Source organism: Azoarcus sp. Soil_N_20 (assembly GCF_057656155.1).
In genome coordinates this window covers 1-46,460 of the sequence record NZ_JBDGKX010000026.1, presented here as the reverse complement: position 1 = coordinate 46,460, position 46,460 = coordinate 1, and the positions used below count along the sequence as shown (strand labels likewise).

The following is a 46,460-nucleotide window of genomic DNA, read 5'->3' as shown; positions in this document are numbered from 1 at the left end:
GATCGTGGCGATCAACAAGGACCCCGAGGCCCCGATCTTCCAGGTCGCCGACTATGGCCTGGTGGGCGATCTGTTCGCGCTGGTGCCGGAGCTGACGGCAGCAATCTGAAGGCCCTGGCCACGACGTCTTGGCGCGCAGTGGCGTGCCCGATTTATGTTCCGGGTCGATCGCTCCAGACCCATCCGACCGGCCCGCCGGCGGATGGGTCTTTTGTCGTCTGCACTCGCGGAGGACTAGCCCGCGCCCCGGATTTCGGCCAAGCTCTCGCCATCCCACCTGTTGCCGTCACCGAACCGATGTCCGTCATCCTTCCTGTCGATCTCCTGGCCTGCGAGGGCAACGCGTTTGATGACCGCAGCCATGTCGTCCTCGCGTTCTGCGCCGAGTGGTGCGGCACCTGCCGTACATTCCGGCCCGTGCTCGAAACGCTCGCCGCGGCGCATCCGCAGATTGGCTTCGCCTGGCTCGATATCGAGGAGCATGCCGAGCTGGCCGACGAGATCGAGGTCGAGAACTTTCCGACCTTGGCAATCTTCCGCGGCCGCGTGCCGCTGTACTTTGGTCCCACGCTGCCGCTGCAGGACGTGGTGGCTCGACTGATCCGTTCGGCGGTGAGCGCGGACGGGCCATTGGTCGACGTGCCGGAGGAACTGGGCGTACTCGCCGCAAAGCTCTTCGCCGTGGTGCCGCACCGCGGTTGATGGGGTAGGAGGACGCCGTCCCCACAGTTAGCACCGCCGCCTGGTCGCGACGAGCAGGCCGGGGATCTTGATCGGCGTACTCTTCATTCACGGCCCGGTCCCGCGATGGATTGCCAGCAGTGACGACACGGAGCGGGTCTATCGGCTGCCTGCTTCGGCCATTCGGAAGTGCTGGATTGTCCGTTGGGTGCTCTGCCATCGCTGACAGCTGGATGGCGGGATTGCTGCCATTTGCTGCTACGGGCGACGCTTGGCTGTGTCACCGGGCCCGTACTGACGGGGTTCTGCGCTCTGCCGTTCCATGGGCTGGTTCTTGCGGGGATAGAGTCGCAAGGCTTTAACCCTCTGGTCTACTATGGAGTCACCCCGATGAAGAAAATGCTGATCGCGTTGGCAATGGCACTCGGTTCCGGCGCCGCAATGGCCGACAGGATGCCCGTCACCGTCGTCCTGAGTTCGGCAAGCACCATGACCCAGGGCATGGCCTTGGTTCTTGCCAATCAGATGCAGGAGCAGGGTGCGCAGGTCGACGTTCTACTGTGCGACACGGCTGGCGATCTCGCATTGAAGGATGCGGCGGGCGAGTCGCTCAAGCCGCAGAATGTGACGCCGGCCCAATTGCTCGGTGCGGTGTTGAAGAAAGGTGCGACCGCATCGGTGTGTGCGCTCTATCTCCCAAATACCGGGAAAAAGGCCGACGACTTGAAGGAAGGCATCAGCGCGGCAAAGCCGGACGCGATGGGGCGTGCGCTCCTCGAAACCGAGCGCAAGGTGATTGCCTTCTGACTTGTGAGTGCGCGTCCGGTCGACAGACCGTGCATTGCGGAGCGGGCCGATGCGTCCCGGCCGCGCGACGTCCCGCTTCACCAGCCCGGGTTCACCCGGCGGGCCTCGGCGATTTCCTTTCTGATGATGCGGTAGTGCTCGAAGCGGCGGGGGTGGATCTGACCGGCCTCGAGCGCACCGAGCAGTGCGCAGCCTGGCTCGGCCTCGTGGCGGCAGTCGCGGAAGCGGCAGCGGCCGAGATAAGGGCGGAACTCGGTGAAGCACTCGGCGACGGTGTCCGCCGACAGGTGGGCGAGGCCGAAAGCCTGCAGGCCGGGGCTGTCGATCAGCCAGCCGTCACCCAGGGGATAGAGGCGGGCAAAGGTGGTGGTGTGCTTGCCGGTATCGAGTGCAGTGGAGATCTCGCGGGTGGCGGCCTCGGCTTCGGGGACCAGGGCGTTGGTGAGCGTGGATTTGCCCATCCCCGACTGTCCGACCAGGATGCTGCGCTGCCCGGACAGGGCTTTCGTCAGCGCAATGGCCCCGTCCAGCGCCGAAACCTCGACGACCTGATAGCCAAGTGCGACGAAGGGCGCCAGTTGTGCCCGTGCGAAGGCCAGGCGGTCGGTGATGTCGGCCTTGTTGAGCACGATCAGCGGGGTGATGTCCTGGCTCTCGGCGGCGGCGATGCAACGTGAAACCAGCAGGTCGGAAAAGCCCGGTTCGGTCGCCACCACGATAGCGATATGACTGAGGTTGGCAGCGATCAGCTTTTCGCGGAACGCATCCGAACGCCACAGCAGATTGTGCCGGGTGTGCAGGTGCTCGATGACCCCTTGTTCGTCGCCCCCGGGTGCAACATCGACCGTGTCGCCGCATGCATAGATGCTTTTTTTGCCGCGGGTGGAACAGCGCAGCCGGCCCTGCGGGGTGTCGATCTCGTAATGACGTCCGAAGGCGGCGATGATGGTGCCGGTGATGGTGGCGGACTTGCCGCGCTTGCTGCTGCTGGCGCGGGGCGTTCTCACTTGAATTTGTAGTAGTGCTTGTTGAGATAGCCGGCAAGATGCATTTCATCTTCCGGAAACAGGTCGAGGTTGAGCATGGTGGTGCAGGTGGTGATCTGCTGGGTGAGCGCGCTCGGCGTGTTTACCCGCCGATCCTTGCGAATGTAGATATCCGATCCGCCCTTGCCACCAAATTTCTGTTCATGACAGCCGGTGCATAGCTTGGCGTGGGTCTGTTCGCCCGCAGCGATATCGGCATCGGGGAAGGGGTTGGCTGCCACCGGCAGACTCAGCGCGAGCGTGGCAGCAAACGTCGTCAGATGATGTAGCTTCATGTCGTCGTCCTTGGTTGTCCTGCTTCGTGGTCACTGTGCTGTCGTCTGCAGTCGCGCAATGCGCAGGGCTGCCGGCGGATGGGAGTCGAAGAAGCCGGAATACACCGGATCGGGCGTGAGGGTGGACGCGTTGTCGCGGTAGAGCTTGACCAGCGCGGTCACGAGATTGTGCGCACGGGCGTGGCTGGCGGCGTAGGCATCCGCCTCGAACTCGTTCCGGCGCGACCAGTGGCTCATCAGCGGCGTGAGCGCGAACGTGAACCAGGGCAGGACGAGGAAGAACAGGGCCAGTCCGACCGCGGTACCGGTCTGCGCCACGCCCAGGCCGCTGAAGAACCAGTCCTGGGTCAGTAGCCAGCCGAGCACGGCAAACAGGGCGAGGCTTGCTGGTGCAAGCACCGTCATCCGTTTGACAATGTGGCGGTGGTGGAAATGACCGAGTTCGTGCGCCAGCACCGCTTCGACCTCGTCCGGGCTGAGTTTGTCGAGCAGGGTGTCGAAGAACACGATCCGCTTGGAAGCGCCAAATCCGGTGAAGTAGGCATTGCCGTGGGCCGAGCGCCGCGAACCATCCATCACGAACAGCCCTTTCGAACGAAATCCGCACCGTGCGAGGAGCGATTCGACGCGGGTCTTGAGCGCCTCGTCGGCGAGCGGGGTGAACTTGTTGAACAGCGGCGCGATGAAGGTCGGCCAGATCAACAGCACCAGCAGGTTGAATCCCAGCCATGTCGCCCATACCCACAGCCACCACAGGCTGCCCATCGCGTCCATCAACCACAGTACCCCGGTCAGTAGCGGCAGACCGATGGCGATCGCCAGCAGGCTTTGCTTGACGGTGTCCGAGACGAACAGGGCGGTGGTCATGCGATTGAAGCCGTAGCGTTTTTCCACTGAAAACGTCCGGTACAGGCCGAATGGCAGCTCGACCAGCCAGCCCGCCACGCCGAGCGCGGCCAGCAACGCAACACCGTGCGCCAGCGAGCCGGCGTCGACCACGCTGGCCGCGAGGTCGCTCAGCCACTGGAGCCCGCCGCCAAAGGTGAGCACGAGCACGAAGACTGCCGAACAAACAAGTTCGACCAGACTCAGGCGCATGCGGTCCGCGGTGTAGGCGGCGGCACGCTGGTGGGCTTCGAGGCTGATGCTGTCGGCGAAGGCGGGTGGAACCTCATCTCGATGCGCGCGCACGTGACGGATCTGGCGCAGCATCAGGCCGGCCTTGACGAGCAGGCTGGCAAGGAGGACGACGATGAAAAACGTGGCGAAAAGTTGTGGTGACATCCGGGAAAGCCGAGAAGAGGTGAACGATGCTTATGTGACACAATCGCGGCCTCGATTGTTTCATTTCGCCGCCGCGGACGCGTTGCCCGGCGCTTGGAAAGGCTCAAGGATTATGGCACAGGATCAGAATCACCTGATATGGCTGGACATGGAAATGACCGGTCTCGAACCCGACCGTGACCGCATCATCGAGATCGCGGTGGTCATTACCGACAACAATCTCAATACCGTGGCCGAGGCGCCGGTCATCGTCGTGCATCAGCCCGACGAGGTGCTCGATGCGATGGATGACTGGAACAAGAAGACCCACGGCAAGTCCGGCCTGATCGACCGGGTGCGGGCGTCGACCGTGTCCGAGGCGCAGGCCGAGGCGCAGATGCTGGCCTTCCTGCAGGAATGGGTCCCGGCACGTACCTCCCCGATGTGCGGCAACTCGGTGGGCCAGGACCGCCGTTTTCTGGCCCGCTACATGCTGCAGTTCGAGGCCTGGTTCCACTATCGCAATCTGGACGTGTCGACCCTCAAGGAACTGGCCAAGCGTTGGAATCCGGAAGTGTACAAGGGGGTGAAGAAGGTGGGCGCCCACACCGCGCTGGCCGACATCCAGGAGTCGATCGACGAATTGCGCCACTACCGGGACAACTTTCTGCGCTTGCCCTGACGTGGGCGATTCTTCTGTCGCAGTGCCTCGGCCATTTCCATCAGGTTTGCGGTGGAGGCGTCCGGCTGGGCGCCCTCGCCGCTGGCCAGTGCTCTGGCCATGTCCTTGCCGAGTTCGACGCCGTACTGGTCGAAGGAGTTGATGCCCCAGATCCAGCCCTGGACGAAGACCTTGTGCTCGTAAAGCGCCATCAGTTCTCCGAGATGGAAAGCGTCGAGTTGCGGCATCAGCAGCGTGGTGCTGGGCTGGTTGCCCGGACTGACCAGATGCGGCGCCAGGCGCTCGACCTCGACCGTGTTCTTGCCCCGGTGGCGCAAGGCCGTGCGGGCGGTGTCGATGTCACGGCCGGCCATCAGTGCGGCGGCCTGGGCAAGGGCGTTGTCGACTAGGCCGCGTTGGCGCGGGCTGTCGTCGCCGACCGGAACGATGAAGTCCAGCGGAACGCCACGCGTGCCTTGATAGAACAGTTGGTGGAAGGCGTGCTGGCCGACGGTGCCGACGCCGCCCCAGACGATCGGCGAGGTGGCCACCGCCGTCGTGCTGCCGTCGCGCAGCGTGCGCTTGCCGTTGCTTTCCATTTCGAGTTGCTGCAGCCAGGCCGGAAAATTACGCAGGCCGTGGGCGTAGGGCAATATGCCGAGGGTTTCGAAACCGAGAAAATCGGTGTTCCACAGCCCGACCAGGCCCATCCACACCGGCAGGTTTCGCTCCAGCGGGGTGTCGCGGAAATGGGCGTCCATCGCCCCGGCCCCGGCCAGAAAGGCATCGAATTCGGCTTCGCCGATCGCGGCCATCAGCGGCAGACCAATTGCGGACCATACCGAATAGCGCCCACCGACCCATTCCGGCAATGGGAACACACGGTCGGCGGCGACACCGAAGGCTGCGGCGGTTTCGACTGCGTTGCTCACTGCGGCAAAATGCCGGCTGAGATCGGCGGATTCGCCGAGCCCGGCGCATAACCAGTGCCGTGCGGCCTCGGCATTGGCAAGGGTTTCCGCAGTGCTGAAGCTCTTCGACGAAATGACGAACAGTGTGCTTGCCGGCTCGGCGCGGGCGAGCACTTCATCCAGCTCGCGGGGGTCGATGTTGGCCACGAAATCGACTTTCAGCCGGGGGGCTGACGATATCGGCGTGAGTGCCTCGGCCGCGAGGCGAGGGCCGAGGTCGGAGCCGCCGATCCCTATGTTGACCAGGTGCCGGATCGTCGCTCCGGTGGCGCCCTCGAGTGCGCCCCGCAGCAGTTCGCCCACGAACCGGCGTGCGGCGTGTGTATCCGCGCCCTTTGCATTCGGAGCCGCGCAGCCACCGCGCAGCGCCATGTGGGCGGCCGCGCGCTGTTCGGTGAAGTTCACCCGTTCGCCGTCGAACAGGCTCCGCACCCCTTCCTCAAGCCTGGATTCGCGAGCGACCTGGAGCAAGGTGATCACGGTGGCGGCATCGATGCGTTGCTTCGAGAAGTCCGCATGCAGCGCGCCGACGTCAAGTACGAGGCCCTTTACGCGGCCCGGATCGTTAGCGAAAAGCGACCGGCCGGCGATGGGCTTCAGCCGGTCGGCATGGCCGCGCAGCGTTGTCCACGCGGGCAGATGTTGCGGAGGACGAAAAGTCTGTTCGGTATCAGTCACGGTCGGAGCGGAGGTAGAGACGGAAGACTTCGAGCTGCTTTCCGCCCCCACGGCGGAACTCCCAGGCAGTATGCCAGCCCGTGGCAGGATCCGGGGCGCCCGGTTCGCGATCGGCATAAGTCAGGAGGAGGCGGCAGGGTGTGGTCCCGTCGTGGGTGAAGGCCGGCCGGATGCCGCCATAGTAGTCGAGCGTGCTGCGTACGGCGTCGGGCAGTCCGGTGCTTGCGATGCACTCGGCCTTGTGCGGCAGGAGAGCTGTTTGGAGCGAAGTCACGGCCGGGCGGTAGCTGCGACCGTGGTCGAACCACGGCATCAGCAACACCACTGCCAGGCACCACAGCATGGTCATGCCCATTGCCCAGTTGGCGGCCGCACGGGTGGTGGTTCGCGGCAGGCGCCAGATCAGGATCAGCCACAGCACGCAGATGGCGACGCCGATGGCCGGCTGCAGTGTGGGGTCGGCAAGACTGAACGATGGCGCGACCCGGGCGACATGGCGCGCCAGGCCCGGTGGCCAGGCGTAGGCCTGGGCGGTCCATGCGATCCAGACCAGGATCGCGATGACGCCGAAGGTCATGATTGCAAACCAGTCGAACGCGTTGGCGGCTCCGCGTCGCAAGCTGGGTGCTCCGCCGGCGGCGAGCAGTGCGATTGCTGGCAGCATCGGCAGCACGGCCGGCGGCGAGAGTTCGCCTTCAGCGACGATCAGCGCAAGCGCAAGTGCCGCGGACAGCAGGGGCAGGAGCCAGCGCAAGGTCAGCATCTGCCGGCGCCCGCGCCATAACGCCCACAAGGCAATCGGCCACAGCGGCCAGGCAAACCAGCTGAGGAGTTCAGCAAGGCGGGGGAGCTCTTCGGCGGCAAGGCTGTTCTGCGTAAGATCGCTCCATTCGGTCCGTAGCCACAACGAGAACAGTTCCGGCTCGCTCAGATGGACCGCGAGCGGCCAGAGCACGCTCAGACTCGCGGCAAGCGTGAGCCCGGCCAGCAGAGCGCCGCTGGCCCGCGGGTTACGACAGTCGGGGCACGAGGTCATGACCAGCAGGAACAGCGGCATGGTGAGGATGGTGCCGGGCAGGCCCCCGGCCAGCAACGCCAGGGCGCTCCCCAGCGCGGCCTGCAGGCTGCCCCCTACCGGTTGTTGCGGTACGCGCGAGAGCCCATTGAGGACGAGGGCGACCATTGCCATCAAGGCGATCAGCGGTTGTGTTTCGTGGGCGTGCAGGACGAGGCCGAGGCTGCCCAGGGTGAGCAGGGCCGCAGGGGTGCGGGCAGGGCGTCCGTAAAGGCGCTCCGCTGCGCGCGCGATCCAGTACACGGCGAGCGCGGTGAACAGCGCGCTCGCAAGACGGGCGCCATCATGGGCCGGCAGCAGGCCTCCGGTCAGGGTGGCCAGCAGGGCAGCGACCCAGTAATAGAGCGGCGGGAAGTCGGTAAAGGGTAGACCGCCGATGGCAGGGAAGAGCAGACCTTCGCCCCGCAGCATCGACAAGACCGGACCAAAATAGCGTGCGTCGTCGCCGCGCCACGGTTCGTGACCGGTGAGGCCGGTGAGCAGATAGAGGCCGACCAGCAGGGTCAGGCCGACCGTGCCGTAGATGCGGCGTTGCAGCAGTGAGGGCGTATAGGGGTCGCTGGGCATGCGCACTCGTTACAGATGACGGTGGTGCGGAGCAAGATCCGCAAAGACTGCATTGTATCGGCCTCGCGTGGCTGCAGGCGTATGCAGGGCGCAATCCGGAGGCGGGAATTGCCGTCTCGGGAGAGAACTGATGGCCATGGCCAACAAAAAAGGCAGCCTCGGCTGCCTTTTCATGGTGCGGTGCAGTGAAGCAGCGCTGATCAGCTTGCGCGCTGAACGGTGCCGTACTTCTGACGGAAACGCTCGACGCGACCGGCGGTGTCGACGATCTTCTGCTTGCCGGTGTAGAACGGGTGGCACGCGGCACACACTTCAACGTGCAGTTCCGGCTTGGTGAGGGTCGAACGGGTGACGAAGACGTTGCCGCAGGAGCAGGTCACGTTGACGTCTTTGTAATTGGGATGGATGTCCGCTTTCATGTCAGATCCTGGGTTCGTGCGGGTGGAGGTTGTGACCACCCTCGATTGAAAACACGCGATTATCCTCGACTCCGCGGGGGATGGCAAGTCCGCACCGCCCGCGCTTCGATTACAATGGCGGCCTTTCCGATCTGCCACCCACGAGAGACACCTTGCGCCTGCTCCTTGCGCCGATGGAGGGCTTGCTGGACGACGTGCTGCGTGCGGTGTTGAGCCGCATCGGCGGTTACGACTGCGCGGTGAGCGAGTTTGCGCGCGTGTCTGGTTCGGTCCTGCCCCACCGCTGTTTTCGCCGTATCGTGCCCGAGCTCGATCATGGCAGCCGCGCCGTGGGCGGGATGCTGGTGCGGGTTCAGTTGCTGGGTTCCGACCCGGTTGCGATGGCCGACAGTGCTGCCCGCCTTGCCCAGCTGGCGCCGGCCGGAGTCGATTTGAATTTCGGCTGTCCTGCACCCACGGTCAATCGCCATCGCGGGGGTGCGATCCTGCTCGACGAGCCCGAACTCCTGCACCAGATCGCCCGGGCGGTGCGCGCTGCCCTGCCGGTGCACATTGCGCTCACCGCAAAGATGCGGCTGGGCGTGACCGACAAGGGGCGTGCGCTCGACTGTGCACGGGCGCTGGTCGAGGGCGGAGCGGCGGAGCTGGTGGTCCATGCGCGGACCAAGGCGGAAGGCTACCGTCCGCCTGCGCACTGGGAATGGGTCGGCCGGATTGCCGATGTCGTAGCGGTGCCGGTGGTGGCAAACGGCGAGGTATGGACGGCGCAGGACTGGGCGCGTTGCCGGGCGGTTTCCGGGGTCGCCGATGTGATGCTCGGCCGTGGCGCCGTCACCGATCCGTATCTTGCGCGACGGATACGCCAGGGACAGGCTGATGATCCCGGGGTGCGGGCGCTCGAGTGGGCGTCGCTCAAGCCGCTGATCGCCGAGTTTCGCGACCGTGTCGTGATCAAGGTGGCGCCGCGCCATGTGCCCGGTCGAATCAAACAGTGGCTGAACATGCTGCGCCGACGCTATGAGCAGGCCGAAGCGCTTTCGGCCGAGATCCGTGGCCTCAAGACGCTGGCCGAGATCGATCGGGTCTTTGCGCAGCACCGCATCGCCATCGAGCCCGGCCGGGTAGCGGCCTGACGACACGAGGTTGAATTGAGCTACGCGAATTCCCGAATTCCGGTGAGTGCCCAGCAAGGCGTACACGAACGCCTTGCCGAGCTGGTGGCGCGCCATCTCGCCGAGCCTTTCCGCAAGCCCATCACCGATTACAACCGCGAGGCCTTCGAAGCCAGTCTGGCGGGCTGGGATCGAAAGGCCCCGCTGATCCTGGATGCCGGATGCGGGGTGGGGCACAGCACCATCCAGCTCGCGCGCGCCTTTGCCGATCATTGGGTGATCGGCGTAGACCAGTCGCAGGACCGGCTGTCCCGGCGCAAGCCCTATCCCGAGGCGATGCTGCCCACGAACATGGTTTTCGTGCGGGCCGACCTGGTCGATTACTGGCGTCTGGTGCATGCGGCCGGGTTGCGACTGGCACGACATTACATCCTGTACCCCAATCCGTGGCCCAAGATCGGCCATCTGTCGCGACGCTGGCATGCGCACCCGGTGTTCCCTTTCATTCCGCAACTCGGCGGCGTACTGGAATGTCGTAGCAACTGGTCGGTCTATATTGCAGAGTTCGCCCAGGCGCTGGAGCTGGCGCTGGGCCGGGAGGTGGGCTGGGAGACGTTCGAGGCGCCTTCGCCGCTGACGCCGTTCGAACGCAAGTATCGCGACTCGGGCCAGACCCTGTATCGTCTGACCGCCGCGCTGGACTGAATTGAATCTGCGCTCGGGCACTGTTCCGATCGCCCCCGATGACCCTGGAGAATCACCATGACAACCGATGCCGGCAACCCCCACCTGATGGGTGATGAAGAGTTCGAGGCGCTGGAAGAGATTCTGACGTCCGACATCGTGCCCGAGGACTGCATGAGCCTCGAGATGCTCGATGGATTCCTCGCCGGCGTGCTGGTCTCGCCCCAGCCGATCGCCGTCGACCGCTGGCTGCCTGCGGTGTGGTCGGCACACGAGGACGGAGTCAGCTTTGGCTCCGGGCGTGGCGTGCAGCGCGCGATCCGCCTGGTGCTGTCCTATTACAACGAGATGGCGACCACGCTCGGGCTCGACGATGACGATGAAACCTGCTGGGAGCCGTTCTGTTTCGCGATCACTGACGGCGATACGATCAAGCTCGGTGACGAGTGGATCGAGGGCTTTACGCAGGGACTCGACCTGTGGCGCAAGGACTGGCAGGACGGCCTGCCAGAAGAGGCGGTCGAAGCCGTACGCGAGACGCTGAACGAGGTGCTGGCGCCGTGGACCGCGGAAGACGCCGTGAAGGCCGACGACGAAACCCGGCTCGGATGGCTCGCCGCGGTTGGGGATGCGGCCAACGACATCTTTTCACACTGGCGCGACCTCGAACTGGGAGCGCCGCAGCCGGTTGCAGTGGATGAGCCGCCGCAGCCGGGAGCCTCCGAGCCGGGGCGTAACGAGCCATGTCCATGCGGTAGCGGCAAGAAGTACAAGAAATGCTGCGGCGCAATTGCCGACTGAACATCCCCCGCCCGAATCATGGCTGACGATCACTGCACCCGTTGCGGCGCCTGCTGTGCGGCGTTTCGCGTCGATTTTCACATATCCGACCTGGCAAGTCGCAGCGCGAGTGGCGGCGTGCCCGACGGAATGAGCGTGACGCTGACCCCGAGCCTGTGCCGAATGCGCGGGACCGACGACGGACCGCCGCGCTGCGTGGCCCTGGAGGGGGAGATCGGGCGGTCCGTGCGGTGCACGATCTACGCCGATCGCCCCTCGCCCTGTCGGGACTTTGCGCCCTATGCGGCACTCGGCATCGGCGAGGAGGGGTGCGACCGCGCCCGGAGGAAGCATGGGCTTGCGCTTCTGGCGGGGTGATGTGTTTGTCCAAATTGTATTTCAAGCTATTGAAAGAAAAGAACAAAAATAGCTTGTGCAGTAACCGCGAAAGGCTAGAATCCGCGCTCTGGACTCGACTTGCCGCCGCACCGCGCCACCCACCGCTCAGATGCCTTTCCGGCTCGGCGGCGCGGCTGGTCGATCCGCAGATTCTCCCGCCCGGGAGCGTCCATCACCTTATCGACGGGTCGCCATGGAAACCTTCAATCCTTGCCTGGATTGCGGCATCTGCTGCACGCACTTCCGGATATCGTTCTACTGGGGCGAGACCGACGATGCACCGGGAGGATTCGTTCCGCTGGCGATGACGGAAAAGCTCAGTCCTTTCCGGAGTTGCATGAAAGGCAGCAATGACGTGCCGCGGCGCTGTTCGGCACTAAAGGGAACGGTGGGCGAACAGGTGTCGTGTTCGATCTATGAAAACCGGCCGACACCGTGCCGCGAGTTTCCGGTATATGAGGACGACGGCACCCCCAATCCCAAGTGTGACGAGCTGCGTGCGACGATCGGCTTGCCGCCCTTGCCGAACCCCTATCCGCGCGCGGCCTGATTCATGAGGCCACGGTGCGCGCCACTGCTACGCTTGTCAGCAGCGCGAGCGGACCGATGGCGCGCAGGCGTTCGATCTGCGCTGACCGACGCACGAACAGGGAGCCGGCGAAGCCGAGCGCATTGACCGAGATGTCCTCCCGCTTCTCCCGGCTGCGCGGAACGATGCTCAGGCCTTCGCGGCTGACCAGAAGATTGTAGGGTGGCATCGGGTCGGCGGCCGGCGACAGGCCGAGCGCGCTGCAGGCACGGCTGAAGGCAGCATGAAGATGGGCGCCACAGTGGGCCGCGGGGGAGTCCCAGCAGGCGGCTTCGAGGCGGATGCTGGCGTTGCGCCACGGCAAGGCGGTGTTTTCGGCGATCTCCCCAGCGGCCGGCAAGGGGCCGTCCATGACGCATTGCAGGCCGCTGTCCGCCGGAACCCATTGCAGGTGCTTGTGTGGCTGGCTGGCGCCGGCAATGGTGCCGCCGTTATAGAATCCCAGCCCGCCGAGGGGGCGCATGACCTGTGCCAGCGCGGTGAAATCGGCGCTGTTCAGGGGCGCGGTCTGGGCCTCGAATCCGCGGGTGACGATCAGCAGGTGACGCCCGATCACCGGATACTTGTTCAGCACCGCGAGGTGCTCGGGGCCGAGTTCGGTCACGGTCAGCAAGGGTTCGGGCGGGAGGAAGGGATTGAAGTCGGGTGTGCGGCGGGTGACCGCTTCGACCCGGGCGGCATCCTTTTGCGCCAGCGACGAAACCCAGCGTACCGTGAAATCGAACCCGCCGTCGCTGACCCGGGTCTGTTCGGTGCGTATCGGCTGCAGGGTGCCGGCGTCGAGCGCATTGGCAGTGGTCTGGTCGATCAGGGCGAGCAGGTCTGGCTGTAGGGTGGGCGGGCTGGTCATCGGAACGGGCGCTGGGACACAATGGCGGCATTGTGACATGATCACCGGCCGTTCCAATACCGTGCCGGATCGCCCTTGTGGGTGCCCGAATGAGAGAAGTGAAATGACGACGATGTTTGCCGTACGTGGCGACTATATCCAGCTCGACCAGTTGTTGAAGGCTGCCAATCTGGTGACATCCGGGGGCGAGGCCCACGCTGCGGTGGAGGCCGGCCTGGTGCGGGTCGACGGTCGGGCCGAGACGCGCAAGCGGGCAAAGTTGCGCGTCGGTCAGCGCGTGCTCTTCAGTGGTGAAGAGATCGTGCTGGTGGCGCCGGACTGAACGGGCTCGGTGCGCGGCCGGCGTGCCCGGCCACAGGGCCGGCCGGCAGGGTCATGGCTCTGAAAGTCAGCCCTGCTCCTGGCCGGCGGTTTACGGCAGCTGAGGCTTCTCGGCGCGGGCATTGCGCTGCGAGAGCTTTTCCCAGATCCAGCCGCCGGGCAGATCGGTACCGGTCAGGATGTAGTTCAGGGCGTGCTCGTTGGCGATATTGAGTCCGAATCCGGCCTTTGCGCCGGGCCGGCCGGCGAGCAGGATTTCGTCGCCGGCACGTACCGGCGTGGCCGCCGCCGGTACGATCAGATGGTCGTCGTCGTCACGGTCGAGATACAGCACCTCGCATTCGAGGCGCTCATCGCGGTTGGCGTGCGAACGCAGCAGCTGTTCGAGGGTGATCTCCTCGCCCCGCATCAGGCGGCGGTAGAGCGCGGGCGCACGACTGAGATTGATGCGCTCGCTCCACACTTCCGGCACGTCCCAACTCAGGCGGGTGGTCATGCGCTCGAGCATCCCGATGCACCATTCCTCCTTGCGGCGGCGGATTTCGTCGAGGAAGGGGACGAGCAGCGGGGTGCTCAGAATGGCGAGGCATTCGTGGGCGATGATCTCGCTCGGGACCACGGTAATGTCGGAGTCGAAGGCATCGAACAGCGCGTGGTTGCTGTAGTGGTTCTGGCGCAGGATCACAAACAGCTTCTTGTTGAGCTCGCGTGCGGTCACCGCGATCGACAGGTTATCGACATCGGAACTGGTGCTGGCGACGATGCCCACCGCCGTGCGAACCCCGGCCTCCTCGAGCGCCAGGGCACCGGTGCCGTCGCCCCGCACCCAGCGATGTTCGATGTCCTCCGGGGGGTGGTGATCGATGATGGTGACCGGTACCGATTCCGCATCCATCGCGTCCACCATCAGCCGTCCGAAGCGACCGTGACCACATAGTATCCAGTGACCGCGCGGCGGATCGCGGTGCCGTTCGATGGTGGTGCCGGGCAGGCCGGTCAACCAGCCGAGCAACTGCCAGGCGGCCGGGGCGTGAAGCGCAAGGGCGAGCGCATCGCCGAACTTCTCGAATGGGTTGATGATGTGACGGGTGCCGAACGAGGCCATGTTGGCTGCGGTTTCACGGGTCTCGGCACGCGCCAGCGTTGGCAGGCGGGGGGCCAGCAGGCGTGCCGCGATTGAGATCGCAAGGTTCGCGTTGTCGTCGTTGGTCAGTGCAATCAGCCCGATGCAGTTCGGATGGGTCAGCCCGGCGTACTGCAGCGTCTCCGGATTGCTGGCGTCGGCGGCGACGGCATGGACGTCGGCAGCGTAGCTGTGCAGATCGATCTCGCCAACCTTGGATTCGTCGAGCTCGACGACGACCGCACGGTAGCCGAGGCGATCGAGCGCCTGACAGATCAGGCGCCCGGTCTCGCCATAGCCGCACACGAGGTAGAACGGTTCCGCCAGCCGGCGCACGGCGCGCACGAACTGCTGCGTCGCGATCGCCTGTTGCAGGTTGCGGTCGGCGAGGATCGAAAACACCGTGCCGACGGTATAGGCCCAGCCGACCACGGACATGTAGATGCAGAAGATCACCCACAGGCGCTGCTGCTCGGAGAAGGCGTAGGGAATCTCGCCGAAGCCGATCGTGGTGGCGGTGTAGCTGATGAAGTAGAAGGCGTGGAAGAAGCTCAGGTAGTGGACCTTGCCGTCCGCATCCACACCCGGCGCAAGGGTGAGGCCGAGGACCGCGATGCTGACGATCGTGATCAGCAGGATCAGCGGTGCCCGCAGGCGCCGCATGATCAGGAAGAAGATGCTGTGATGCCGCGACAGGGGCGTCATCTGCAAGGCCTGTGTCAGCGTCGCTGCATGATGGTTTCGGCGATCAGGATGACGACCGAAACGATATTGGCAAACAGGGCTCCGCCCGACAGTGACACCACCCGGGACGTCATTTCGGCGGTCAGCCCGTCGACGGCGACGTGCGCCGCGTAGCCCCAGACCATGGCTGCGGCGATCAGCTGAAGGTCGGCGACCAGGCTGGTGGCAAGGTGGATCGCACCGATCTGGGTACGATCGCCGAACTTGAGCATGGTGGCGATCAGACTGACCACGATCGCGGCGAACAGCTCGTAGATGTCATGGTGCGCCGGGTTGTCGATGTCACCGACAAAGAAGCCGAAGTTCAGCGTGGCGGCGAGCAGGATGAAGAAACCGAAGATGACTTTTTCGAGGTTCATGTTGTTCTCGTCAGAGCGCCGCGGGCGGGGCTGAAACGCCGATCGGGCAGCGAGTCAATGCGCATTCTGCGCCTCGTGCATGTCGCCGTCGACATAGAACCAGCGGCCGTCCTCGAACACGAAGCGGCTGGTTTCATGCAGGCGATGGGCACGGCCGCCGATCCGGTAGCGGGCGATGAACTCGACCTCGGCGTGGGTCGCGTCGGGCCGGCGGTGTGCGCGAACCTCGAGGTCGATCCATTTGGGGGGCGACCCGGTGGGGAACAGTGGCGGAGCGGGGCGCGTCGACGGGTGCCAGGTCTGCAGCAGATAGGCTTCGTCGAGTCGGGTGTAGGCGGTATAGCGGGAGCGCATCAGGGCCTCGGCCGATTCGGGCGGGCGGCTGCCATCGATGGCAGGGGCGCAGCACCGGCTGAACGGCAGGGTGGAGCCGCAGGGGCAGGGGGTGGGCTTCATGGCGGCACAGGCAGTGGCGGTGCCGCCATTTTGCCCGTTCTCGTCGCGCTCGGCGTGAATCGCGCGGTCGGATATGCTTGAATACCTTCACCACTTCCGTTCCGGTGACCTCCGAATGAAATCCAGGAAGCGCGTCATCCACACCCGTCGCTATCTGATCGTAGGCGTGCTCACCGCTGCGCCGCTGTGGGTGACCTGGCTGGTGTTCGATTTCTTCTTCTCGCAATTGTCGAGAATGGGCGCGCCCTGGGTCCTGGCGCTTGCCCGCGTTGTCCGCGCGCCGTCACCGGTGATCGCCGACTTCCTGGTGCAGCCATGGTTTCAGTCGCTGCTCGGTGGGGCAATTACCTTGCTGGTGTTCTATGCGCTCGGATGGATCGCCACCCAGGTGATCGGACAGCGGGTGATCGGCTGGCTGGAGCGACTGGTGCAGAGCATTCCGCTGGTGGCAGCGATCTATGGCGGCACCAAGCGTTTTCTCGCCGCTGTCAAGGAAAAGCCGGCGGGGGTGGACCGGGTCGTGTTGATCGAGTTTCCGTCGTCGGACATGAAGGCGGTCGCCTTCGTGACTCGGGTCATTCACGATGAGGAGAGCGGGGAGGAACTCGCTGCCGTCTACGTGCCCACCTCACCCAATCCGACCTCGGGCTATATCGAGATCGTGCCGGTCTCGCAGGTGGTGTCGACCGACTGGACGATGGACGAGGCGATGAGCTTCGTGATGACCGGCGGCGCCACCTCGCCCGACCGCATCCGTTTTCGCAACCCACCGTCGGCCCCCGAGAAATCGGCAAAAAAGGCCAAGCCCTGAGTGCGCACGCAGGGCCGGTCGGCCTCCTAGGCGAGGATTTCGCGCAGCACGTAGGTGAGGATACCGCCGTGGCGGTAGTAATCGACCTCGATCGGGGTGTCGATGCGGCACAGCACGCCCACTTCACGCCGGGTCCCGCCCGCGCCGCGTATCGCCAGCGTGAGTTCCTGCTGTGGCTTGAGATCGTTCGAAATGCCGAGAATGTCGATCTGTTCGTCGCCGTTCAGCCCCAGCGTCTGCCAGCTTTCGTCATTCTTGAACTGCAGCGGCAGCACCCCCATGCCGACCAGGTTGGAGCGATGGATGCGCTCGAAGCTCTTTGCCACCACGGCCTTGACCCCCAGCAGGCTTGTTCCTTTCGCGGCCCAGTCGCGGCTCGACCCGGTGCCGTATTCCTCGCCCGCGAAAACAACGGTCGGGATGTCGCGTTCGCGCCATGCCGTGGCCGCTTCGAATACCGTGGTCTGCCTGCCGTCGAGCAGGGTGTAGCCGCCTTCGACACGGGCCCCGGTGGCGTCGGTCGGCAGCATCAAATTCCTCAGGCGCACGTTGGCGAAGGTGCCACGTACCATGACTTCATGATGGCCGCGGCGCGAGCCGTATGAGTTGAACGCGTGTCGTGCCACGCCGCGATCGGTAAGCCACAGACCGGCCGGGGTGCTTTCGGCGAACGATCCGGCCGGGGAGATATGGTCGGTCGTCACCGAGTCGTCGAGCAGGAGCAGGATGCGGGCGCCGAGGACGTCGCCGGGCGTGCCCGCCTGCATGCTGAAGTCGTCGAAGAACGGTGGACGGGCAATGTAGGTGGATTCGGGCCAGACGTACACCTGGCCGGTCGGCGCCGGGATCTCGTTCCACAGGTCGTGGTCACGAGTGAGGTCGGAATAGAGACTCCGGTAGACGGCCGGGTCCATCGCATGGAGCATGACCTCAGTGATTTCGTCCGAGGTGGGCCACAAGTCGCTCAGATACACCGGGGCGCCGGCCGTGTCGGTCCCCAGCGCTTCGCTGCTCAGGTCGATGACTGCGGTGCCGGCCAGCGCATAGGCCACCACCAGCGGCGGCGAGGCGAGATAGTTGGCGCGGATGTTCGGATGGATGCGCGCTTCGAAGTTCCGGTTTCCGGACAACACTGCGGCCGCGACGATGTCATGGCTGGCGATGGCAGCGTTGAGTTCCGGCGCAAGGTCGCCGGCGTTGCCGATACAGGTGGTGCATCCGTACCCGGCGAGGGCGAATCCCAGACGCGCGAGCGGCTCCAGCAAACCGGCCTTGTCGAGGTAGGCGGTCACCACCCGCGAGCCCGGTGCGAGCGAGGTCTTTACATGGGGCCGGACCCGCAGGCCGCGCGCCACCGCCTTTCTGGCGAGCAGGCCGGCCGCGATCATCACTGCCGGGTTGCTGGTGTTGGTGCATGAGGTGATGGCCGCGATGAGGATGTCGCCATGGCCGAGATCGACATCGTCGATCCCGGTCGGGACGCGCTCGTGCAATCGTGTCGCCGGTCGGCCGAAGCCTCTTTCGCTGGCGGGCGCGGAAAAGCTGTGCTCGAAGCTGCTGCGCATGGCCGGCAGATCGATGCGGTCCTGGGGACGGGTCGGGCCGGCGAGCGCCGGGACGATGCTGTCGAGATCCAGCACCAGCGTGCGGGTGTAGTCGATGTCGCCGGCGCGCGGCATGCCGAACATGTGCTGCGCGCGGAAGTAGGCTTCCATCAACTCGCATGCCCGTTCGCTGCGACCGGTGCCGCGCATGTAGGCGATGGTCTTGTCGTCGATCGGGAAGAAACCCATCGTGGCGCCATACTCCGGAGCCATGTTTGCAATGGTGGCCCGATCGGTGACGGTCAGTGCGCTGGTGCCCTCGCCGAAGAACTCGACGAAGTTGCCCACCACCTTCTCGCGGCGCAGCATTTCGGTGACGCGCAGGACCAAATCGGTGGCGGTGGTTCCCTCGCGCAGCCGGCCGCGCAACTCGACGCCGATCACGTCCGGGGTCAGGAAGAAAACCGGTTGGCCGAGCATGGCCGCTTCCGCTTCGATTCCGCCGACACCCCAGCCGACCACGCCGAGCGCGTTGATCATCGTGGTATGCGAATCGGTACCGACCAGGGTGTCGGGATAGAACAGATCGCCGCTGTTGCGTACCCCCTGAAACAGATACTCGAGATTGACCTGATGCACGATGCCGACACCGGGCGGGACCACCTTGAAGGTGTCGAAGGCCTGCATCCCCCATTTCATGAACTGGTAGCGCTCGCGGTTGCGCTCGAACTCGAGGGCCATGTTCTGACGCAGGGCGTCGGGTGTGCCGTAGTGATCGACCTGCACCGAGTGGTCGACGACCAGGTCGACGGCTACCCGGGGCTCGATCTTCTTCGGGTCGTGGCCTTGAGTGACGGCGACGTTGCGCATCGCGGCCAGGTCGCACAGCAGGGGCACGCCGGTGAAGTCCTGCAGCACGACGCGGGCGACCACGAACGGGATCTCCGCGTTACGTGGCGCCTCGGGTTTCCAGTTCGCGAGCTCGCGGATGTGCTGCTCGGTGATCTTGCGCCCGTCGCAGTTCCTCAGCAGGGCTTCGAGCACGATGCGCAGGGATACCGGCAGCCGCGAGATCGGTCCGATGCCGGCAGACTCCAGTGCCGGCAATGAGTGGTAACTGCCACCCTGGCCATGCCGGGTGGAGAATGCCTTCAAGGTATCGAACGGCGCTTGGGGCATGATTCATCGTCCTCCGCTCAGGTAGCGCCCGCAGGCGAGGTTCAAGGTGTGTCTTTCCGACCCGCCAGGCGAACGGATGTTCCCCACAGCCGCGCAGCAGCAAAAGGCAGCCGAATCGCGTTCGATAGCCTATTGTTCGATGATGTCCGGAGAGTAGAATCCGGTCGTTGCAGCGAGCTTTGTGTTGCACTGCACTCCAAGTCTTATAAAAGACATATAATTCGTTTCGATCCGGATGGGAGAACCCCGTCCGGACCCCTGCCAACGTCACAAAACTGGAAGGAAGTCGCCGTGCTTGAAGCCTATCGCGCCCATGTCGCCGAACGTGCAGCCCTCGGTATCCCGCCGCTGCCCCTGACCAAACAGCAGACCACCGAGTTGGTCGACCTGCTCAAGAACCCGCCCGCCGGCGAGGAAGCATTCCTCGTCGAACTGCTCACCTACCGTGTTCCGGCCGGCGTGGATGATGCCGCCAAGGTCAAGGCCGAGTTCCTGGCCAACATCTCCAAGGGCGACGAAGCCTGTGCGCTGATCTCGCGCGCCAAGGCCACCGAACTGCTGGGCACCATGCTCGGCGGTTTCAACATCAAGCCGATGATCGATCTGCTCGCCGACGGCGAAGTGGGTCCGGTTGCGGCCGAGGGTCTGAAGAAAACCCTGCTGATGTTCGACTACTTCCACGACGTCAAGGATCTGGCCGCCGCTGGCAACGCCAACGCCAAGGCCGTGATGCAGTCGTGGGCCGACGCCGAATGGTTCACCAGCCGTCCGGAAGTCCCGGCTTCGCAGAAACTGACCGTGTTCAAGGTCACCGGCGAAACCAACACCGACGACCTGTCGCCGGCGCCCGATGCCTGGTCGCGCCCCGACATTCCGCTGCACGCGCTGGCGATGCTCAAGAACGCCCGCCCCGGCATCACTCCGGAAGAGCCCGGCGTGCGCGGCCCGATCAAGTTCCTCGAAGACCTGCGTGCCAAGGGCAATCTGGTCGCCTACGTCGGTGACGTGGTCGGTACCGGTTCCTCGCGCAAGTCGGCGACCAACTCGGTGCTGTGGTTCACCGGCGAAGACATCCCCTTCGTGCCGAACAAGCGCTTCGGCGGTGTGTGCCTCGGCTCCAAGATCGCTCCGATCTTCTTCAACACCATGGAAGATGCCGGCGCGCTGCCAATCGAACTCGATTGTGGCCAGCTCGACATGGGTGACGAGATCGAGCTCAAGGTCGACGCCGCCACCGGCAAGGTCACCGTGCTCAAGAATGGTGCGGTGGTCGCCGAGTCGCAGCTGAAGACCCTGGTCATCCTCGACGAAGTGCGCGCCGGTGGCCGCATTCCGCTGATCGTCGGCCGCGGTCTCACCACCAAGGCGCGCGAGGCGCTCGGCCTGCCGGTATCCACCCTGTTCCGCCTGCCGCAGCCCCCGGTCGATTCCGGCAAGGGCTTCTCGCTGGCGCAGAAGATGGTCGGCCGCGCCTGCGGCTTCCCCGAAGGCCAGGGCGTGCGGCCCGGTACCTACTGCGAACCGAAGATGACCACGGTCGGCTCGCAGGACACCACCGGCCCGATGACCCGCGACGAACTCAAGGATCTGGCCTGCCTCGGCTTCTCCGCCGATCTGGTGATGCAGTCCTTCTGCCACACCGCGGCCTACCCGAAGCTGGTCGACGTGAAGATGCATCGCGAACTGCCGAGCTTCATCAGCACCCGCGGCGGCGTCTCGCTACGTCCGGGCGACGGCGTGATCCACAGCTGGCTCAACCGCCTGCTGCTGCCCGACACCGTCGGCACCGGCGGCGACAGCCACACCCGTTTCCCGATCGGGATCTCCTTCCCGGCCGGTTCCGGCCTGGTCGCGTTTGCCGCGGCCACCGGCGTGATGCCGCTGGACATGCCGGAATCGGTGCTGGTGCGCTTCAAGGGTACGATGCAGCCGGGCGTCACCCTGCGTGACCTGGTCAACGCGATCCCGCTGTACGCCATCCGCCAGGGCCTGCTGACGGTCGAGAAGAAGGGCAAGAAGAACATCTTCTCCGGCCGCATCCTCGAAATCGAAGGTTTGCCGGATCTGAAGGTCGAGCAGGCATTCGAGCTGTCCGACGCGTCCGCCGAGCGCTCCGCCGCCGGTTGTACGGTGCATCTGGACAAGGCGCCGATCGTCGAGTACATGAACTCGAACATCACGCTGATGAAGTGGATGATCGCCAACGGCTACGAAGACAAGCGCACCCTGGGCCGCCGCATCAAGGCCATGGAGTCGTGGATCGCCAACGGCGAACTGCTCAAGGGCGATGCCGATGCCGAGTACGCCGCGGTGATCGAGATCGATCTGGCCGACATCAAGGAGCCGATCGTCGCCTGCCCGAACGACCCGGACGACGTCAAGCTGCTGTCCGAAGTCGCCGGCGCCAAGATCGACGAAGTCTTCATCGGCTCGTGCATGACCAACATCGGTCACTTCCGTGCCGCCGGCAAGGTGCTCGAAGGCAAGTCGGACATCCCGGTGCGCCTGTGGGTCGCCCCGCCGACCAAGATGGATGCGATGATCCTCAACGAGGAAGGCTATTACGGCGTGCTCGGCAAGTCCGGCGCCCGCATGGAGATGCCGGGCTGCTCGCTGTGCATGGGTAACCAGGCGCAGATCCGCAAGGGCAGCACCGCGATGTCGACCTCGACCCGCAACTTCCCCAACCGCCTCGGTATCGAAACCTTCGTCTATCTCGGCTCCGCCGAGCTGGCCGCAGTGTGCGCACTGATGGGCAAGATCCCGACGGTGGAGGAGTACATGGCGCAGGTGGAGGTGGTCAACGCCAAGGCCAAGGACATCTACCGCTACATGAACTTCGACCAGATCGCCGAGTTCAAGGACGTGGCGGATACCGTCGAAGTCTGAAGTATGGAAGCGGGCGGGTCAGTGTAGCGCGACCCGCCGATTGCTTTGGAACGCCCCTGCCGGGGAAACCAGGCAGGGGCGTTCTGTCTTTCCGCGCGGGATCCGGAGGGGGGCGTGGATCGACCCTGCGCGAATTTTGATCCATCCGCCTCGAGTTCCGCGACGCGGCCTGCGCGGTAACCGTGACCGCGCTCACGGCCGCCATCCGTTTCGCCTCAATATGAGGGCCAGGGTGAACTAACCTTTAGATAGATCGGGCGTCCAATAGCCAAGGGCTTCTTCTCGGCGAGCCGTATAGCGATCAGTGAGGTATGGGCCATGAACATGCAGATTCCGGACAGCAGCACGGGGTATCCCCGGCCGGATGTGGCGCCGTGGCCGGGGAGCCGTGCGTTGACCATGCTGCGCGCGGTTCATGCCTCGATCATCGCGGCGACTGACGAAGAGGCCCTGGTGGCGGATGCCTGCAGGGTGGCGGTGGAGGTGGCGGGCTATGGTGCCGCGTGGATCGCCTATCTGGAGCCCGATGGCGAGTCGGTGCGGGCGGTGGCTGCGCGCGGTGCTCCGGCCGGCGCATTCGAATTGCTGACGCGGGTGGATCCGGCAGACGGCGAGGGGGGCATCGGCCAGGTCCTGCGGAGCGGGCACCCCCGGGTGTTGGCTCGCCCTGCCGATGGCGACGGCGTAACCGATGCGGGGCCGGTTGCCGGCGCCGAAGGTGGCGCGGTGGCCGTGGTGCCGCTGGGGAGCGGCGCGGCGCCGGTGGGGGCGCTGCTTGTGCAGCACGCGGATCCGGGCGCATTCGACGCGGCGGAGCTGGAGTTGCTGCGAGAAGTTGCCGCGAGCCTTGCCTACGGGATCGCATCGCTGCGTGCGGCCGTCCGCCATGCCCGGGCCGAGGACGAGTTGCGCCGCGTCGAGCGTGCGCGAAGGACGCTGAGTGCGGTCAATCGGACGTTGGTACGGGCGGAGGATGAGCAGGCCTTGCTCGACGAGATCTGTCGCATCATCGTGGAGGAGGGCGGATATCGCTATGCCTGGGTGGGCTACGCCCGGCACGATGAGGCCCGGAGCGTGGAAGTCATGGCCCATGTCGGCGTCGAAAGGGCCCACCTCGTTGGCCTGCGGCTGACCTGGGCCGATACCGAGCGTGGGCGCAGCGCGACCGGGACGGCGATCCGCAGCGGGCAACCGAGTATCGGCCGCAACATCCTCCACGACCCCGATCTTGCGCCCTGGCGCGACGAGGCGCTGCGTCGCGGCTTTGCCGCTGTCAGTGCCTTTCCGCTCGGTGCAGCGGGTGCGGTCATCGGCAATCTGAGCATTGCTGCGGCCGAGCCGGATGCTTTCGATGCGGCCGAAGCCGATCTGCTCGGCGAGTTGGCGGACGATCTCTCCTTCGGGATCGAAACCCTGCGTATACGGGAGCGCAGTCGCGAGGCCGAGGCGACCATCAAGCGCATGGCAGAGTGCGATACGCTCACCGGCCTGCCCAATCGCTGGCGCTTGCGGATGCGGTTGGAAGCGGCGGTCGAGGCGGCCAAGGGAGAGCATCGCCCGCTTGCCCTGCTGATGCTGGGGATCGACCACTTCCACGAGATCAATGAGACCCTGGGCTATCACCAGGGCGACGCGATGCTGCGCGAAGTTGCCTCGCGTGTCGTACGTGTGGTGAGCGATACGGTGAATGTCGCACGCATGGGCGAGGCGGAGTTCGCGGTGCTGTTGCCGAACTGCGATGCCGGTGCCGCGTCGCGCATCGCGCAACGCATCCTGACCGAAATGTTCGAACCGGTGGCCATCGGCGAGGTCATGCTCGATGCCGGCGGCAGCATCGGTATCGCCGTGTTCCCCGGTCATGGCACCGATCCGGATGCGCTCATCCGGCGCGCCAACGTGGCGATGCATCAGGCTCGACAGCAAGGGCACGGGCAGGCGCTGTACACCGGTGGCCGGGATCGCGAGTGTGCGCGGCGGCTGGCGCTCATCGGCGATCTGCACCGCGCCATCGATGGCAGCGAACTTAGACTTTATTGCCAGCCCAAGGTGCGTTTCTCGAGTCGCGAGGTATGCGGGGTGGAGGCGCTGGTGCGCTGGGAGCATCCGCAACTGGGCATGTTGTGGCCGGACGAGTTCATCGGCCTGGCCGAGCACAGCGGCCTGATCAGTCCGCTGACCGACTGGGTGATGCAGGCCGCCTTTCGCCAAAGCTACGTGTGGCGTCAGGCTGGGTTGCGATTGCCGCTCGCGGTCAATCTGTCGGCCCGCGATCTGCGCGACCCGAAGCTGATCGAGCGTGTGCGCAATCTCCTTGCTACCTGGGGCGGCGAGCCCGAAGGGGTACAGTTCGAATTGACCGAAAGCGCCCTCATGCAGGATCCGGCAGGCAGTCTGGAGAGCATGAAGCGCTTGAAGGATCTGGGGATCGAACTGTTCATCGACGACTTCGGCACCGGCTACTCGTCGCTGGCCTACCTGCAGAAACTGCCGGTGGATGCGATCAAGATCGACAAATCCTTCGTGCACGACATGCTGTCGGATACGGATTCCGGCGTCATCGTGCACTCCACGATCGACCTCGCCCACGACCTCGATCTGGAGGTCGTGGCCGAAGGGGTGGAGGACCGCGCCGGCTGGGCTCATCTGGCCGCGCAGGGCTGCGACGTTGCCCAGGGCTACGTGGTCAGTCAGCCGATTCCGGCCGAGGACTACATGGATTGGCGGGCCGACGGCTCGTTCGAGGCCCGGATGACGGCCTGAGGGGTGGCCGGACTCATGCGTGGCTCACGATGCGGTGGACTTCGCACACCACGACATTGGGTGGAGGGGGACTGGGGCCGGATGCCGATGAACCGCAACCAGCCTGCAGGTATGCGTGCGCCAAGGCTGTTTAGGAAAAACTTAGTATCGTGACAAGCACCATTTAGGAAACGCCCGCGGCTGGCTGGCGCAGACTGCGCCGCAATCCGGATCGCCGCCGAATGCAGCTGCGAGCCGGATATTCACCGAACCCGCAGGAGTCCTCCATGTTCAAGTGTTTGATGCCGCTGGCAGCCATCGCGCTGCTGGTCGTTTCCCATCCCGGCCTTGCCGGCGGTACCGATCCCGCGCGTACGGCGGTCGAGCGCGGGCGCTATCTGGTCAAGATCAGCGGCTGCAACGACTGTCACACGCCCAACTATGCGATGAGCGGCGGGAAGGTGGCCGAACGCGCGTGGCTCACCGGTGACCAGCTCGGCTGGCGCGGGCCATGGGGTACGACCTATCCGGGAAACCTGCGGCGCTACTTCGCCCGCGTTTCCGAGGCCGAGTGGCTGAAGCTCGCGCGCACCGCGAATTTCCGGCCACCAATGCCCTCTCCGATTCTGCACGACATGTCGGACCGCGATCTGCGCGCCCTTTATCGCTTTGTCCGTGCGCTCGGCCCTGCGGGTGAGGAGGCGCCCGCCTACGTGGGGCCGGATCGCGAGCCGATCGGCCCCGTGGTGCTGTTTCCGATGCCTCCGGGCTGAGACCGCTGCTGTGGCGGAGCGCTGGTTGTCGAGGGAGGTGGCAGCGATGCAAAAGCTGGTTATTATTCCAGCACGATGCCCGAGCACGACCCCCCGATCCTTGATTCCGAACATGCCGCCTTCGTCATTGGCAACGTTTCGATCACGACAGCCAGTTGCCGTCCGGGCGGGTTCCCGGCGCTCGTCCGTGCGCTTGGTTGCCGGCTGTCGGTCGACCGTCGCAATGTGACCATCCTGGTCCGCGCGAGCGCCGCCGCCGATGTCCTCGACGCAGTGCGGCGCAGCGGCGCCATTGCGGCGGTTTTCAGCGACCCGCCGACCCACCGGACCTTGCAGCTCAAAGGCTCGGACGCACTCGTGCTGCGCCCCGAGCCGGGCGATGTGGCGCTTGCGGAGCGCTACCGCGCGGCGTTCGCCAAGGTGCTGGAACCCTTTGGGCATCCGGAGGCCATGGTCCATGCGCTGCTCGCCTGCGCGCCGGACGACCTGATGACCCTGCGCTTCACGCCGACCTTCGCATTCTCGCAGACCCCCGGGCCGCGCGCCGGCGAAGCGCTTGTGGGCTCCGCATGACGATCAAGCTCGACGCCATCCGCGAATGCCTCGAAGGCGTGGTGCCGGGCAACATCGCGACCCGTGCTGCCGATGGCACGCCGAACGTTGCCTATCTGTCCCAGGTGCAGTATGTGGATAGCGAGCATGTCGCGCTGTCCTACCAGTTTTTCAACACCACCCGGCGCAACATTCTCGTTTCGCCGTATGCGCGGGTCTCGGTGATCGAACCGCACACCGCTGCGCAATACCGGTTGAGTCTGCAATATCTGCGCACCGAGGACAGCGGTCCGTTGTTCGAGAACATGAAAGCGCGGCTCGCCGGCATCGCATCGCATACCGGCATGGCCGGCGTTTTCCGCCTGCTCGGGTCGGACATATACCGGGTGCTCGACATCGAGCAGGTACCGGGCGAACCGCTGCCGCCACCTGCCCCCCGACGCAACCTGCTCGCGGCCGTGCGTGCCTGTACCCAGAGCCTGTGCAGCGCGGCCGATCTGGACGACTTGCTGGCGCGATTGCTCGACGGCCTGGGCGCCCAGTTCGACATCGATCATGCGATGGTGCTGATGCTCGACGAAGCGGGTCGCCATCTCTACACGGTTGCCAGCCGCGGCTACCGGACGTCCGGCGTGGGCTCCGAGATCGCACTCGGGGACGGTGTGATCGGCGTTGCAGCGCGCGAGCGCACACCCATCCGCATCGGCCATTTCACGGCCGAGTACAGCTATGGGCGGGCGATCCGCAATAGCCTGGAAGAAAGTGGCGTGACCGGCATCGACACCGAGATTCCGCTGCCGGGGCTGGCCGATTCGCGCAGCCAGCTGGCGGTGCCGATCCTCGCCTGTCAGCGCCTGATCGGCATGCTTTACGTCGAGAGCGCGCAGGATCTGCGCTTCAGCTACGACGACGAGGATGCGCTGGTTGCGCTTGCCGGCCAGCTCGGCGCCGGGATCCGGCTGCTGCAGCACAGCCCGGAGGCGCACGATGATCCGGTCGTGGCCGACGTGCAGCCCCGGCCGCTGGTGGGGCAGCCGGTGCTGATACGCCACTATGCGGAGAACGACAGCGTGTTCCTCGACGGCGACTATCTGATCAAGGGCGTGGCCGGCTCCATCTTCTGGGCACTGGTGCGCGACCATGTCGACCGGGGGCAGACCCGGTTCTCGAACCGTGAGTTGCGCCTCGACTCCCGTATCCGCCTGCCCGATCTCAGCGACAATCTCGAGGCGCGCCTCATCCTGCTTGCCCGCCGCCTGCTCGAACGCGACGCCCCGGTGCGCATCGAAAAGACCGGGCGCGGCCGCTTCCGTCTGCGTGTCGAACGCCCGCTGGTCCTTCAGAGCGGCACTGCCGGTCGAAGCTAAGAATTCCCTCGCACCATCCTAAGTGTTTGCTAAGCGCATACCTGTCGGGTTTGCGTGTCGCTACAGTCTGTGCCGACGGACCGGTATCGACCGGTTCGCGACGTGGACGGCAAGGAGGAGGATGGCATGGGTGTCAAGTCATATGACGGACGGGCGGAGGATCTGCTGCACACGATGCTGCTGATCAGGGCCTATGAGGAGCGCGCGGCGGCGCTGCAGGCAGAATCCGGGGTGCCCGGCACGTGCACCGCGGTGGGGCAGGAGGCGTCGGCGGTCGGCGTGGTTGCCGCCCTCGACGCCGACGACCTGATTCTCACCAACCACCGCAGCGCCGGCCACCTCCTCGCGCGCGGAGCCGATCCGGGCCGCCTGCTGGCCGAGGTGATGGGGCGTCGCGGCGGCTACTGCAAGGGCAAGAGCGGCTCGCTGCATATCTCGGCCAGGGAACTCGGGGTGATCCTGACCTCGACCATCGTCGGCGGCGAGCTCGCGCTCGCGACCGGTGTCGCACTGGCGCAGAAGACGTTGCGCCGGGCGGGCGTCGTGGTCTGCTTCTTCGGCGACGGCGCGGCCTGCGAAGGCCGCTTCCATGAGTCGCTCAATCTCGCCGCCGTGTGGCAGTTGCCCATCCTCTACGTGTGCGAGAACAACCAGTGGCAGGCCTTCGTGCATCGCCGCGAGACCATGCTGAACGACAGCATCGCGTCGTGGGCTGCGCCTTACGGCATCGACAGCGCGACCGTGGATGGCAACGACGCGGAGCAAGTGCGGGCGATCGCGACCGAGGCCCTCGATGCGATCCGCGCCAGCGGCCGCCCCTTCCTGCTCGAGACCCGGACCTATCGCCTGCGCGGTCACTTCGAACCCGACGACCAGGCCTATGTCGACCCCGACGAACTCGCCACCTGGCGGGCGCGTGATCCGCTGCCGCGGCTGCAGGCGCGCCTGCTTGCAGCCGGACGGGTCGACACTGCCGGAATTGCCGCGATGGAGGCCGATGTGCGCAAACGGATCGATGCGGCAGTCGCGTTCGCGATCGATTCGCCGTATCCGGCGATCGAAGAACTGACCGCCGACGTTTACGCCTAGGAGCATCGAGATGGCACACATGACCGTCCAGGAAGCGATCGATCAGGCGCTGGCGGAGGAGATGGCGCGCGATCCTTCGGTGCTGCTGCTAGGTGAAGGGGTGGCGACCAAACGCCGGGCGCTGGTCGAGGCCTTCGGGGCCGAGCGCGTGCGTAACACGCCGCTGGCCGAGGGCATCATTGCCGGCACCGCGGTGGGTGCGGCGGCGACCGGGCTGCGGCCGGTGATCGACCTGCTGTTCGCTCCCTTCCTGTGCTACGCAATGGACGAACTGGTCAACAGCGCCGGCAAGCTGCGCTATCTGTCCGGTGGGCAGTTCTCCTTCCCGCTGGTGACGATCGCGATGACCGGCGCCGGCTGGTGTGTCGGCGCCCAGCACAACCACAACGTCGAGGCCTGGTTCGCGCATGCACCGGGACTCAAGGTCGTCATGCCGGCAAGCGTGGCCGACTTCAAGGGGCTGCTCAAGAGTGCGATTCGCGACGACAATCCGGTGCTGTTTTTCGTCGATATCGGCCTCGCCTACAGTAGCGGAGCGTTTCCGGACGGCGACCATACGGTGCCGATCGGGCAGGCCGTGGTGCGACGCGCGGGCGAGGAGGTGACGCTGATCTCGTACGCGAAAACGGTGGACGTCTGCGAGCGTGCGGCGCAGACCCTGGCCGGGCACGGGATCTCGGCCGAGGTGATCGACCTGCGCACGCTCAAGCCGCTGGACGAGGCGGCGATACTCGCCTCGGTGCGCAAGACCGGTCGCGCGGTGATCGTGCACGAAGCCAGCCGCAGTTTTGGCGTCGGCGCCGAGGTTGCCGCCACCATCGCCGAGCATGCGCATGATGCACTCAAGGGCCCGGTCCTGCGCCTGGCCGGCCCCGATGCGCCGGCACCGGCGAGCTACCCGCTGGAGCAGGCGTTCGTACCGCAGGCCGATGCGGTCGTGGCGGCTGCGCAGCGGCTGTTCGTCTAGCGTGGTCTGCCGGTTCGTCGGCGCGCCGAACACAGAGGGGAGTGGAAGGTTCGGGGGAGTGCCGGAGGCGATGGCACTCCCGTGGGCCGGATCTAATACACGAACGGGATCAGTTTGCGAACCCGCCGACGGTACGCAGCGTAGGCCGGGAAGCGGGCCATCAGCCAGACTTCTTCGCGGCGCGACTTGATGTCGAAGAACACGAACAGCACGGCCGCGTAGGCCAGCGTCAGCCAGCCCTGAACGAACAGCGCCCAGCCGACGGCGATCAGGATCAGGGCGCAGTAGATGGGATGGCGCACCACCCCGTACAGACCGCTCTCCACCAGCGTTGCGTGGTCCTTCGGGTGAGGCAGGGGCGTCAGATTGGGGCCGAGGTGAAGGGCGGCCGCGATCGCGGCAACGGCCCCGAGCACCAGCAGTATCAGCCCTGCCGTCATCACGACCAATGGGTGCGGCCAGTCGGGCAAGCCGAAGGCCGTGCGCGGACCGAGGGCGACCAGCGCCAGGATCAGACCCTGCGCGACCACGTACCACTCGCCGCGAGCACCTTTCCACCACGTTGGCCGATTGTTCATGGCAGCTTGTTGCCGAAGAGCCGGAAGGTGACCATGATGGTCAACACTGTCCGCCGCTGCAAGCCGTCTGCCCCGGAGGCCGCGAAGCTGGGGAGCGTCGCTGGAAGGCAATCGGGTCGGTCCTACTCAACGACGACTGAGCCGCCACTCGGCGAGGACTTCCCGAGCGGAATTGCGGCGAGCGAGGAACGCCTGTGCCGGGGGGACGTCCTACCGAACGTATTCATGGAGGGGGAGATGGCAGTGAGTTCAACGACAGGAAAACTGGTGGTCGCCGCTGGGGTGGCGATTGCGGCCGCGATTGCGTATCTGCTGCTGCGCCCGGCGCCATTGCCGACGGTGACGCCTGCGCCGGTCGAACAGACACAAGCCCCGCAGGGCAACGAAGCAGCGGGGCCGATAGCGCCGAGCGTGCGCTATCCCATCCCCGAACCCGGGCAGGAAGCGGCCGCGACCGCCGGCACGACCGCGCCTTTGCCCGATCTGGACGCGAGCGATACGGTGCTGGGCGAAGCGCTTGCCGGTCTGATCGGTCGCGGCGGCTTGAGTGAGTTGGTGGTGCTGAAGGACCTGGTGCGCCGGATCGTGGTGACGGTGGATAGTCTTCCGGGCGAACAGATGCCTTGGTCGCGTTCGCCGATTCGACAGGCCGAGGGCGGGTTTCAGATCGATACCGGCGAGGACGGGCTGTCGATCGCGGCCGGGAATGCGGCGCGCTACCGGCAGTACGTGGAGTTTGCCGACGCCATCGACAGTGCCCGGTTGGTGGAGGTCTATGTGGGCCTCTATCCGCTGTTCCAGGCTGCGTACGACGAGTTGGGCTATCCGAACGCCTACTTCAACGACCGTCTGGTGGCCGTGATCGACCATCTGTTGGCCGCGCCGGAGGTGGCGGGACCGATTCGACTGGTGCAGCCCAAGGTGCGCTACCGGTTCGAGGACCCCGCGCTGCAGCAGGCCTCTGCCGGGCACAAGATCATGCTGCGGATGGGGACGGATAATGCCCGCCGGGTCAAGACGAAGCTAAGGGAGATCCGTCAGCGCCTGACCGGTGCTTTGCCTCCGAACTGAGCTGCCGGCACCGGGCGCCGGAAGGGTACGGATCTGCCGCGTTCAGCGTTCAGTTTGTGTTTGCGGTGGGCTCTTGCAGTCCCCAGGCCTTGCCGACGAGTTCGAACGAACGCAGCCGCGCCCCGTGATCGAAAATCTGCGCGGTTAGCATGACTTCGTCGGCCGTGGTCCTGGCGACCAGATCGTCGAGCTGTGCGCGAACGGTGTCGGGCGCGCCGACCGCCGCGCACGATAGCGATTCGTCGGCGAAAGCGAGTTCGGCCGCCGACCAGTCGCTTTCGGTGAACGCTTCCGGCGGCGGCACCGGGCCCCGTACGCCGCGTGCCATGGCGGCAAAGCGCAGACGCAGGGAACGGAGCAGGAACTGCGCTTCGTCGTCAGTATCGGCTGCGATGGCGTTGGCGCCGACCATGAAGTAGGGCTGCGCCAGCACCGCCGAGGGGCGGAAATTGTCGCGATAGACCTGGATCGCCTGCATCAGGAAACGGGGCGCGAAGTGCGATGCGAAGGCAAACGGCAGTCCGAGTTGGGCGGCCAGATCCGCACTGTAGAGACTGGAACCGAGCAGCCAGATCGGCACCGCGAGCCCGGCGCCGGGAACGGCCTGCACCGCCTGACCAGGCACGGCGGGCTTGAAGTAGGCCTGAAGTTCGAGGACGTCCTGCGGAAAGGACTCGGCACTGTCCGCGTCGAGGTGACGACGCAGTGCCCGTGCGGTACGTTGGTCGGTGCCGGGCGCACGGCCGAGGCCGAGATCGATGCGGCCGGGAAAGAGCGACTCCAGGGTGCCGAACTGCTCGGCGATCACCAGCGGCGCATGGTTCGGGAGCATGATGCCGCCGGCGCCGACGCGGATGCTGGAGGTCGCTGCGGCCACGTGACCGATCACCACGGCAGTCGCCGCACTGGCGATGCCGGTCATGTTGTGGTGCTCCGCGAGCCAGTAGCGGCGATAGCCCCAGCGCTCGGCGTGCTGCGCAAGATCGCGGGTGTTGCGCAGGGCCTCGGCCGGGGTGCTGCCCTGGGTGACCGGGGCGAGATCGAGGACTGACAGTGGTGGTCGCATCACCTTCGCGCTCAGGCGGCCAACCGCTTGTCGTGTTCGATCAGGGCGTAGGCCGAGTGATTGTGGATGGATTCGAAGTTCTCCGACTCGACACCGTAGGCATCGACCCGGGGTTCGGCGTTGAGCAGGCCGGCGACGTCACGCACCATGTCCTCGACGAACTTCGGGTTGTCATAGGCCCGTTCGGTAACGAACTTCTCGTCCGGGCGTTTGAGCAGACCATAGACCTCGCACGAGGCCTGGCTCTCGACCAGTTGCACGACCTCCTCGATCCACAGGTGGTCGTTGATCGTTGCGGTCACGGTGACATGGGAGCGCTGGTTGTGCGCGCCATATGCGGAAATCTTCTTCGAACACGGACACAGGCTGGTCACCGGCACCAGCACCTTCATGGTGAACTCGTAGTGGCCGCCCTCACGGATGGTACCGATGAAGGTGACATCGTAATCCATCAGGCTGTGCACACCGGAGACCGGCGCGACCTTGTCGACGAAGTAAGGGAAGGTCATTTCGAGATGGCCGGTTTCGGCCTCGAGACGGGTCACCATCGCGCGCAGCATCGGCTCGAAGGACTCGACCGAGATCTCCCGTTCGTTGCCGTTGAGGATCTCGATGAAGCGCGACATGTGGGTGCCCTTGAAATTGTGGGGCAGGCCGACGTACATGTTGAAGGTCGCGACCGTGTGCTGAACGCCGCCCGATTTGTCGCTGACCCGGATCGGGTGACGAATCGCCTTGATGCCGACCTTGTTGATCGCGATCTGGCGGCGGTCGGCGCTGCTCTGGACGTCGGGAATGGCCTGCACTGCCTGGGTGTTCATGGGCTGCTCTCTGTTGTGGTCGGGCGGCTGAGTGCCTCTGTTGAGCCGCGATCCTAGCGTTCCCGACAAAATTACTCAACTATTGACCGGATAGACCCGCTCAATGCTGGCGAGGATGCCGGCCTGGTCGAGACCGACCGACGCCAGCAACTGTCCCTGATCGCCGTGATCGACGAAACGATCCGGGAGACCGAGCCGCAGCACGCGCGGACGGACCGCGAGATGCTCGATCACGTGCGCCACTTGCGAACCGGCGCCGCCGATGACGGCGTTCTCTTCCAGGGTCACGATCAGGTCGTGGGTCGCGGCAAGTTCCGCAATGAGGGCCTCGTCCAGCGGCTTGATGAAGCGCATGTTGGCCACGGTGGCATCGAGCACGTCGGCGACCGCGCGGGCGGTGCCGACCATGCTGCCGAACGCGAGCAGCGCAATCCGGCTACCGTGGCGCAGGACCTCACCCCTGCCGATCGGCAGCGCGCTCATCGCCTTGACCGGGGCAATGCCGGCACCGCTGCCGCGCGGATAGCGCACGGCAGTCGGTCCATCGTGACCGACCGCGGTGTAGAGCATCTGGCGGCATTCGTTCTCGTCGGCCGGTGCCATTACCACCATATTGGGAATACAGGCCAGGTAGGAAAGGTCGAACGCGCCGTGGTGGGTGGCGCCATCGGCGCCGACCAGTCCGCCGCGATCGATTGCCAGCACGACCGGCAGATTCTGCAGGGCGATGTCGTGGATCAGCTGATCATAGGCGCGCTGCAGGAAGGTCGAATAGATCGCCACCACGGGGCGGTAACCTTCGCAGGCCATGCCGGCGGCAAACGTCAGCGCATGCTGCTCGGCGATGCCGACATCGTAGTAGCGGTCGGGATGTTCCTGCTCGAAGCGCACCATGCCCGAGCCCTCGCGCATCGCAGGGGTAATGCCGACGATGCGGGAATCGGCGGCCGCCATGTCGCACAGCCAGTCGCCGAATACCTGCGTATAGGTCAGTTTGCCGCCGCCCTTGCCACTTTGGATGCCGGAAGTGTGGTCGAACTTCGAGACCCCGTGATACAGGATCGGGTCGGCTTCGGCGAGCTTGTAGCCCTGGCCCTTCCTGGTGATCACGTGCAGGAACTGCGGGCCTTTGAGCTTGCGGATGTTGTGCAGGGTCGGGATCAGCGCGTCGAGATCATGGCCATCGATCGGGCCATAGTAGTGAAACCCGAATTCTTCGAACAGGGTCCCGGGTGTGATCAGGCCTTTGACGTGTTCTTCGACCTTGCGTGCCAGTTCGGCCATCGGCGGTGCGACCCCGAGCACCTTCTCGCCGACGCGGCGGGCCGCGTTGTAGGTGGAGCCGGACATCAGGCGGGCGAGGATCTTGGTCAGTGCACCGACGGGCGGCGAGATCGACATCTCGTTGTCGTTAAGGATCACCAGCAGGTTGATCCCGTCCATGTCGCCGGCGTTGTTGAGCGCTTCGAAGGCCATGCCGGCAGACATGGCGCCATCGCCAATCACCGCGATGGCGCTGCGGTCCTCGCCACGGTCGCGTGCAGCGGCGGCCATGCCGAGCGCTGCCGAGATCGAGGTCGATGAGTGGGCGGTGCCGAAGGTGTCGTATTCGCTCTCGCAGCGACGCGGAAAGCCCGAGATGCCGCCCCAGTGGCGCAGCCCGCTCATCGCCTCACGGCGGCCGGTGAGGATCTTGTGGCCGTAGGTCTGGTGGCCGACGTCCCATACGATGCGATCCTCGGGGGTATTGAAAACATGGTGCAGGGCGATGGTCAGTTCGACCGTGCCGAGGTTCGACGACAGATGTCCGCCCGTCTTCGAGACCGATTCGATCAGGAATGCGCGAAGCTCGTCGGCGACCACGCGCAGTTCGCGGCGGTCGAGGGCGCGAAGGTCGGCGGGTGAAGCGATGCGTTCGAGATGTGAGTACGGGGACATTGGGTAGACCGGCGGTAAATGGGCTCAGAAGGAGCGATGGACGATGTAGTCGGCCAGCGCGCGCAAACGGGCGGCACGATCGCCCAGAGGCACGAGCGCGTCGTGGGCGTCGGCGAGCAACTCGTGGGCGAGGCGCTTCGCGTCGCCGATGCCGAGCAGGCTCACATAGGTCGGCTTGCCGTTGTCGGCGTCCTTTCCGGCGGTCTTGCCCAGCGTGGCGGTATCGGCTTCGGCATCGAGGATGTCGTCCACGACCTGGAACAGAAGGCCGACCAGCTTGGCGAAACGATCGAGCTGCTGGAGTTCGTCCGGAGCTGTCGGGGTGCCGGCATGGGCACCGAGCAGCACCGCGGCCCGGATCAGCGCGCCGGTCTTGTGAATGTGCATGAACTCGAGCTCCGCCCGCGACAGCTGCTTGCCGACTGCGGCGAGATCGATCGCCTGCCCGCCAGCCATGCCGCGCGAGCCGGAGGCGCTGGCGAGCACGCGAATCATCGCGACCTGTCCGGCAGGCGTGTCGCTTGCGGCTTCGTCCGCGAGTACCTGAAAGGCGAGGGTCTGCAATGCGTCGCCCACCAGTAGTGCGGTGGCTTCATCGTATTCGACATGCACGGTGGGTTTTCCGCGGCGCAGGACATCGTCGTCCATGCACGGCATGTCGTCATGAACGAGCGAGTAGGCGTGTATCAGTTCGACTGCACAGGCGGCGTGGTCAAGGCGTCCGGCCGGCGCGCCGGCGACCTCGCCGGCTGCGTGCACCAGCAGCGGCCGTACCCGTTTGCCACCCCCGAGTACCGCATAGCGCATGGCTGCATGGAGGCGCTCCGGCGCCACGGCGGGGTCGGGTAGGGCGTTGCACAGTGCGGCTTCGGTTCGTTGCTGGATGTGGCGCATCCAGTCGGCAAAGTCCTGCTGGCTCATTGTTCGCTCCGCGGTGCGTCCGGATTGAAGTCGGTCAGCGATTCGCCTTCGAGCACACGAATGCGTTGCTCCGCGTCGCTGAGCGCTTCTTGACAGAATTTCAGCAGGCCCATGCCACGCTGGTAGCGTTCGAGCGCGTCTTCGAGCGTAAGACTGCCCGCTTCCATTTGCTGGACGATGGTCTCGAGTTCCGAGACTGCAGCCTCGAAGGATTTTGGAGCTGACGCCGACTTGGACATGGATCAGAACGTGGCGCGGGCAAAGGGGGGAAAATAACCGATCCGGCATCTGGCGGTCAAACCGGGCATGGCTTAAACTAACATGTTTATTTTTCCGGATTCTGGTCCAGATAGGGGGTTCGGGGATGTCCGACATCGCGGCCAAGGCGGAACTGGCACAGGCTGTTTCTCAGCTGCCGGTTTCATGGTACTTCGACGAAAAGGTTTTCGAGTTGGAGAAGAAACTTCTCTTCGATGCCGGGCCGGGGTACGTTGGCCATGAGCTGATGGTACCGGAAGTCGGCAACTACCGTTCGCTCGAATGGCTGGATCACTCGAAGCTGCTGTTCCGCACCGATGCGGGCATCCATCAGCTGTCGAACATCTGCCGCCATCGTCAGTCGATCATGCTGCAGGGGGCGGGTCGGACCGAGCACATCGTCTGCCCGATTCATCGCTGGACTTACGACCGCCAGGGCGCATTGCTCGGGGCACCGCACTTTCCGCGCAATCCCTGCCTCGACCTGAAACGCGACGGGTTGGAGAGCTGGCAGGGATTGTTGTTCAAGGGCCCGCGCTCGGCCAATGCCGACCTCGCCGGCATGCAGGTGGCGCCGGAGCTGGACTTCACCGGGTTCAAGCTCGACCGGGTCGAGATCCACCAGTGCAATTACAACTGGAAGACTTTCATCGAGGTCTATCTCGAGGACTACCACGTCGTGCCCTATCACCCGGGCCTGGGCAACTTCGTCACCTGCGACGACCTGACGTGGCAGTTCGGCGACTGGTATTCGGTGCAACGCGTCGGGATCACTTCGCTGGCCAAGCCGGGCTCGCCGACATACGGTAAGTGGCACAAGGCGATCCAGGAGTATTACGGCGAGAAGAAGCCTGAACACGGCGCGATCTGGCTGACCTACTACCCCAACATCATGGTGGAGTGGTATCCGCATGTGCTGGTGGTGAGCACGCTGATTCCGACCGATGTGGACAAGACCACCAACGTGGTCGAGTTCTACTATCCCGAGGACATCGCCGAGTTCGAGCGTGAATTCGTCGAAGCCGAACAGGCGGCCTACATGGAAACCGCGATCGAGGATGACGATATCGGAGAGCGCATGGACCGCGGCCGGTTGGCGCTGTTGAAGGAAGGGCGCAACGAGGTCGGGCCGTATCAATCACCGTTCGAGGACGGAATGCAGCACTTTCATGAGTTCTATCGCCGAATCATGGATGCACATATCTGAGCAGGCGGTGGTAACAGGGGCGGGCGGAAGCCCGCCCGGCTGGTCAGCGGATGTCCTGCAGTTCCCTGGGTAGCGGGAAGGTGACCTTCTCGGGTACGCCGTCGAGGTCACGTACCGAACCGCTGCTCAGCTGCTTCAGGCGGTCGATCACATCCTTGACCAGCACTTCGGGTGCGGATGCCCCCGCCGTGACGCCGATCCGGCGCTTGCCCTCGAGCCACAATGGGTCGATGCCCGCTGCGTTGTCCACAAGGTAGGCTGGCACACCGCGCAGTTCTGCGACCTCACGCAAGCGGTTGGAGTTGGAACTGTTCCTTGAACCCACGACGAACACCACATCGGCATAGGGCGTCATGAACTTCACCGCGTCCTGTCGATTCTGCGTGGCATAGCAGATATCGTCCTTCTTCGGCCCGACGATGTTCGGGAAGCGCTCGCGCAGTGCGGCCACGATGGCGGCGGCGTCGTCCACCGACAGTGTGGTCTGGGTCACGTAGGCGAGCTTGTCCGGGTCGGCAACCTCCAGGAGGTCGACGTCGGTCGCGGTCTCCACAAGGTGGATGCCGTCCTTCACCTGGCCCATCGTGCCCTCGACTTCGGGGTGGCCCTTGTGGCCGATCATGACGATCTCGCGGCCCTGCTCGCGCATGCGAGCGACTTCGAGGTGGACCTTGGTGACCAATGGGCAGGTGGCATCGAAGACGCGAAGGCCGCGTGCGTCGGCTTCATCGCGTACCGCCTGGGAGACGCCGTGCGCGCTGAAGATCACGGTATTGCCGGCAGGCACTTCATCGAGCTCCTCGATGAAGATCGCCCCCTTGGCGCGGAGATCGTCGACCACGAACCTGTTGTGCACCACTTCGTGGCGGACATAGATCGGTGCGCCGTAGCGCTGCAGGGCGCGCTCGACGATCTCGATCGCACGCTCGACCCCGGCGCAGAAGCCGCGCGGGTTGGCGAGCAGAATTTCCTTGTCGTTCATCTGTTCTCTCTCTGGGTGTTGACCGGCATCACGACGTGCCGATGATCTTCACCTCGAAGCGGATGCTCTTGCCGGCCAGCGGGTGGTTGAAGTCGATCAGTGCGGAATCCGCATCGATCTCGCGCACCAGACCCGAATAGCGCGAGCCGTCGGGCGCACTGAACTCCATGACGCTCATCGCTTCGATCTCTTCGGCCGGCATGTGTTCGCGTTTGACGCGCTCCACCAGCTCCTCGCGATGAGGACCGAAGGCGTTTTCCGGCTCGAGTTCGAACGTGTGATTGCTGCCGATTTCGAGGCCGACAATGAGTTGCTCCATCGCCGGCAGCATTTCGCCCGCGCCCAGTTGCAGGGTGGCGGGGGTGGCCTCGAAGGTGCTGATCAGGGGCTGGCCGTTGGGCAGCGTGATGCGGTAGTGCAGGGTGACAAGGCTGTTGGCGGCAACGGTCTGGCTCACGAGGAACGCTCCGGGTTGGGGTCGGTGTTGTGGCGGTCGCCGCGGAACTGAGCCCACAGCATCAGGCCGACTCCGATGGTGATCGCCGAATCGGCGAGGTTGAAGGCCGGCCAGCCGTAGCTGCCGGCGTGAAAATAGAGGAAGTCGACCACGGCGCCGTGCATCAGGCGATCGATCACGTTGCCGATGGCGCCGCCGATGATCAGTGCGAAGGCTACCGGCAACAGGCGCTCGCTGCGATGGTGGTACATCATCGCGAGGAGCCAGCCACAGATCACGACGGCCAGCCCGGTAAAGAACCAGCGCTGCCAGCCGGAATGATCGGCCAGGAAGCTGAACGCGGCGCCCGGGTTGAATACCAGCACCAGGTCGAAGAACGCAGTGATCGGGATCACTTCGCCATAGTGCATCGTTCCGAGGACGAGCTGCTTGGTGAGCTGGTCGAGCGCGACGATGAGCATGGCAAGTGCCAGCCACGGCGCCATTGCGGCAAGGGGCTTGCGCTGATCAGGCATGCGTGCGGGTCTCGCCTGCACCATAGAGATTGCCAACGCAGCGACCACACAGCGTGGGGTGCTCGTCGTTGTGGCCGATGTCGTCGGTGTAGTGCCAGCAGCGCTCGCACTTGTGGTTGGCGCTCGCGGTAGCGACGATCCGTTCGTCGTCGGCGGCGTCGACCTGGCTCAGCGTCGCGCTCGAGGTCATGGTGACGAAACGGAGGTCTTCGCCCAGGCTCTGCAGTGCGACGAACTTGTCTGTGGCAAGGCGCAGTTCGAGTTCTGCCTGCAGCGAGGAGCCGACCTTGCCTTCGGTACGCAGCGCCTCGATCACCTTGAGCGCTTCCGCACGGACTGCCCGGATGGTCTCCCAGCGTGCGGCCAGACCGGCTTCGCCTTCCTGTGCCGGCAGGGCATGGAAGGTGTGCAGCATCACGCTATCGTCCTTGCCCGGGTTCAGCACCGTCCAGGCTTCCTCCGCGGTGAAGGACAGGACGGGGGCCATCAGCTTGAGCAGCGTCTGGGTGATGTGCCACAGCGCGGTTTGCGCCGCACGCCGCGGCAGGCTGTCCTTCCTGGTCGTGTACAGGCGATCCTTGAGGATGTCGAGGTAGAAGGCGCCGAGGTCTTCGGCGCAGAAGACCTGCAGCGCCTGCACGCTACGATGAAACTCGAAGCGGGCATAGTCGGCCTCGGTCTGTTGAGCAAGCTGGCGGGTGAAGGCCAGTGCGTAGCGGTCGATATCCAGCCACTGATCGAGCGGAACTGCATCGGTTGCGATGTCGAAGTCAGCTGTGTTGGCAAGCAGGAAGCGCAGGGTGTTGCGTACCCGGCGGTACACTTCCACGACCCGGTCGAGAATCTCCTTGCTGATCGACAGCTCGCCCGAGTAATCGGTCGAGGCCACCCACAGGCGGAGGATCTCGGCACCGAGCTTGCCGGTGACTTCCTGCGGCAGGACGACGTTGCCGACCGACTTGCTCATCTTGCGGCCCTGGCCGTCGACGGCGAAGCCGTGCGTCAGCAACGCCTTGTAGGGCGCATGGCCGTCGATTGCGCTTCCGGTCAGCAATGAGGAGTGGAACCAGCCGCGATGCTGATCGGATCCCTCCAGATACAGGTCGGCACGCGGACCCTCGGCATGGCCGTCGTTGTGCGAACCGCGCAGCACGTGCCAGTGGGTGGTGCCGGAATCGAACCACACGTCGAGCGTGTCGCTGATCTTGTCGTAGTGCGCAGACTCATCGCCCAGCAGTTCCGCGGCGTCGAGCTTGAACCAGGCTTCGATGCCTTCCTTCTCGACCCGCAGGGCAACTTCTTCCATCAGCTCGACCGTGCGCGGATGCAGTTCGCCGCTTTCCTTGTGCAGGAAGAACGGGATCGGTACGCCCCAGTTGCGCTGACGCGAGATGCACCAGTCCGGGCGGTTCGCGATCATCGCATGCAGCCGTGCCTGACCCCAGGCGGGATAAAACTTCGTCGCCTCAACTGCGCGTAGCGCGCGTTCGCGCAGCGTGGACCCATCCGCTGCCGCGGTGTCCATGCCCACGAACCACTGTGCAGTGGCGCGATAGACCAGCGGCGTCTTGTGACGCCAGCAGTGCATGTAGCTGTGGGTGATCTTGCTGTCGGCCAGCAGGGCACCCACTTCGCGCAGTTTGTCCACAATGGCCGGATTGGCCTTCCAGATGTTCATGCCGCCGAAAAAGGGCAGGTCGGAGACGTACTGGCCGCCGCCCATCACGATCGAGATGATCTCGTCGTTGGTGCGACCGTAGGCATGCCACGAGTTGAAGTCGTCCACCCCGTGAGCGGGCGAGGAATGCACGATGCCTGTGCCGGCGTCGAGGCCGACGTATTCGGCCAGATAGACCGGTGATGGACGGTCGTAGAACGGGTGGCGGAACTCGATACGCTCCAGTGCGGTGCCCCTGGCGGTGCCGATCACCTTGCCTGCGCGCTGGTAGCGCTCCAGACAAGTGGCGACCAGGTCCTGCGCCAACACCAGCAGGCGATCGCCGATGTCGACGAGCGCATAGTCGAACGCGGGGTGCACGTTGAGTGCCTGGTTGGCCGGAATGGTCCACGGAGTTGTCGTCCAGATGACGGCAGCAGCGGGCTTGCCCAGTACCGTCAGACCGAAGGCGGCGGCAAGCTTGTCCGAGTCTGCATCGGCCACGGCAAATGCGACGTCGATCGTCGGGGACGGTTTGTCGGCGTATTCGACCTCCGCTTCGGCCAGTGCCGAGCCGCAGTCGAAGCACCAGTTGACGGGTTTCAGGCCCTTGAACACATAGCCAGCCTTGGTCATCTCGGCAAGTGCCCGGATCTCATTGGCTTCGTTTGCGAAGTCCATGGTCCGGTATGGGTTTTCCCAGTCGCCGAGTACGCCGAGGCGGATGAAGTCGGTGCGCTGGATGTCGATTTGCTCGGCGGCATAGGCACGGCAGAGCTCACGCACTTTGTCAGCAGGCAGGTTCTTGCCGTGGGTGACCTCGACCTTGTGCTCGATCGGCAGCCCATGGCAATCCCACCCCGGTACATAGGGTGCATCGAATCCGGCCATGGTCCTGGCGCGGACGATGATGTCTTTCAGGATCTTGTTCAGCGCATGGCCGATGTGCAGGCTGCCGTTGGCGTACGGCGGGCCGTCGTGAAGCACAAACTTGGGACGGCCGGCGCTGGCGGTGCGAATGCGCTGATAGAGCTTCTTCTGTTGCCACTCGGCGATCCATTTCGGCTCGCGCTTGGGCAGGTCGCCGCGCATCGGGAAGGGGGTGTCGGGCAGGTTCAGCGTCTTGCGGTAGTCGGCCATGGCAGTCGTCTTTGTTCAGTCTTGCAGGCAATTCGGATTGAGGATGAACCAGTCTCGTGCCGCGTCGGTGTCGCGGGCGATCTGTGCCTTCAGGGCGTCGAGCGAGGAGAACTTGGCTTCCTCACGCAGCTTGTGCAGAAAGTGAATTCTCGGATGGGCGCCATAACAATCGCCGTTCCAGCCCAGCAGGTGGACCTCGAGGCGGGCCTGTCCAGCGTCGGTTGCGGTCGGGCGGACGCCCACGTTGGCAACGCCCGCGATCCGGCCGCTTTCCAGGCCTTCGACGCCGACCGCAAAAACGCCGGAAAGCGGAGGGCGGCGATGCTTGAGCTGGATGTTGATGGTGGGAAAGCCGAGTTGGCGCCCGATCTTGTCACCGTGCATGATCTTGCCCGCAATGCTATACGGCCGCCCGAGCAACTGAGCAGCGTGAGCAAGGTCGCCTGCCGCAAGTGCGTCGCGTACCGCCGAGCTTGACGCCCGCTCTCCGGCGACGGACAGCGTCGGCATGGATTCGACCCCGAATCCATGCTCGTGCCCCGCGTCCTGCAGCATCGCAAAGTCACCAGTGCGGCGCGCGCCGAAGCGGAAGTCGTCACCGATGAATAGATGGCGCACCGCAAGCCCCCGGATCAGCACGTCATCGATGAAAGTGGCCGCGGGCTGCGCCGCGAAGCGGGCGTCGAAGCGGCATACATGAACGCGATCGATGCCACTGGAGGACAGCAGCAGTAGCTTCTCACGCAGCGAGGCCAGTCGCGCCGGTGCGGCGTGTGGCGAGAAGTACTCGCGCGGGTGGGGTTCAAACGTCATGACGACAGCCGGCAGGCCCAGAGCGCTCGCCTTGTCGGTAAGCAGCCTGAGAAGTGCCTGGTGGCCAAGGTGCAAGCCGTCGAAATTGCCGATGGTCAGCACGCAGGCCTGTTGTGCCCGTTCGGGGATGCCGCGTAAAACCTGCATAACCGCCTGAAAAAAGTCGCGATTATACCGGCAAAGGAGGTGCTGAATCAGCCCAACTGTGCAACCCGGGTGCGTGGTGCCAGCGGATTGTCCTCGAAATAGCGCTTGACCCCGCGCAGGATGGCCTCGGCCATCTTGTCTTGGTAGGCGTTGTTGTTGAGCCGCCGTTCTTCCTCCGGGTTGCTGATGAAGGCAGTTTCAACCAGGATCGACGGGATGTCGGGTGCCTTCAGCACCGCAAATCCAGCCTGTTCGACATGAGATTTGTGCAAGGTATTGATGTCGCCAAGCTCGGCCAGGACTGCCTTTCCGAGTTTGAGGCTGTCGTTGATGGTCGCCGACTGCGACAGGTCGAGCAGCGTGCGGGCAAGATGACCGTCCTGGCGCGCCAGGTTCACTCCGCCGATCAAGTCCGCGTCGTTTTCCTTCCGTGCGAGCCAGCGCGCAGCAGTGCTTGAGGCGCCGCTTTCCGACAGCACGAATACCGAGCTTCCGCGCGCTTCCGGACGAACAAACGCATCCGCATGAATGGAGACGAACAGGTCTGCCTGCACCCGTCGTGCCCGGGTGACCCGTTGTGCCAGCGGCACGAAGTAGTCGCCGTCGCGGGTCAGTACCGCACGCATATTGGGTGCGGCATCGATCTTCTTCTTCAGGCGCTTGGCGATATCGAGTGTTACGTTCTTCTCATAGCTGCCGCCGCGTCCGACGGCGCCCGGATCCTCTCCGCCATGACCGGCATCCAGTACCACCGTAAACAGACGGTTTACCCGCGGGTCATTGCGGCGTTCCGGCGCCGTGACGGCGTCAGTGCGACGTGCCGTGTCGGGGAGCGTATGGGGGGGCGTTTCCGTCGTTCCGGTGTCGCCTGTCGCTGCCTCCATCGGTGATGACTTCTGGATCAGTGCCAGAAGGGGGTCAAGCGGTACGACGGGATGGAGGTCCAGTACCAGGCGATGACCATAGTTGCCAACCGGTGCAAGTGCGAAGGCCTGAGGGTTGGTCTCGGACTTCAGTTCGACAACAATCCGGACCACGCCTGGCCGGTTCTGTCCGGCGCGGATGCGGCGGATATAGGGGTCGGACTCGAGGACCTTCCCGGGCAGCGTTTGAAGTACGCTGTTCAGTTCGATACCTTCGAGATCGACAACCAGTCGGTCGGGATCCTTCACCAGGAGATGGGTGAATTTGAGCTCGCGGTTGCCTTCGAGGGTGATCCGCGTGTACTCATCGGCCGGCCATACCCGGACCGCGAGCAAGCTGCCTGCAGCCATGCCGACCGGGCTGACGAGTAGGGCGAGCGACGCTCCTGCGAATTTCAGTAGTGTCCGTCGGTTCACTCCGGGTCCACTGGGCGGCGGGTGCTCAGGTAGCTTGAAAGTTGGTTTACGCATTTTTGCCCCGCTTCCGTTGATCCTCGGATGCTTGCCCGCCGTCCCTCACGTTCCGGTTCAAGCTCGACGCTGACATCTGGCGCAGCGAGATATGGCATCGCATGTTGAGGCCACTCCACGATGCATACCCCCGGTCCCGAAAAGTACTCGTCCAGCCCTGCATCAAGATACTCTTCAGGTGAATTCAGACGATAAAAATCAAAGTGATATAAGTCTAATCTAGAAACTACATAAGGTTCAATCAAAGTGTACGTCGGGCTCTTGACTTTTCCTCGGTGTCCAAGAGCGACCAGGGCTCCGCGGGTGAGTGTTGTTTTTCCGCTTCCGAGGTTGCCGAGCAACCATATCTTCAGGCCGGGCACCAGCGCTCCAGCCAGGGCTGCGCCCAGGTCGAGGCTGTCCTGTTCGTTATCGAGGTGCATCGACAGAGTGCAGTCGCTATCATTTAAAGGGTGAACGATATTGATCATGAGCATTTGTCCTCGACCGGTGGTGAGTCTGATGTGAGCATGGCGGCGATGGCAGGTCGCGTCCGGGCGTGGGCGCACGAGCTCGGGTTCGGCGCCCTGAGCATTTCTGACGTGGACCTCGGTGCTGCGGAGGAGGGCTTGGAGCGCTGGCTTGCGGCCGGATTCCATGGCGCGATGCATTATATGGCGGCTCACGGCCTGAAGCGGGCTCGCCCTGCCGAGTTGGTTCCAGGGACGATCCGGGTCATTTCCGTGCGGATGGACTACTGGCCGAATGCTGAGGCGGCAGGCACGGTGCTGTCTGATCGTTCGCTCGCTTATGTTTCCCGTTACGCGCTCGGTCGCGACTATCACAAGGTGCTTCGAGCCAGGCTGCAGAAGCTGGCTGATCACATCGTTGCAGTGGTGCCGTCGGCCTATCGTGTGTTCGTCGATTCGGCGCCAGTGCTCGAAGTCGCGCTTGGTGTCAGGGGTGGGCTCGGATGGCGTGGTAAGCACACCTTGCTGATCGATCGCTCGGCTGGCTCCTATTTTTTCCTGGGTGAGATCTTCACGGATCTACCACTGCCGACCGACAGGGAGGTGGGTGCTCATTGCGGGCAATGCACGGCCTGTCTGACGGCGTGCCCGACGGGAGCGATCGTGGCGCCCTATAGACTTGACGCGAGGCGCTGCATCTCCTATCTCACCATCGAACTGCAGGGGGCGATCCCGGAAGATTTGCGTCCGTTGATCGGGAACCGCATCTACGGTTGTGATGACTGTCAACTTGTCTGTCCCTGGAATCGTTTTGCCCGCCGATCGGTGGAGCCGGATTTCGAGGTCAGGAACGGGCTCGATTGTGCGTCCTTGATAAGTTTGTTTGCGTGGTCGGAGGACGAGTTTCGCGCGCGTACTGCGGGTAGTCCCATTCATCGCATTGGTCACGAACGATGGCTTCGCAATATTGCGGTGGCTCTTGGCAACACTGAGGGGGGGGCGGACGTGATCGCGGCGCTAGCTAGCCGTCAGGATGATCCATCCCCATTGGTAAGAGAGCATGTGCATTGGGCGCTCGCGCAGCACGGCCGAGGCGAGTGATCCGGTGGGTTGTGGTGAGGCGCTACAGGCGCATCAATCGGAAGATCCTCTGTTTTTTTCAATTGTTGTTCATTTGTCCGTTGACGAAGTCTTTCTGGTGTCTATAATGCGCACCTCTTCACCGCGCAACGTGCTTCATAGGCGGCGGGCAGGTGGAGGGAGCAGTGGGTGTAAA

General features: G+C 64.7%; 44 protein-coding genes and 1 pseudogene. 21 read left to right on the top strand and 24 right to left on the bottom strand.

The window, feature by feature from the left end; all coding sequences use genetic code 11:
• The 3 genes and pseudogenes from AC3A35_RS26810 to AC3A35_RS26800 all read left to right on the top strand — a co-directional run.
• A pseudogene (locus AC3A35_RS26810) lies at positions 1-109 on the top strand (electron transfer flavoprotein subunit alpha/FixB family protein); the annotation flags it as partial.
• 188 nt (positions 110-297) lie between these two features.
• Complete coding sequence (locus AC3A35_RS26805) at positions 298-702, top strand: thioredoxin family protein (protein WP_487439607.1); 405 nt, start codon at positions 298-300, stop codon at positions 700-702.
• Between the two features lie 183 nt (positions 703-885).
• The gene (locus tag AC3A35_RS26800; RefSeq protein WP_487439606.1) at positions 886-1,488 is read left to right on the top strand and encodes a DsrE family protein; all 603 of its coding nucleotides are present in this window, start codon (positions 886-888) and stop codon (positions 1,486-1,488) included.
• Between the two features lie 77 nt (positions 1,489-1,565).
• Here the strand turns inward: AC3A35_RS26800 and rsgA are convergent, their stop codons facing one another.
• Genes rsgA through AC3A35_RS26785 form a run of 3 tightly spaced genes read right to left on the bottom strand, consistent with a single transcriptional unit; the run spans position 1,566 to position 4,093 of the window.
• Positions 1,566-2,447 carry a ribosome small subunit-dependent GTPase A gene (gene rsgA / locus AC3A35_RS26795; RefSeq protein WP_487439610.1) on the bottom strand — a complete coding sequence of 294 codons (882 nt, stop codon included), beginning with the start codon at positions 2,445-2,447 and terminating at the stop codon, positions 1,566-1,568.
• A gap of 44 nt (positions 2,448-2,491) precedes the next feature.
• Positions 2,492-2,809, bottom strand: a complete 318-nt coding sequence (locus AC3A35_RS26790; RefSeq protein ID WP_487439605.1) for a hypothetical protein — start codon at positions 2,807-2,809, stop codon at positions 2,492-2,494.
• 30 nt (positions 2,810-2,839) lie between these two features.
• Positions 2,840-4,093: a M48 family metallopeptidase gene (locus tag AC3A35_RS26785; protein ID WP_487439604.1), complete on the bottom strand. Its 1,254-nt coding sequence runs from the start codon at positions 4,091-4,093 to the stop codon at positions 2,840-2,842.
• A gap of 112 nt (positions 4,094-4,205) precedes the next feature.
• On the opposite strand from AC3A35_RS26785, the gene orn reads away from it, so the two are divergent.
• Positions 4,206-4,754 (top strand): oligoribonuclease, encoded by a 549-nt coding sequence (orn, locus tag AC3A35_RS26780; protein ID WP_487439603.1) that lies wholly within the window; start codon positions 4,206-4,208, stop codon positions 4,752-4,754.
• Here the strand turns inward: orn and pgi are convergent.
• The 3 genes from pgi to rpmE all read right to left on the bottom strand — a co-directional run bounded on the left by pgi (position 4,724) and on the right by rpmE (position 8,443).
• A complete protein-coding gene (pgi, locus tag AC3A35_RS26775; RefSeq protein WP_487439602.1) occupies positions 4,724-6,382 on the bottom strand; it encodes a glucose-6-phosphate isomerase in 1,659 nt (552 codons plus the stop codon). The genes orn and pgi overlap by 31 nt on opposite strands.
• On the bottom strand, positions 6,375-8,024 hold the full coding sequence (locus AC3A35_RS26770) for an ArnT family glycosyltransferase (protein ID WP_487439601.1): 1,650 nt from the start codon (positions 8,022-8,024) through the stop codon (positions 6,375-6,377). The genes pgi and AC3A35_RS26770 overlap by 8 nt, the downstream gene beginning before the upstream one ends.
• A 200-nt stretch (positions 8,025-8,224) precedes the next feature.
• Positions 8,225-8,443: a 50S ribosomal protein L31 gene (gene rpmE / locus AC3A35_RS26765; RefSeq protein WP_487439600.1), complete on the bottom strand. Its 219-nt coding sequence runs from the start codon at positions 8,441-8,443 to the stop codon at positions 8,225-8,227.
• 152 nt (positions 8,444-8,595) lie between these two features.
• Between rpmE and AC3A35_RS26760 the strand changes: the two genes are divergently transcribed.
• The 5 genes from AC3A35_RS26760 to AC3A35_RS26740 all read left to right on the top strand — a co-directional run bounded on the left by AC3A35_RS26760 (position 8,596) and on the right by AC3A35_RS26740 (position 11,968).
• Positions 8,596-9,576, top strand: coding sequence for a tRNA-dihydrouridine synthase (locus AC3A35_RS26760; protein ID WP_487439599.1), 981 nt, complete (start codon positions 8,596-8,598; stop codon positions 9,574-9,576).
• Positions 9,577-9,591: 15 nt separating this feature from the next.
• Complete coding sequence (gene trmB / locus AC3A35_RS26755) at positions 9,592-10,260, top strand: tRNA (guanine(46)-N(7))-methyltransferase TrmB (RefSeq protein WP_487439598.1); 669 nt, start codon at positions 9,592-9,594, stop codon at positions 10,258-10,260.
• A gap of 57 nt (positions 10,261-10,317) precedes the next feature.
• On the top strand, positions 10,318-11,040 hold the full coding sequence (locus tag AC3A35_RS26750) for a UPF0149 family protein (protein ID WP_487439597.1): 723 nt from the start codon (positions 10,318-10,320) through the stop codon (positions 11,038-11,040).
• 18 nt (positions 11,041-11,058) lie between these two features.
• Complete coding sequence (locus AC3A35_RS26745; protein WP_487439596.1) at positions 11,059-11,397, top strand: YkgJ family cysteine cluster protein; 339 nt, start codon at positions 11,059-11,061, stop codon at positions 11,395-11,397.
• Positions 11,398-11,611: 214 nt separating this feature from the next.
• Positions 11,612-11,968 carry a YkgJ family cysteine cluster protein gene (locus AC3A35_RS26740; RefSeq protein WP_487439595.1) on the top strand — a complete coding sequence of 119 codons (357 nt, stop codon included), beginning with the start codon at positions 11,612-11,614 and terminating at the stop codon, positions 11,966-11,968.
• A gap of 1 nt (position 11,969) precedes the next feature.
• Here the strand turns inward: AC3A35_RS26740 and AC3A35_RS26735 are convergent, their stop codons facing one another.
• The gene (locus AC3A35_RS26735) at positions 11,970-12,857 is read right to left on the bottom strand and encodes an ATP adenylyltransferase family protein (RefSeq protein WP_487439594.1); all 888 of its coding nucleotides are present in this window, start codon (positions 12,855-12,857) and stop codon (positions 11,970-11,972) included.
• Positions 12,858-12,960: 103 nt separating this feature from the next.
• Between AC3A35_RS26735 and AC3A35_RS26730 the strand changes: the two genes are divergently transcribed.
• On the top strand, positions 12,961-13,179 hold the full coding sequence (locus AC3A35_RS26730; protein WP_487439593.1) for an RNA-binding S4 domain-containing protein: 219 nt from the start codon (positions 12,961-12,963) through the stop codon (positions 13,177-13,179).
• A 90-nt stretch (positions 13,180-13,269) separates the two neighbouring features.
• Here the strand turns inward: AC3A35_RS26730 and AC3A35_RS26725 are convergent, their stop codons facing one another.
• Genes AC3A35_RS26725 through AC3A35_RS26715 form a run of 3 tightly spaced genes read right to left on the bottom strand, consistent with a single transcriptional unit; the run spans position 13,270 to position 15,860 of the window.
• Positions 13,270-15,006: an NAD-binding protein gene (locus AC3A35_RS26725; RefSeq protein ID WP_487439592.1), complete on the bottom strand. Its 1,737-nt coding sequence runs from the start codon at positions 15,004-15,006 to the stop codon at positions 13,270-13,272.
• 14 nt (positions 15,007-15,020) lie between these two features.
• The gene (locus AC3A35_RS26720) at positions 15,021-15,404 is read right to left on the bottom strand and encodes a DUF6394 family protein (protein WP_487439591.1); all 384 of its coding nucleotides are present in this window, start codon (positions 15,402-15,404) and stop codon (positions 15,021-15,023) included.
• Between the two features lie 54 nt (positions 15,405-15,458).
• On the bottom strand, positions 15,459-15,860 hold the full coding sequence (locus tag AC3A35_RS26715; RefSeq protein WP_487439590.1) for a YchJ family protein: 402 nt from the start codon (positions 15,858-15,860) through the stop codon (positions 15,459-15,461).
• 115 nt (positions 15,861-15,975) lie between these two features.
• Between AC3A35_RS26715 and AC3A35_RS26710 the strand changes: the two genes are divergently transcribed.
• A complete protein-coding gene (locus AC3A35_RS26710) occupies positions 15,976-16,671 on the top strand; it encodes a DUF502 domain-containing protein (protein WP_487439589.1) in 696 nt (231 codons plus the stop codon).
• Positions 16,672-16,697: 26 nt separating this feature from the next.
• Here AC3A35_RS26710 and acnA read toward each other — a convergent pair whose 3' ends face one another.
• Positions 16,698-19,394: an aconitate hydratase AcnA gene (acnA, locus tag AC3A35_RS26705; RefSeq protein ID WP_487439588.1), complete on the bottom strand. Its 2,697-nt coding sequence runs from the start codon at positions 19,392-19,394 to the stop codon at positions 16,698-16,700.
• A 291-nt stretch (positions 19,395-19,685) separates the two neighbouring features.
• On the opposite strand from acnA, the gene acnB reads away from it, so the two are divergent.
• From acnB to AC3A35_RS26670, 7 genes are all read left to right on the top strand, one after another.
• Positions 19,686-22,283, top strand: a complete 2,598-nt coding sequence (gene acnB / locus AC3A35_RS26700; RefSeq protein ID WP_487439587.1) for a bifunctional aconitate hydratase 2/2-methylisocitrate dehydratase — start codon at positions 19,686-19,688, stop codon at positions 22,281-22,283.
• 318 nt (positions 22,284-22,601) lie between these two features.
• The gene (locus AC3A35_RS26695; protein ID WP_487439586.1) at positions 22,602-25,043 is read left to right on the top strand and encodes a bifunctional diguanylate cyclase/phosphodiesterase; all 2,442 of its coding nucleotides are present in this window, start codon (positions 22,602-22,604) and stop codon (positions 25,041-25,043) included.
• Positions 25,044-25,309: 266 nt separating this feature from the next.
• Positions 25,310-25,795 (top strand): cytochrome C, encoded by a 486-nt coding sequence (locus AC3A35_RS26690; RefSeq protein WP_487439585.1) that lies wholly within the window; start codon positions 25,310-25,312, stop codon positions 25,793-25,795.
• Positions 25,796-25,870: 75 nt separating this feature from the next.
• Complete coding sequence (locus AC3A35_RS26685; protein ID WP_487439584.1) at positions 25,871-26,368, top strand: hypothetical protein; 498 nt, start codon at positions 25,871-25,873, stop codon at positions 26,366-26,368.
• Positions 26,365-27,714, top strand: coding sequence for a GAF domain-containing protein (locus AC3A35_RS26680; protein ID WP_487439583.1), 1,350 nt, complete (start codon positions 26,365-26,367; stop codon positions 27,712-27,714). Before AC3A35_RS26685 ends, AC3A35_RS26680 begins: the two co-directional genes overlap by 4 nt.
• A gap of 126 nt (positions 27,715-27,840) precedes the next feature.
• Positions 27,841-28,803 carry a thiamine pyrophosphate-dependent dehydrogenase E1 component subunit alpha gene (locus AC3A35_RS26675; RefSeq protein WP_487439582.1) on the top strand — a complete coding sequence of 321 codons (963 nt, stop codon included), beginning with the start codon at positions 27,841-27,843 and terminating at the stop codon, positions 28,801-28,803.
• Between the two features lie 10 nt (positions 28,804-28,813).
• On the top strand, positions 28,814-29,770 hold the full coding sequence (locus tag AC3A35_RS26670; RefSeq protein ID WP_487439581.1) for an alpha-ketoacid dehydrogenase subunit beta: 957 nt from the start codon (positions 28,814-28,816) through the stop codon (positions 29,768-29,770).
• Positions 29,771-29,862: 92 nt separating this feature from the next.
• Here AC3A35_RS26670 and AC3A35_RS26665 read toward each other — a convergent pair whose 3' ends face one another.
• On the bottom strand, positions 29,863-30,348 hold the full coding sequence (locus AC3A35_RS26665) for a methyltransferase family protein (protein ID WP_487439580.1): 486 nt from the start codon (positions 30,346-30,348) through the stop codon (positions 29,863-29,865).
• 33 nt (positions 30,349-30,381) lie between these two features.
• On the opposite strand from AC3A35_RS26665, the gene AC3A35_RS26660 reads away from it, so the two are divergent.
• Positions 30,382-31,419: a DUF3014 domain-containing protein gene (locus AC3A35_RS26660; protein ID WP_487439579.1), complete on the top strand. Its 1,038-nt coding sequence runs from the start codon at positions 30,382-30,384 to the stop codon at positions 31,417-31,419.
• A 49-nt stretch (positions 31,420-31,468) separates the two neighbouring features.
• Here AC3A35_RS26660 and AC3A35_RS26655 read toward each other — a convergent pair whose 3' ends face one another.
• The 5 genes from AC3A35_RS26655 to AC3A35_RS26635 all read right to left on the bottom strand — a co-directional run bounded on the left by AC3A35_RS26655 (position 31,469) and on the right by AC3A35_RS26635 (position 36,404).
• Entirely contained in the window at positions 31,469-32,485 is a 1,017-nt protein-coding gene (locus AC3A35_RS26655) for an LLM class flavin-dependent oxidoreductase (RefSeq protein WP_487439609.1), read from the bottom strand.
• 11 nt (positions 32,486-32,496) lie between these two features.
• A complete protein-coding gene (folE2, locus tag AC3A35_RS26650; RefSeq protein ID WP_487439578.1) occupies positions 32,497-33,306 on the bottom strand; it encodes a GTP cyclohydrolase FolE2 in 810 nt (269 codons plus the stop codon).
• 75 nt (positions 33,307-33,381) lie between these two features.
• A complete protein-coding gene (dxs, locus tag AC3A35_RS26645; protein WP_487439577.1) occupies positions 33,382-35,244 on the bottom strand; it encodes a 1-deoxy-D-xylulose-5-phosphate synthase in 1,863 nt (620 codons plus the stop codon).
• Between the two features lie 24 nt (positions 35,245-35,268).
• A complete protein-coding gene (locus AC3A35_RS26640) occupies positions 35,269-36,165 on the bottom strand; it encodes a polyprenyl synthetase family protein (RefSeq protein ID WP_487439576.1) in 897 nt (298 codons plus the stop codon).
• Positions 36,162-36,404 carry an exodeoxyribonuclease VII small subunit gene (locus AC3A35_RS26635; RefSeq protein WP_487439575.1) on the bottom strand — a complete coding sequence of 81 codons (243 nt, stop codon included), beginning with the start codon at positions 36,402-36,404 and terminating at the stop codon, positions 36,162-36,164. The genes AC3A35_RS26640 and AC3A35_RS26635 overlap by 4 nt, the downstream gene beginning before the upstream one ends.
• A gap of 125 nt (positions 36,405-36,529) precedes the next feature.
• On the opposite strand from AC3A35_RS26635, the gene AC3A35_RS26630 reads away from it, so the two are divergent.
• A complete protein-coding gene (locus AC3A35_RS26630) occupies positions 36,530-37,630 on the top strand; it encodes an aromatic ring-hydroxylating oxygenase subunit alpha (protein ID WP_487439574.1) in 1,101 nt (366 codons plus the stop codon).
• Between the two features lie 43 nt (positions 37,631-37,673).
• Here the strand turns inward: AC3A35_RS26630 and ispH are convergent, their stop codons facing one another.
• Genes ispH through tsaE form a run of 7 tightly spaced genes read right to left on the bottom strand, consistent with a single transcriptional unit; the run spans position 37,674 to position 45,205 of the window.
• A complete protein-coding gene (gene ispH / locus AC3A35_RS26625) occupies positions 37,674-38,612 on the bottom strand; it encodes a 4-hydroxy-3-methylbut-2-enyl diphosphate reductase (protein ID WP_487439572.1) in 939 nt (312 codons plus the stop codon).
• 28 nt (positions 38,613-38,640) lie between these two features.
• On the bottom strand, positions 38,641-39,069 hold the full coding sequence (locus AC3A35_RS26620) for an FKBP-type peptidyl-prolyl cis-trans isomerase (protein ID WP_487439571.1): 429 nt from the start codon (positions 39,067-39,069) through the stop codon (positions 38,641-38,643).
• Positions 39,066-39,584, bottom strand: coding sequence for a signal peptidase II (lspA, locus tag AC3A35_RS26615; RefSeq protein ID WP_487439570.1), 519 nt, complete (start codon positions 39,582-39,584; stop codon positions 39,066-39,068). Before lspA ends, AC3A35_RS26620 begins: the two co-directional genes overlap by 4 nt.
• Positions 39,577-42,381, bottom strand: coding sequence for an isoleucine--tRNA ligase (gene ileS / locus AC3A35_RS26610; RefSeq protein ID WP_487439569.1), 2,805 nt, complete (start codon positions 42,379-42,381; stop codon positions 39,577-39,579). Before ileS ends, lspA begins: the two co-directional genes overlap by 8 nt.
• A gap of 15 nt (positions 42,382-42,396) precedes the next feature.
• A complete protein-coding gene (locus AC3A35_RS26605; RefSeq protein WP_487439568.1) occupies positions 42,397-43,341 on the bottom strand; it encodes a bifunctional riboflavin kinase/FAD synthetase in 945 nt (314 codons plus the stop codon).
• Between the two features lie 47 nt (positions 43,342-43,388).
• Positions 43,389-44,735 carry an N-acetylmuramoyl-L-alanine amidase gene (locus AC3A35_RS26600; protein WP_487439567.1) on the bottom strand — a complete coding sequence of 449 codons (1,347 nt, stop codon included), beginning with the start codon at positions 44,733-44,735 and terminating at the stop codon, positions 43,389-43,391.
• Positions 44,678-45,205: a tRNA (adenosine(37)-N6)-threonylcarbamoyltransferase complex ATPase subunit type 1 TsaE gene (gene tsaE, locus AC3A35_RS26595; RefSeq protein WP_487439566.1), complete on the bottom strand. Its 528-nt coding sequence runs from the start codon at positions 45,203-45,205 to the stop codon at positions 44,678-44,680. The genes AC3A35_RS26600 and tsaE overlap by 58 nt, the downstream gene beginning before the upstream one ends.
• Before the next feature lie 39 nt (positions 45,206-45,244).
• On the opposite strand from tsaE, the gene queG reads away from it, so the two are divergent.
• Positions 45,245-46,285, top strand: coding sequence for a tRNA epoxyqueuosine(34) reductase QueG (queG, locus tag AC3A35_RS26590; RefSeq protein WP_487439608.1), 1,041 nt, complete (start codon positions 45,245-45,247; stop codon positions 46,283-46,285).
• The last annotated feature ends 175 nt before the right edge of the window (positions 46,286-46,460 follow it).

What these genes read in the sequence shown, in the direction of transcription:
- AC3A35_RS26695 (WP_487439586.1), top strand. Translation starts at nt 22,602, where the DNA reads ATGAACATGCAGATTCCGGACAGCAGCACGGGGTATCCCCGGCCGGAT.
- AC3A35_RS26600 (WP_487439567.1), bottom strand. Translation starts at nt 44,735, where the DNA reads ATGCGTAAACCAACTTTCAAGCTACCTGAGCACCCGCCGCCCAGTGGA.
- tsaE (WP_487439566.1), bottom strand. Translation starts at nt 45,205, where the DNA reads ATGATCAATATCGTTCACCCTTTAAATGATAGCGACTGCACTCTGTCG.
- AC3A35_RS26715 (WP_487439590.1), bottom strand. Translation starts at nt 15,860, where the DNA reads ATGAAGCCCACCCCCTGCCCCTGCGGCTCCACCCTGCCGTTCAGCCGG.
- AC3A35_RS26660 (WP_487439579.1), top strand. Translation starts at nt 30,382, where the DNA reads ATGATGGTCAACACTGTCCGCCGCTGCAAGCCGTCTGCCCCGGAGGCC.
- AC3A35_RS26730 (WP_487439593.1), top strand. Translation starts at nt 12,961, where the DNA reads ATGACGACGATGTTTGCCGTACGTGGCGACTATATCCAGCTCGACCAG.
- AC3A35_RS26725 (WP_487439592.1), bottom strand. Translation starts at nt 15,006, where the DNA reads ATGACGCCCCTGTCGCGGCATCACAGCATCTTCTTCCTGATCATGCGG.
- AC3A35_RS26770 (WP_487439601.1), bottom strand. Translation starts at nt 8,024, where the DNA reads ATGCCCAGCGACCCCTATACGCCCTCACTGCTGCAACGCCGCATCTAC.
- AC3A35_RS26670 (WP_487439581.1), top strand. Translation starts at nt 28,814, where the DNA reads ATGGCACACATGACCGTCCAGGAAGCGATCGATCAGGCGCTGGCGGAG.
- AC3A35_RS26805 (WP_487439607.1), top strand. Translation starts at nt 298, where the DNA reads ATGTCCGTCATCCTTCCTGTCGATCTCCTGGCCTGCGAGGGCAACGCG.
- AC3A35_RS26630 (WP_487439574.1), top strand. Translation starts at nt 36,530, where the DNA reads ATGTCCGACATCGCGGCCAAGGCGGAACTGGCACAGGCTGTTTCTCAG.
- AC3A35_RS26680 (WP_487439583.1), top strand. Translation starts at nt 26,365, where the DNA reads ATGACGATCAAGCTCGACGCCATCCGCGAATGCCTCGAAGGCGTGGTG.
- AC3A35_RS26685 (WP_487439584.1), top strand. Translation starts at nt 25,871, where the DNA reads ATGCCCGAGCACGACCCCCCGATCCTTGATTCCGAACATGCCGCCTTC.
- queG (WP_487439608.1), top strand. Translation starts at nt 45,245, where the DNA reads ATGGCGGCGATGGCAGGTCGCGTCCGGGCGTGGGCGCACGAGCTCGGG.
- AC3A35_RS26720 (WP_487439591.1), bottom strand. Translation starts at nt 15,404, where the DNA reads ATGAACCTCGAAAAAGTCATCTTCGGTTTCTTCATCCTGCTCGCCGCC.
- dxs (WP_487439577.1), bottom strand. Translation starts at nt 35,244, where the DNA reads ATGTCCCCGTACTCACATCTCGAACGCATCGCTTCACCCGCCGACCTT.
- orn (WP_487439603.1), top strand. Translation starts at nt 4,206, where the DNA reads ATGGCACAGGATCAGAATCACCTGATATGGCTGGACATGGAAATGACC.
- AC3A35_RS26605 (WP_487439568.1), bottom strand. Translation starts at nt 43,341, where the DNA reads ATGCAGGTTTTACGCGGCATCCCCGAACGGGCACAACAGGCCTGCGTG.
- AC3A35_RS26785 (WP_487439604.1), bottom strand. Translation starts at nt 4,093, where the DNA reads ATGTCACCACAACTTTTCGCCACGTTTTTCATCGTCGTCCTCCTTGCC.
- AC3A35_RS26640 (WP_487439576.1), bottom strand. Translation starts at nt 36,165, where the DNA reads ATGAGCCAGCAGGACTTTGCCGACTGGATGCGCCACATCCAGCAACGA.
- AC3A35_RS26655 (WP_487439609.1), bottom strand. Translation starts at nt 32,485, where the DNA reads ATGCGACCACCACTGTCAGTCCTCGATCTCGCCCCGGTCACCCAGGGC.
- acnA (WP_487439588.1), bottom strand. Translation starts at nt 19,394, where the DNA reads ATGCCCCAAGCGCCGTTCGATACCTTGAAGGCATTCTCCACCCGGCAT.
- AC3A35_RS26740 (WP_487439595.1), top strand. Translation starts at nt 11,612, where the DNA reads ATGGAAACCTTCAATCCTTGCCTGGATTGCGGCATCTGCTGCACGCAC.
- AC3A35_RS26735 (WP_487439594.1), bottom strand. Translation starts at nt 12,857, where the DNA reads ATGACCAGCCCGCCCACCCTACAGCCAGACCTGCTCGCCCTGATCGAC.
- AC3A35_RS26745 (WP_487439596.1), top strand. Translation starts at nt 11,059, where the DNA reads ATGGCTGACGATCACTGCACCCGTTGCGGCGCCTGCTGTGCGGCGTTT.
- AC3A35_RS26675 (WP_487439582.1), top strand. Translation starts at nt 27,841, where the DNA reads ATGGGTGTCAAGTCATATGACGGACGGGCGGAGGATCTGCTGCACACG.
- ispH (WP_487439572.1), bottom strand. Translation starts at nt 38,612, where the DNA reads ATGAACGACAAGGAAATTCTGCTCGCCAACCCGCGCGGCTTCTGCGCC.
- ileS (WP_487439569.1), bottom strand. Translation starts at nt 42,381, where the DNA reads ATGGCCGACTACCGCAAGACGCTGAACCTGCCCGACACCCCCTTCCCG.
- AC3A35_RS26750 (WP_487439597.1), top strand. Translation starts at nt 10,318, where the DNA reads ATGACAACCGATGCCGGCAACCCCCACCTGATGGGTGATGAAGAGTTC.
- AC3A35_RS26790 (WP_487439605.1), bottom strand. Translation starts at nt 2,809, where the DNA reads ATGAAGCTACATCATCTGACGACGTTTGCTGCCACGCTCGCGCTGAGT.
- folE2 (WP_487439578.1), bottom strand. Translation starts at nt 33,306, where the DNA reads ATGAACACCCAGGCAGTGCAGGCCATTCCCGACGTCCAGAGCAGCGCC.
- AC3A35_RS26710 (WP_487439589.1), top strand. Translation starts at nt 15,976, where the DNA reads ATGAAATCCAGGAAGCGCGTCATCCACACCCGTCGCTATCTGATCGTA.
- AC3A35_RS26690 (WP_487439585.1), top strand. Translation starts at nt 25,310, where the DNA reads ATGTTCAAGTGTTTGATGCCGCTGGCAGCCATCGCGCTGCTGGTCGTT.
- rpmE (WP_487439600.1), bottom strand. Translation starts at nt 8,443, where the DNA reads ATGAAAGCGGACATCCATCCCAATTACAAAGACGTCAACGTGACCTGC.
- AC3A35_RS26665 (WP_487439580.1), bottom strand. Translation starts at nt 30,348, where the DNA reads ATGAACAATCGGCCAACGTGGTGGAAAGGTGCTCGCGGCGAGTGGTAC.
- AC3A35_RS26635 (WP_487439575.1), bottom strand. Translation starts at nt 36,404, where the DNA reads ATGTCCAAGTCGGCGTCAGCTCCAAAATCCTTCGAGGCTGCAGTCTCG.
- lspA (WP_487439570.1), bottom strand. Translation starts at nt 39,584, where the DNA reads ATGCCTGATCAGCGCAAGCCCCTTGCCGCAATGGCGCCGTGGCTGGCA.